Raw genomic sequence first — 57,671 nt, forward strand, 5'->3', positions numbered from 1 at the left:
ACTTTACCAACATAATAAAGATATGTCCCATCTTCGACCGGGACGGTTTTAGTGAACACCATCTTTGCGGGGACCGAGCTTGTTGGTGAGTCTCCGGTCACGATGATCTCATCGCCAACGTTCGGGTTTGCAGGTGCTATCTCAAAAGCACCCGCGGAAGGTATCAATAAGAAAAGGCTTAGTGTGATGCACACAAGTAAGCATATTTTTGTGTTCTTGGTCATATGTACTACCAGCTAGTGAACTACCGCCCATTAAAATGGGTGGCTTCCTGCTTCAAAGCCCAGACCAACGTCCGTGACTCCACAGGCTCTATCCGTAGTCCCTACGGTGCATAGATCGAGAATATTGATTGCAGCATTAATGTCTCTGTCAAGCTCAAGTCCACACTCTTGACACCTGTGAACCCTGACAGCTAAACTCTTTTTGACGATGTTTCCACAGCTGCTGCATTTTTGTGATGTGTTGTATGGATTAACCAATTCGACATACTTGCCAGCCTCTTCCGCTTTGCTTTTTGCCATCTGTATCAGTTGACCCCATGCAACATCATGTATTGATTTTGCAAAGTGATGATTTTTAACCATGTTCTTGATACTCAAATCCTCGAACACTATCCTGTCAAACCTGTTGACAAGAGCCCTGCTCAACTTATGGTTAAAATCAAGTCTCTGGTTACGTACCTTTCTGTGAACCTTAGCAACTTTAGTTTTTTGTTTGAGCCGATTCACTGACCCTTTCTTCTTCTTGCTCAGTCTCTTTTGTTGAACTGCAAGGGATCTCTCAGACTTGCGGTAATATGTAGGAGGATCGTACTGATCCCCATTGCTCAGCGTGACACAGGAGTTAAGCCCAACATCAATCCCTATGGATATATTCGGATTGACCTTTTCGGGATTTGCACCCATATCGACAGAGAACACTGCATACCACTGATCGGTTTCACGTTTGATGGAACATGTCTTGATCTTACCCTCTATTTCTCGGTGTTGTTTGATTTTGATATTTCCGATCTTGGAAAGTTTTAGTATAGTTCCTTCGATCTTGAAACCAGATTGAGGATATGTGAAACTGTTGTACCGATCTCTTCCTTTGAATCGTGGATATCCGGGTGTTTCACCTGTTTTACACCGTCTAAAAAAAGCATCAAATGACTTTCCAAGTCTTCTGAGTACATCCTGCTTGATCTGGGATTGTACAGGTATCTTGCACTCGACATACTTGACCTGAGTTATCTGGTCAAATGTCGTTAATCCCTGGTTGCATCTGTCATACGCATTTCGTCTGTCCGCAAGAAACTCGTTATAGATGTATCTGCACACATCAAGAGTTTTGACCAGAACTCTCTCATGTTCTTTGGTCGGGTACAGACGGAATTTGTATGCCTTACGCATATAAGCCTATAGGTTAACAAGGGCTATATACCTTACGAGCCTATGGGTAAACATGAGTACTACAAGTTCAGCCGTGTACGAAAGAAACAATTAAGCGGTATATCGACGGAACGAAAAACCGTAAGAGTGTACGCAATTCATCCACCGGTTTCATTTCGAAGAAATGAAACTCCCATTAAATCTTTGATTTAATGCGAGGTTGAAACCGGTGGTCTTCTTGCTTAGAAGAAAATAAAACTCGATCAGATCTCCTGATCCAAGAGAAATATCATAACCATCACTTCTATGAGTAGATGTGATCGGACAGAGGATAACATCATCAGCCTTCAGATCCACAACTACTAAAGCCGGTCTCTTTTTGGTTGCTGTCAGATCAGAAAATGATGGCAGCACTACTATTGACCCTGCATTGCCATATCTCCGGCATAGCCTATACAGAGAAGGGGGAAAAGAACCACATGGTGCTCCGGGAATCGGACTTTAATTATGCTGACCTGATGGCAGCGTTTCGGGGGTTTGGATTGATGGGGCTTGTGATATGCGAGAGTCCGAAACTGGAGGAGGATGCAATGCTGCTGTAGGATACTTTCAGACAGTGAATTTGGAAAAGGAAGAGGGTAGCCGGGCTTATTTCCGAGCCTTCCTGACAGTGCTGGTTATCAGTGATAACATTATATGCATATCACAAAGTAAAGATAGGTATCACTGATAAGTTTAAGTAGTTATCATAATATAGTGATAACTGTACATGATAAAAAAAGAATCAATTGAGCACAAAGAGATCCTGAATTACATCAAAGATAGCCTGGGCATCTCTTCCGATCACCTGAATACCAGTCTCAGCACATCATATGAGTATTACGTGAGCGATCTACCCCTCCGCCCGGATGCATTACTGGAAGACAATGACACCATATACCTTATAGAGATCAAGTCAAAAGCTACCATCGATACGGTCGCAAGGATGAACCTGCTTCGTGATCTCTGGCTGCAGAATGAAGAGATGGAAAAGAGGAAGAGCATACAACTGGTCGTTGCTGCAAAATCATTCCCTGAAAGGGAAAAACAGATAATGGACCAATTGGGTATCATTATGCTAAAACTTCCCTGGACATTCAAACCCGGCAGCAATGAACAGTTCGGGTCCAAAACCCATCGGATCACATCGGACAAATCATGGAAAATAGTATCCCGTCTGTTGAAGGAGAAAAAGACCTCGATACGCCAATTATCACTCCTCGAAAATGTATCATATGGATGGGCACACAAAACGGTCCAGGCATTGATGCGGCAGAATATTGTGAAACAGGATCACAACCACGTGAGCATTTCAAACGTGGACAAACTGCTCAATGGCGTTGCATGGGAACGCCCGCTTGCAAATCTTAAGATCGATGAGATCCGTATACCGTTCAGCGGGTCCATGCATGCAGCAAGAGAGATCACAGAAGCCTTTGCAATGCAGGATAACATGCCTGTGGGATTCACAACATACACTGCAGCATCACTTTACACAGGTTATGCCGTAAGGCATGATGCGGTCTATCTATACATGAGAGATGAACATCTTGACCATTTCCGGGAATTATTTGAGTCCCATTCGGGAAATACCATAAAGGCAGTGGTCTATAGGCCTGACAGGGACGTATTCCAGGATAGCCGCGAAAAAGAGGGAATCAGGATCGTATCACCCTCGCAGACACTTCTGGACCTGGCCGGAATGGGATATTCTGCAATGGACATTACAAAAGAAATGGTTTCGATGTATGACACGATATGAAAATATGGGCAATATAATCAGATATTCCTTAGATGAATTGGAGGTAATTAGCCAGTACCTTCATGAAAAGGAAGAAAGAGAGGATCCAACAACTGTGCTCATTGGGGACTGGGCAGTGGATTCATATAACTCCTGGTACGGATCCATCGACATAGATCTCATAACGAACGCAAGTACACGAAAGAGCTTAATGCGTCACCTGCGAAATGATCGTGGTTTTACACCATATAAGCTGCCAGGGATACCAACGAGTGTAAAAAAGGAAACTGAAGCAGGTCCGGTCATCATTGATTTTGCAACCAGGCAGAAGCCCTTTCCTTTTGAAGGGAAGGACATGTCTTTAGATTTCAGCATTCTTAACGGGAACACAGAAACAAGGCAAATTCGGGGAGGGATCGAAATGGCAGTACCAAACCGGGCAACATTGCTTGTTTTGAAATTGAAGGCCGTATGGGATCGCAATTATCGAATTGCTCATGGGACAAGTGATGATATTGAATGGGAGACAGGGAAGCTAATAAAAGATTATGCAGATGTTCTTGCATTGATCGATCCCGATCATGGCGGGGAGCAGATAGAGATCTCCGTACTAGGCAGACTAATGGAAAAATACCCATTTCTCGAAAAATGTCTCACTTCAGCATATAATTCGGATGAAGGGATAGAGAAGTATGGCAGGATGTCACAAGATGATGCCAGATCCATTATCGACCGGATGATATCCTTGATCCATTGATCCAACAGTGACACTTTTACGAAGAACTTGCAGACGAGGGCATCAATGTGGTGCTTCTCCCGGAGACCACCGGCAAACCGACCCAGTTAGGCGATCTGGAGGAGACCCTGATGATGGCTTCAGCCATCGAGGGGGTAATGCCCTGCATAGACTTCTCACATCTGCACGCACGCAGCTGCGGGGAGTATAATACTATAGAAGAGTTCCGAAGCGTTTTTGAGAGCGTGGAAAATGCGCTTGGAAGGGTTGGGCTGGACAGCATGCATTGCCATATCTCCGGCATAGCCTATACGGAGAAGGGGGAGAAGAACCACCTGCTGCACCAGGAATCGGATTATAATTATATCGACCTCATGGCAGTATTTCATGAGTTCGACATAAAGGGGCTTGTGATCTGTGAAAGCCCGAATCTCGAAGAGGATGCCCTTCTTTTGAGAAATACCTTCTCAAACTAATATCGATATGAACGGTAACGAAAGGACGAAATGGGTCCTTATGGAAACTTTTAAAAAAACTTCCAGTCGAAACCATTATTTACTAACAGAACAACAATATAAAAATTAAAAGACATTATCAAAGATAATGGCAAGTTCTGTGATAAAAAAAGCAGAGCATGTCGAAAAGGCGGTACTTATGAGCAGATTATACACTGGAATAACATTAGTTTTGTCCCTATTTATCACATTCTCATTCATAACAGTGGCATCTGCTACCATGAATGACGAATACATAATGGAAATAAGCATTGATGAGAACCACGTCAGTTTTGCCGATCATAATGGCACAGCAGAAGGCAACTGGATATCCTTAAGCGGCGGGGAAACCTTCAAAATACCCGAACCTTTCACATTCACCTACAACGGCATAAACAGTAAGAATGCCATCATAAAAGGGAGGAACGTCACCGTTGAGCTTAACGTGGAAAACAATACGGACCACGTTATCACCTACCCCTACGACACCCACCAGATGTACGTGGCAGGATCCGGACTGGACGATGTATCCTTCACCTTCCACGGCTCCGACCACTTCGCTAACAGAGAAGTGGACGTATATCTTTTCAACTCATCCATAGTAGACCTGAAACACGTCCTTGATGACCTCATGGAAGGAAACACAGCAAGTGCTCATGCGATCTATGACAACTCACAGGAATCAGAAGCTGTCCTTGATGGCAACGGCGACATGTCAATGACCTACAACGACATGAATCCCGGCTCCTACTCAATAATGATCATCCACACCGATGACATCACCGAAGAGAACATACTGCTCTCCGCCACTGCTTTCGAGGTCCTCGACTACAGCGCCGACCTGAGAACGACACGCAACAGCAACAACGTTCAGCTCGACATCACCGTGGAAGATGCACCCGATAAGACCTACACCTACGGCGCCATACTCATAAAAGAAAGCGCTTATACCACCGATGTCCGCGTAGAGTTCGATGGCACCCTGAACGGATTCGATGTTCTCATGAACGGCGTTCCCATAATCGAGGGGTTCGACCTCGTGGGCATGTCCAAGGACGACATTGACGGCGCAGAATTAGAGGAATGTCTCACCGACATCTTCGGAGCAGACAACATCTCCATAGTCTACGAAGCGGTATATGGTACCAATGCAACATTATATGCAGACACCACCGGCCTTTCCGAAGGAGATTACCTCGTATTCGCAGGAGTTACCTCCGACCACGACATGGTCGCCTTTGAACAGTATGAAATGTACATCACCCAGGTAGGGATGGACCTTTTCGGAGGTCCAGGCGACGAGATAATTATCAATGACACAAGGAACGGGATACGCGTGATCATTGGCTTGAACCAGAGCCTAACGAATGGTATGCTCCAGATCGAGAAAAGTACAACATTGCCAAATAACGTCACCCAGCCACTGTTCTACACTCCTGCAGGCTTTGCCACATTCACAGCGAATGACAACCTCAGCCAGGCAATGGCCTACGCCTACATCTACATAGACTGCCCGCACCATTGCCTGAACGGACTTGACCCAAATGCAATGAGGTTCCACTGGTATGACGAGAACAGCACCAACTGGGTACAGCTGGAACCGGGAAACCCGCCATGCTGCCTTGAGACCGGCCAGTACAACACAGAGCACATCTGTTGCTGTTGGGCCAAAGTGACCCACTTCTCCACATACACAAGTGGTACTTACCACCCATATGATGCAAACAAAGACGGCATGATCAGCATTGATGAGGTAAACACTACAATCGATGACTACTACGCAGGTCAAACCAGCATTAGAATGGTAAGTGAAATAATTGATCTATACCGCATGGGTGGATCATATTGCAAGTAATGGGGGGTTCAATATGAAAATACCAAAAAGTATCAAATTGTTTGGAATCCTAAGTTTAGTGTGCCTAATGACACTCTCGATGGTCTCAGCAGCAGCAGATCTTAATGTCTGCAGGGACCTTCCGACAAGTGCCAACCCGGGTGAAACAATAACTGTGACTCTGGACATCACACTTGATGGCGCAGACAAGACCGTCATCGAAGACAATGTACCTGCAGGATGGAACGTAAGCAATCCATCTGGTAGTGGATTAGTCGTTGATGCAAATACAGTAAGCTGGATTGACGTCAACGCAGCATTAGGTGTCGAACAGTTGACCTATGACGTCACAATCCCTGGAGATGCAGCACTGGGAACATACACATTTGATGGAATGTTCGACCTAGCGGTAGCAGCTCCTGGAGTCCAGCCAATTGACTGTGACACCCAGATGGAAGTGGTGGAAGTTGTAGTAGAGCCAAGCAGTGGTGGCAGCAGTGGTACCAGCAGTGGTACCAGCAGTGGCGGCAGCAGTGGCGGCAGCAGTGGAGCAACCGGCGAAACCTTCGAGAACATTGTAAAGAAAGAAGTAAAGAGTGCATACGTGATGAATGGTGCTAAAGTATCATACCAATTCAATGAAAAAGAAAACAATATCGATTTCATCAAATTCGATGCACTGAAGAACTCCGGTATGATCTCCGTTACGATCGAGACGCTCAAAGATACATCCGCACTGGTAAAGACCAATCCAGCCGGAAAAGTTTATCAGAACATGAACATTTGGGTTGGAAAAGCAGGATATGCAACACCAAATGACATAGTCAACCCGGTCATTGGATTTAGGGTGGAGAGATCATGGATCGGTGCAAATGACATCGATGGATCCGCAATAAAACTGAACAGATATCACGATGGGACATGGAACCCTCTGCCAACCACGAAGGTGCAGGAATCCAAGGATTACATCTACTTCGAAGCAAAAACACCTGGATTTTCACCGTTTGCAATAACCGGCGAGACAAACAGTGTTGTATCCGAGGATGAAGGGCTAACTGGTACAGATACGAACACTTCGACAGAAGGGTCCGAAGATCGAACGACATCGTATAAGGGAGAAAATCGCACAACGTCCGCAGATGCAAAAACTTCGATAGGCAATATAACTATGTTACTATCGTTTGCCACGATCATCGGATTTATGGGATACATTAAACGCGATGATATCAGGAAATATCTTAAGAAAAAATAAGAGGGTGAAGCCCCTCTTTCTTTTTATTTATTTGATTTTTGGTCCCGAATTTAATGTAGCGCCTTTTATTTGCAAGATGATGCGAGAATCCTTTTTTAAAAAAAGCAGTGTGTGAAAGTAATACCCAGCGGTAAATTTCCTTTAGCTCTTCATAACATTGGCATAGCAGTCATACTTGGAAGCAATGGCTCCATAGTTAACCAAGATCCCACATCACACATAATTATCTCAATTTCACCCATACCTTTCAAATAACGGTAAAGGATCAGATCACATCACAAGAGCTGACCTTCCACTACCTTTTATTTCCATCCCCTCATGCTCCAGAAGCAGGACCTTGTTTTCCAGACCACTTGAGAATCCGGTGAGCTTTCCTGAAGAACCGATCACCCGATGACACGGAATGATGATCAGTATAGGATTTGCACCGATAGCACCCCCTACGGCCCGCTCAGCTTTCGGCCTACCGATCATTTTTGCAATATCGGCATAGGTCACAGTCGTTCCAAGCGGTATTTCTGTGAGGGCATCCCATACCAGCTTCTGAAAGCAAGTGCCTTCGGGAGTCAATCTGATGTCGAACTCTTTCAAATTACCTTTGAAATATTGCCCCAATTGTTCCTTAACATCTGAAAAAAGAACTTCATCACGAATCCAGTCTGAAGGAATGATAAAGTCATTCTTGCCTTTGATCAGACATACTTTTTTCAAGCCGTCATTGTCGCCTGTGATAAGGAGCTCACCCACAAGGCCTGTTTGCATTAGATCGTAGTACATGTTCATTTCTTTGTTATTTGTATTATATAGACAGATATCAATCGAACCATCCCCTGACTGCAAATGTGGTCACCGCCACTATCAGACCGAAAATACCTGCCAAAAGGAAAACTGTTTGCAGACCGAAGTAGAGCAGTACCACACCCAGCAGCACCGGTGCAGCGCTTTGTCCCAGATATTTCATGGTATTGTGAATGGACAGAACACCACCCCTTGCCCTCGCAGGTGAGATCTGTATGATCTGCGAGTCAATACTGGCCTGTGCAAGACCAAAACCGGCACCGAAGAAAAGAAGAAGCAGGAACAGGACAGGAAGCTGAACATTCAGAGAGATGAGAAATATCGGTACACCCATAAGGATAAAACCGGACCCTATGAGCACTGGAAGCGATAGCCTTGTAGCAAGCTTCTTTATGTTGGAAGCCACCAGAATGATAGCAAATCCCTGAATGGAGAGCACAAGCCCTGCTTCCTTTGCAGCGAACCCGAATACTTCCTGCAGCATGAACGGAATGTAAACCACAATTGAGAATAGCAGGAAGAAGATCGCGAAACTTAAGAAGACCGTATAAGCAATTCTCTTGTCCTTCAATGCCCGAAGCGCTTCGCCAAGCCCTTTGGCATTTTCATGGTGCCCAGGATCTTTTGTTTCCGGAAGCAACACCCACACCAGAAGGGCAAATGGCAGGGAGAGGACGTAGAACAGGAACGGATAGTTCCACCCCACTGTGGCCAGACCTCCACCAATAAGAGGTGCCGTAACAGAACCAATGGCTATGGCCATACTTATCCTTCCCATGGATTGAATACGGTCAAGCCCTTCATAGACATCCCCTATGACCAGCATTATCAGTGACATCATACCGGCTATCCCTATACCCTGAACGAACCTCAACACAAGCAACGTTTCAAGGTCCATCGCAAAGAAACTGAAATACCCCATCAGACCGTTGAGAACAAGACAGGGAACAAGGATGGTCTTCCTATTGACCCTGTCCACAAAATGGCCAATTACCAGCGAAAAGATGGCTGTGGAGATGGTATAGACGGTCATCAACTGTGCAACTTCGTGGGGCATCCTGCCAAGCGGTCCAACCATCTGCGGAAGGACAGGAGCAAGTATAGCACCACCTGCCATTGCAAAGAAGGCGGTTGCTGCAAGGAATGCAAGGTGATAGGGTTTGAATTGCATTTTTAGAGATCCTTGGAGAGTTTGGTCTTAGATAGGATATGATGTTTAATTAACTGCACTGTACCACCAGGAAAGAGAGAAAAGGGTAATGGGAAGAGGAAAAACAAAAAGGAAATACTTGTCGAAGATTGAACGCTCATATAGTCTTGGCCGGTGAAAATCATACACGAACTTGATAGGCCCTGAGATCGTGTATTTCGCTGGCAGAAGACATTCATCATAACATACTAAACTTTAATAAAGATAGAAAGCGATCAATGCAGACAGAAGTGTTGAGAAGACACAAAGAAGAAGATAAACGATAGCAAATGCCACTTTGAAATTTCCATCATAAAACTTTTTTAGAGTTACATATGCTGCCAGATAAAATGCAACACATAGAATTATAAAAAATGAATAGTCCAAAAATGAAGGTGTAGAGCCATAATAACCTACAACATAATCATTAGATACCAACCATTATCACCTTCCATCACATATGTTGATATTTTATATAACTGTTCCTTTTTGTTACAAAGATGCCGGGTGCCGTAGCCTAGACACAAATATTCAGAATAATCGAACATAAGAAAAATTACAATAGAAGTATTAGAAGCAGAAAATAACATATACAGAGAGAAAAAAGCCTCGGGCGTGATTTGAACACGCGACCTAGTGATTACAAATCACTCGCTCTGCCGGGCTGAGCCACCGAGGCGCTATTGAAACGTACCCATACAATGCATAATAACAAATAAATGTTATGGTTGAATGTAGAGTGGTAGATATACTATGTGGCAAGAAATGGCAAAATTCGGGAAAAAGCTTGTGGACCACGGGCTTGTAGAGTCTAATTTCGGGAACATCAGTGTGCGTGTTGGAAGAAGTATGATAATAACACGGACAGGTGCGGCACTGGATGAGATAGAGGAGAAAAGTGTGGTAGAAGTGCCCATCGAAAATACATCAGCGCTTGACGTACTGGCATCTTCAGAGGCATCGGTCCATCGTAACATCTATCAGGGAACTGATGCAAAAGCGATCGTTCATGCGCATTGCCCCTATTCCGTCACACAGACGCTCATTACGGATTCGGATAAGATAATACCTATTGACAGTGAAGGAAAGCTTTTCCTGAAGGAGATACCCATCGTTAAAGGCGGTATCGGTTCTAAAGAAGTAGGAGAAGGAGCTGTTAAGGCGTTTGAAGAGCATCGAGGAATGGTAGTCTACAGCCATGGACCGTTCGCAATAGGTGAGACACTATCAGAAGCATACATAATAATGACACAGATCGAACATTCATGCAGAATAAAGTATCTTGTAGACCTTGCCAAAAAATAAATCCATACGAAAAGAACCAAAAAAACTAATAGTCAATATACGATAATAGACTCCTAATATTATTGAACATACAAGGAACAGCCATGACCATTGATTCATTCAGACCGGCAGCTACAAGGATACTCGACCCGATAGCAAGAAGCGTAGCGAACAAAGGCATATCACCAAACGCTCTCTCAGTGGGTTCACTGGTATGCGCTGCACTTGCAGGTATCTCATTCTATTTTTCTGTGGACAACCCCTTAAGTGCACTCATAGCGATATTATTTGTTGCCCTTAACTCATTCCTTGATGCCCTCGATGGTGCAGTCGCAAGGTACCTTCGCAAAGACAGTAAAAAAGGCGATTTCCTTGACCATGTCATTGACAGATATTCCGATGTTTTCATAATATGCGGAATGTTCTTCGGAGGACATGTCCATTGGCAGATAGGCACCATAGCCATTGTCTGTGTACTTCTGACCAGCTATCTTGGAACCCAGGCACAGGCACTGGGTATCGGCAGGTTCTATGGCGGCATCATGGGTCGGGCTGACAGGCTTGTACTGATACTGATAGCATCCCTTGCCTACTACATCTACAGTGAAGCGATCTTCGGATACACGATCATCGGGTGGTCTCTCGTAGTGATAGCCATTGGCAGCCATATTACAGCCATACAGAGAATGGGCAGCATATGGAAGCGCCTCTGAGACATGACATATTGACCCATCTGATCGTTCTGGAATAGTTTAAAGTAGAGCAAAGACCATCTAAAAATTATGCAGTCCACTGAAGTAAAATATGAATATCTTGAACATACTGCGGATGCAAAGTTCAGAGCCTACGGCAAAACAAAGGAAGATGCTTTTGCAAATGCTGCGGAAGCTATGTTCAATGTGATGATAAATACATCAAAAGTGGACTGCAAGCACAGAGAAGATATCATCGTCAATGCACCAGAGATCGATGAACTGCTTGTTGAGTGGCTCTCAGAGCTTCTATTTCTTTTCGAAGTGGATTTCCTCGCATTCGGGGAGTTCAAGGTTGAAAATATAACAGAAAAGGATGGAGAATTCGAATTATCAGGTCATGCATGCGGTGAAGAGATAGACCTTGAAAGGCATGAGATCGATACAGAGGTCAAGGCAGTGACATACAATGATCTGAGAGTGGAAGAGACCGAGAACGGATCCATGGTCCAGGTCACTGTCGATACATGAAATTAACGAATATTATCGATGATACACTAAGAACAATATCATCAAGGGGTGGGATACATGGAAAGCGGAAATAAAATAACTGATTTGCTCACGAAGATAGATGATAATATCTGGGAGATACCTGAGGACTACTCGCCTGGAATGAACGTTCCGGGAAGGATATACCTTTCAGAGAAGCTCATCCGGGACCTCGAGCCGGAAACACTTGACCAGGTGGCAAATGTGGCAAAATTACCGGGGATACAGAAATTCTCCATGGCAATGCCTGATGCCCATCTGGGCTACGGTTTCCCCATAGGAGGCGTTGCAGCCTTTGATGAAGAGGAAGGAGTTATCAGCCCGGGAGGCGTGGGTTTTGATATTAACTGCGGTGTAAGGCTTTTACGATCCAACCTTACGGTCGATGAGGTCCGCCCGAAGATGAAAGAACTTACAGAGAGGATGTTCGAGGCAGTGCCATCGGGTGTCGGGTCAAAAAGCCGTCTGAGAGTTACAGACAGCGAACTCGATGATATATTCCTGCATGGCTCGAAGTGGGCAGTGGAGAACGGTTATGGGGAAAAGACCGACCTTGAGCACTGTGAAGGCGGCGGGTGTATCGAAGGCGGAGATATTGGTCACATAAGCATCAAGGCACGAAAGAGGGGGAGACCACAAGCGGGAACCCTTGGAAGCGGGAATCATTTCCTTGAAGTGCAATATGTTGATAAGATATATGACCAGGAGGCTGCTGATGCTTTTGGACTGGAAGAAGGTCAGGTCAGTTTTATGATACATTGCGGTTCACGCGGCACAGGTCATCAGATCTGTACGGACCATATCAAGACGATGTCACAGGCTTCGAAGAAATACGGCATACAACTTCCAGATAAGCAACTCGCATGTGCTCCGGCGCAGTCCGAAGAAGCACAGAACTACTTCGGGTCAATGATATGTGCCGCCAACTATGCGTGGAACAACCGCCAGATGATCACGCACTGGACAAGGGATGTTATCGCAGACACATTCAGGTCGGATATTGACGAGCTGGGATTAGAACTTGTCTATGATGTGGCACACAACGTGGCAAAGCTCGAAGAGCATGAGGTTGACGGCAAAAAGAAGAACGTCTACGTCCACCGTAAAGGTGCTACAAGGGCATTCCCAAGGGGACATAAGGAAGTTCCTTTAAAATATCGTGATGTCGGGCAGCCTGTGCTTATCCCCGGAAGCATGGGCACAGCATCCTATGTACTTCACGGAGGAGATCGATCAATGGACATCTCGTTCGGAAGTGCATGTCATGGTGCCGGCAGGGTGATGAGCCGTTCACATGCTAAAAAGGAGTTCCAAGGAGAAGATATCAAGATGCAACTTGAGAAAAGGGGCATTACGGTCAGGTCTGCACATCCAGCTGTCATTGCAGAAGAAGCTCCCGGCGTTTACAAATCCAGTAGCGAAGTGGTCAATGTGGTCCACGAACTGGATATCGCAAGAAAGGTAGCAAAAATGATGCCCATGGGCGTTATTAAAGGCTGATATGTAAAAGATATGTTAAGGATATAAGGGCGACATGAATATATTGGCCCTTATATCGTATGGCATCAGACTAATTTATCAAAAAAGCAAAGCTTTCAGGTCAATACCACAAAAGAAGATAACAAGAGAGTGAGGAAACGGTTGTTTGAGGGGATGAATGGTTTGCTTGATTACAGTCATTTACAACACAAAAGTTTGCAAGCAATCTTCCCGTTTCCTCAATATAAAGATTGATATAATATTATTTAAAGCTGATTGGTACCATTTAAATATAAAAGTTGTTATGCCAACAATTCGATGCCGAAACATATTTTCGACCGATACTATTTTTAAGTGCAATACATAATCTTGCGTCCATGGATAAAAATGCGAAAATGCTGAAAAAAGTTCGTGTCATGGCTGACTACCAGTTTGGAAAAGGATGCGGAGAAATTCTGTTCCCCGAGGACTCAACATTCCAGCTCTCAAGGACAAAACGTATCCGACAGATAATGAGCCAAGGCAAACGTATTGCGACCGTAAGAGCAAGGGATGGAACTTTCACATTGAGCATGGATGCTGCAACAGTTATACACAAACACATACCTGCGCCAGGTTCAAGGGTCACTGTCTGTGATGATGCTGTGCCTTTCGTCTCCAAGGGCAAGACCACATTTGCAAAACATGTAACTGCCATAGACCCTGAACTTCGGAGCGGGGATGAGGTCATCGTTGTCGATGAGAACGACATGGTTATCGCAACAGGACAGTTGGTGTTGTCCCCTGAAGAGATCGAAGCCCTTGATACCGGTGCCGCGGTCGATGTCAGGTGCGGATGCGAACAATGAGCTTTCTCTTGCAAAACAGCAGGCAGACTTCAAAATCTACACATAGCAACAGGTTAAATAAGCTGATAGAGCATACATAATCTCAAATCATCCCCACCGGAGAGTGAAAATATCGCAGAAGAGGGACTCCTGAAGACATTTGTCATTCCTGACAATACAAAAATGGAAGAACGGAACATCGTTCTTGATGGTGATATCGTAGTGGGCAACCATTCCGACATACGCTATGGAATTATCGCCAAAGCTGCCATACTCGGTGAAAGGGTAGAGGTTTCAGGTGACATAGTTGCCAGCTCAGATGTAAGGATAGATATCTGGTCACACATCGGTGGGAACGTCAAGACAAAAGAGAACGCTTACATCGGTGAGTTCGTCACCATTGATGGAAGGCTCGTTGTAAAAGGCGACCTTGACATTGGAAATGATGTGAAGATCAGCAGCGGTTTCGAAGCAAAGGGCTGGATCGTTGTAAGGAACCCGATTCCTGTTATAGCATACCTGTTCCTTTATTTGACAGAACTTTTACGCATGGGCAAGGATGAAGAGGTCGAAAAGGCGCTTGATGAGCTTTTCGATGAAGAAGTAGAGACCATAGGAAATCTCGCCATGATCGTCCCGAACGGTTCTAAGATATCCATAGATTCCATCAGAGTACCAGCCACAGCGTCCATAGGCAACAATTGTCGCCTTGTCGGCAATATCCGTGCTTCCACACTCGAGATGGGAAATGATACTACGCTTTATGGAAGTATCCGCACCCTTAATACAGTGGACCTCGGGGAAGATAATATCATACACGGGAACATTGTATCCAGAGGTGATATATACATCAACAAGGGAACACATGTTCTTGGTGAGATAAATGCCAATTCCATAAAGATACACGAAAGTGCACGTGTTGACGGTGTCATGAGAGCACCCGGAGGAATTATCTTCGTAAGGGAAGATAATGAGATCCTCAATGAAAATGAACTTATGACGCTTGATATTTGACCATTACTAACTATTTAGAGGCTTTTTATGACCAAAGAGACAACTCTATCAAAAGATTATAATTCAATCGTTGAAAAGGATTCAAAGTATGTAATGCAGACATACACTCGCCAGCCATTAGCACTTGAAAGCGGACAGGGTTCAATAGTCCGTGATATTGAGGGCAGGGAATATATCGACTGCGTTGCAGGTATCGCTGTGAACAATGTTGGACACTGCCACCCGAAAGTGGTCGAAGCTCTCAGCAAGCAGGCAGGCAAGCTCATACACACGTCCAATCTCTATTACACGGACGTCCAGGCAAACTTTGCTGAAGAACTTGTAAATATTTCAGGCATGGGACGTGTATTTTTCTGCAATTCCGGAACCGAAGCCGTGGAAGCTGCAATGAAACTGGCAAGGGTTGCCACCGGCAAGAAAGAATTCATCGCTGCCGAGAACTCATTCCACGGAAGGACCATGGGTTCACTGACAGTCACATACAAATCCATTTACAGGACACCTTTCGAGCCACTTATACAGGGAGAGAGATTCGTAGCCTATAACGATGCACAGGCCATAAGGGATACAATTACAGAAGATACTGCTGCCGTCATTGTAGAGCCTATACAGGGAGAAGGCGGCATAAATGTGCCTTCCGATGAATACCTGAGAGAAGTGCGTGAGATATGTGATGAGAACGAGATGCTCCTGATATTCGATGAAGTGCAGACAGGATTTGGAAGGACAGGTAAATGGTTCTGCAAGGACCATTCAAAGGTCGAACCGGATATCATGACCATGGCAAAGGCTATCGGCGGCGGATTCCCAATGGGCGCTATTGTGGCACGTGATGGAATTTCATTTGGAAAGAGCCAGCATGCTGCAACTTTCGGTGGAGGACCACTTGCTTGTGCCTCAGCTCTGGCATCTATCAATGTAATAAAGGATGAGAAGCTGGTGGAACGCTCGGCAGAGATGGGGCAATACTTCATGGACAAGCTCAATTCCCTTGATAACGACAGCATTGTCGAAGTTCGTGGACGCGGTCTTATGATCGGTGTAGAAATAAACAAGGCTTGTGCAGACATCGTAGACCTTGCAAGGGATAATGGCATTCTCTTAAACTGCACCTCCGAGAAGGTACTCCGCATAGCACCTCCACTGATCATTACAAAGGAACAGATAGACAAGGTGGTCGAGATCATTGCCCAGATATGAACTGATAAAGGATGAGATAGCATCCATTGCCAAATATGTCCCCGGCAAGTCCATCGAGGATATCGTGCAGACCTACGGGCTTGAACCATCCTCGATCATCAAACTCGGATCGAACGAGAACCCGCTCGGACCTTCACCAAAAGCTGTCGAAGCACTCATAGAGAATGCACAGGGAATCAGTATCTACCCTTCAGCAGATGCACGCGAACTTGTGGATGCGATATCTGAGTATACAGACATACCTGCAGCCAATATTGTTGCATCCGGTCCCGGGATGGATGGATTGCTGGACGGACTGGCAAGACTTGTCATAACTAACGGTGACGAAGTGGTGATCACTACCCCTACCTTCTCCTACTATGAGATAGCTGCACGTGCCAACGGTGCAACTACGGTATATGTCCAGCGTGAAAAGGACTTTTCGATCAATGTGGATAAATTACTGGCAGCCATCACACCGAACACGAAGATCATCTTCCTGTGTTCTCCAAACAACCCTTCAGGAAATGTCATTCCTGAAGAAGACATACTGAAGATCGCAGCAGCTACCGATGCACTTGTTTTCGTGGATGAGGCATATGTGGAATTTGCCGAGAAGAATGTTGCACATCTTGTACCCCAACATGACAACATCATTGTGGGCAGGACATTTTCAAAGGCATTCGGTCTTGCAGGTATGAGAATGGGATACGGCATCATGCCGGAGTGGCTCAGAGAAGAGTACATGAAAATAGCAACCCCCTTCAATGTCAGTACGGCTGCAATGGCCGCAGGGATAGCTGCCCTCTCAGACATCGAACATCTGAATAAAAGTATCGAACTTGCAGTTAAAGGAAAGAAGTTCCTTCAGGAAGAATTGCCTTTCAAGGTCTACGATACACAGGCTAACTTCGTACTTGTCGATGTAGCACCACACAAAGCACGCGATGTCACTAACGAATTGCTCAAAAAGGGCATCATTGTGCGTGACTGCACCTCCTTTGCACATGCCGGCGTATCACTCATACGTGTGACCATTGGAACACGAGAACAGAATGAGAAGGTCGTAAAGGCCTTCTCCGATATCTGACTGCTACTCTGAGCGGTCAGTCTATTTTATCTATTTTCATCAAAGGATAGTCAAGTTCCTTATTGAACTCCATTGAAACATGCACCTTTGCTGAGCCGTATATTGCATCGATCTGAACATTGAGCATACGCCCTTCAAGCTCGCAGTAACCGAATTCATCATTAAGCTTTGAGCCGAGGATATCCCGATCTATGCTCACAGTAATTTTTTCCACACACGGCTGCACTGAAATGCTCTGTGCAATAGCTGTCTCAAGGCTTTCCACAGTACGAAGGTTCACCGGAGAACCGGTGAACTGATGATATAAAGCTCCAAGCTTGATACCCGCTTCAAAAAGCACGTTATCCCTGTCAGTAATTGTATCTTCGACCATTCTATCTACCATGTTCCTGATGCAACGACATTGACCTTCATATATATAGCCAATGTGGTAGAAGAACCGAGGATTATCCTTTTTTCACAGTGATCCAGAAAACACATCCTTTCCCATCAGGATTGTCCTCAACTCCAAAACTGCCACCATGGAGATCGACAATCTTCCTTACGATTGCAAGACCAATCCCACTTCCCTTTATGCTACTGTTTCCTACACGCTTGAAGCGTTCGAATACTAGTGGCTTGTCTTCGTCTGAAATACCTTCACCAAAATCAGTGAACTGCACTTTCCATTCATCGCCTGCATCCAAAATATCAACATAGACAGTACTACCTTCTGGGCTGTATTTTATAGCATTTGAAAAAAGGTTTGCGAATACTTCCTCGATCATTATATTGGCTTTTGCAAAATAACTTCCACTGAATCGGCATACAGCCCTCATGTTCTTATTCTCGAACATTGCCCCAAAGTTTGTTTTTGCAATGTTGATCATAAAACCGAGATCAATAACATTGAACTCAATTTTTTCAACTGAATCAAGTCTTGAAAGTTTTGAAGCCATCCCGATCATATCGATAACCTTTTGATTGCTCATTTCCACCTTTCTGAGCATATCCAGCATAGAGGGGTCTTTTTCTTTCTGTATAAGAACGGACAGAAAACCTTTGACTATTCCAACTGGATTTAACAGGTCATGCCGCAAGATATCTGCAAACAAGTCCTTTAGCTCATTAGAATATTCCAGATCCTCCGCGTACTTCTTAAGTTCAGATTCTGCTTTTTTATTTATAGTTATATCACGACAATTATAGACATGACCTTGGATGACCCCATCCTTGAAAACAGGGAACAAATTATATTCAACGACACGACCATCTTTGAAATACAGCAATCCACTATCTTTTTCTTTTAGGCTTGAGAACTTACGGACCTTTGAGCCTACATATTCAGCATTCTCAAGATGTGGATAAACAAATTCCGCAAATAGATCCAAATAGTCCATATCGACCCCTATATTTTCAGGAATTTTCCACATATCCAGGAATTGTGAATTCATCAACTTGGCCTTATTACCCATATCAAAAAAAGCAATGCTGTCACCCGACGATTCAAGAACATTTTCAAGTAGAAGTTCATGCTCCCCCATCAAAACTTCAACTAAATTACGCTCAAAGATTTCTTCTTCAAGCTGCTCATTGACACGAGACAGTTCTTCAGTCCTTTCCTTCACTTTGTCTTCCAATTTCAAGCGATAGGATTTCAGTTCCTGCTCAACTTTTTTCTTTTCAGTGATGTCCTGAACAATGCTCTGTATAACTCTCTTATTGCGGTCAACAAAGGAAGAACTTATTGAGACATCGATAACGCCACCATCAGCTTTGTTCATACACGATTCCGAGTAAGCAGAACCTTCTGCCAACACCCTTCTTGCAAAAGCAGGAAACTCATCATACAGATCTTCATCATACAGAGAATAAGCGTTTATGTTGTAGAAGGCATTCCTTTCATAACCGAGCATATCACAGGCTTTTTTATTGATATTTAAAATTGTACCATCCAGAGTATGGATCAAGACCGCATCATTGCTCTCTTCAAAAAGAGAACGGAAATACATTTCATTTTCACGAAGGACTTTGTTGTAACGTTCATGTTGTAGTACATTCCCAATGATCATTCCCACAAGACCGAACATATCCACTTCAAATTCCGACCATTGCACTTCTTTTTCCCTGCTGCTAAAAACAATAAAACCAATCAACTTATTTTTTGCTATCATTGGTACAACAACAAAAGATTTTATGTGGAAATAATTGATCAGGTCTATTTCTGCACCCACTCCAAAAAGGAGTTCATCAAGAGATGAAACTACAATATTTTTACCGGATATTAGATTTTTAAAAAGCTCTGGAATTTTTGAAATGAAAAGGTCGCCTATACTTTCATCAAGAGGTCCCTTACCATCTTTGTCCCATTCATAAAGAACGGAAAGGAGAGAACTTCCAGAGGTGGAATCGTAAATATGACATTGAGTAATATCGGAAACTGTACCAATAGCTTCCATAGCATCATGTATTTTCTCGTCAAGTTCATCTGATGAAAAATTAATGAAACTTGAAGATATATCACGAATTGTTTTTTCAAATTCTACACGTTGTTTTAACTCATCCCCCATATATTTTCGTTCAGTAACATCCCGGAGGATACCGTTAATACCCGTAACTTCACCAGATGAGTTCATTATAGGAGTCCCCACCTCTTCCATCCAGTGAATGTTTCCTTTTGAATCAAATAATCTGAAAACAGTAGGTTTATTGAACTCCCGTCTGATCGTAGCACGATAACTATCAATGAGTCTTTTCCTGTCATCTGGATGGACTATGTCCAGCCAATTTCCAGCAAATACCTGTTTAGGAGTATAACCATATGAACTAACCTGTGGGCTAATGTATAACAGGTTCATATCCGTATCAATAGAATAGACCACATCCTTGATGTTTTCTATGAGAAAACGATATGACTCATCCTTTTCAAAGGAGGAGGCATACATATTACGATGCATTACCATCAATTCAACATGATTGGCAACTGTTTTGAATATGTCCTCGTCCTTCTTAGAAAATAACTGGATATCCGAATCCGCCAATTCATCTAAATTGTATACAGATATGACGCCAATTAACTCATTGTTCAAAGAAATATTATAATTAAGAGAGTGATTCGTCCTTTTGAAATTGTCGGAGCTATAGAAGGAATCTTGAAGATCCATACATGCACAGACATTATAAGGATTACTGAAAGCAAGAGGGAGCTTTTCGATTATTTGCTTAGCAGCTTGCTCAAAGGAAATCTTACCTGCCATAAAATCAAAGATAAATAGACAACTTAGTTCATTCCCTTCTAAAAGAACATCTTTCTCAGATGTATGTGACGAACTCAAAAGCCCTTCACCGGCATCTCTGCTGATAATACTCATTGCCTCCCCCATTTAAATGAACGCGTTATCCCCACAACAATGTTCAATGAATAAGTATGTCCAAACGATTATATAAGCGTATTTATACAAATAAATATTTACACTGCGAAATAATAAAAATTAATGAAACCTGCTCTTAAGCCCAACCTCATTGTCAATAATTTCCGCCATCATTTCCAGCTCATCGAGTATCCCCTCAGAATCCTTTCTCATCTCACATACCGCTGCTTTGAGACTACCGCCACGCAGGTACAATGATCATTTTTTCCTGTAGACAAGACCGGCATCGAGGAAATTTCGAAGATGATGATTGACACGTGATAATTTAATACCAAGGGTTGTTGCAAGGATCTCCGAAGTTACCCCCTCATCTTCGGAAAGATTTGCAAGCATGGTAAGTACTATTTTTTTGGAAAATGTTTAAATGTGATATACACTAAATGAAATTGTTTGGCATAAGTTGATGATCAAACAATAACAGATCATTTGAATATCTGAGATCGATACGTGGAACAGGGGGAAATGTTTCCGTTGCAGAAGTACGATCAGATATCAAAGGACAGAAAGTCGAATACCATTGTATCACCAAATACGGAGGTAAAAATGGACCTTAACCGTTTTACACAGAAAGCACAGGAAGCCATACAGAAGTCTTTCTCCATTGCTGCAAGGTATTATAACCAGCAAACGGAATGCGAGCATCTGTTGCTTGCATTATTGGAACAGGATGGCGGGCTTGTGCCTACCCTTCTTGACAGTATGGGAGTTGACAATCAGTCGATAATAAAAAAACTTGAAGATCATTTGTCAAAACTGCCACAGGTATCCGGGTCGGGGAGTGGGCAGACTTACGTGAGTCAGGCATACAGCAGAGTGCTCGACACGGCTGAAAATGAAGCAGGTTCAATGCATGATGAATACATCAGTGTAGAACATGTGCTCATCGCACTCCTAAAAGAAAAGGGGAGTACAAGTTGCCGGATACTAGAGGAAGCAGGCATCACAATGGATGCCACATTAGAAACAATTAAAGAACTAAGGGGGAATCGACGCATTACCAGCGAAAATCCGGAAGACACAATGGAACCGCTCAAGAAATACGGAATTGATATCACCGAACTTGCAGCTCAAGGAAGACTTGACCCGGTAATAGGAAGGGAACAGGAGATCAGACATACCATAGAAATCCTTTCACGCCGCAGGAAGAACAATCCCGTACTCATAGGAGAGGCAGGGGTTGGTAAGACAGCTATTGTAGAAGGACTTGCCCTGCGTATTGCAAAACATGATATTCCTGATGACATGAAGGATAAGAAGATCATAGCACTCGACATGGGTGCACTCATCGCAGGAGCGAAGTTCAGAGGAGAGTTCGAGGAACGCCTTAAAGCAGTCTTAAAGGAAGTTGCCGATTCCCAGGGACAGATCATTTTGTTCATTGACGAGATGCATACCATCGTAGGAGCAGGAGCTACAGAAGGTGCAATGGATGCAGGGAACTTGCTAAAGCCGATGCTTGCGAGAGGCGAACTGCATTGCATAGGTGCCACCACGCTTGACGAATACCGCAAGTATATAGAAAAGGACGCAGCTCTTGAAAGAAGATTCCTGCCAGTCCTTGTTGACCAGCCTGATGTCGAGAATACCATATCCATCCTCAGAGGGCTGAAAGAAAGATACGAGGTTCACCACGGAGTAAGGATCAAGGATGCTGCACTCGTGGCTGCTGCGGTCCTCAGTAACCGTTATATTTCGGACAGGTTCCTGCCAGACAAGGCCATCGACCTTGTTGATGAAGCCGCCGCAAAGGTCAGAACGGCCATTGATAGCAAACCATCCGAGCTTGATGAGGCAGATCGTAAGATATTGCAGCTCGAGATAGAAAGAGAAGCTCTGAAAAAAGAGAAGGATGCGGTTTCAAAGGAAAGAGTTGCTGATCTTGAGAAGGAACTTGCGGACATTCGTGCTGAATCCGATGCCATGCGTGCGAAGTGGCAGAGCGAGAAGGACACCATTGCAAACCTGGGATCACTGAAACAGCAGATAGAGGATATTAAGACACAGCTTGAACTTGCTGAGAACAGCGGTGATTTCGAGCTGGCCTCAAAGCTGAAATACGGTACACTAACCCCCCTGGAACATCAGTATAAAGAAGAGGAAACAAAGTTGCAGGAGCAACAGGATGACATGCTCCTCAAGGAAGAAGTTTGGGAAGAGGATATTGCACAGGTAGTAAGCCAATGGACCAACATTCCCATAACAAGGTTGATGGAAGGGGAACGTGAGAAGCTTACACATCTGGAAGATAAACTTCATGAGAGAATTGTAGGCCAGAACGAGACAGTGAAAGCGGTTTCCGATGCGACCATACGCGCTTATGCAGGCATCAAGGACCCGAAAAGACCCATTGGAAGTTTCATTTTCCTTGGACCTACCGGAGTTGGCAAGACCGAACTTGCAAAGGCACTTGCTGCGGAAATGTTCAATGATGAGAACAATATGATACGCATCGATATGTCGGAATACATGGAAAAGCATACCGTCGCACGCCTTATCGGAGCGCCTCCGGGATATATAGGTCATGAGGAAGGAGGACAGCTTACAGAAGCAGTTCGCAGACGACCTTATGCAGTCGTTCTCTTTGATGAGATAGAAAAGGCCCACCCTGATGTGTTCAATGTCATGCTCCAGATACTCGATGATGGAAGACTGACCGATTCGCATGGAAGAACAGTGGATTTCAAGAATACACTGATCATCATGACATCTAATATATGCGTTGACCGCACCATCTCGAAACTGGAAGAAGGTGAAGATTACGCAGAAATGCAGGAGATGGCGCAGAATGAACTTGCTAAATATTTTAGACCGGAATTCATCAATCGTATCGACGAACTTGCCATTTTCCGACCACTAACAAGGGAACAGCTTGTGAGCATTGTTGACATTAAGGTCGCTGACCTCATACAGAGGCTTAAAGAGAAGAGAATGGAGCTTGAAATATCAGAGAAGGCGAAACATTACCTTGGTGAAGCTGGCTATAGTGAAGCCTTTGGAGCGCGACCCCTCAAGCGCGTCATTCAGAACCAGGTAGAAACAGCAGTTGCAAAGTTGATCGTTGAAGGAAAGGCCCTTGAAGGTTCTACCATAGACGTGGATGCTGATGACAGGGGTATCGTGGTCAGTGTGAGAACAGCGAGAGCAGAGCAATGATCAATTGAAGGGGCACTTCCCTTCACTTTTTCGATTCATTGTTCATTCATCATAATACTGCCGCGGAATCTTCATTATAGGGGATTCGAGATAGAGAAGCAATAATAAGAACATTAATGTGGCAAAGATGAAAAGATATTCCGGCAGGATGAAATAGGACAATATTGGAAGCATGAAGATAATTGCCATAATGGCCATTGCTTTGGGATGCCGAAGTTTGGGATAAGGGTGTTCACTTATCATAAGATATGATAACAAAAGCATTATCGTAACGATCCCATACAGTATTATGTATTTATCCCCCATTAACATGTAAGAGGCAAGAACAGCAGCTGCAGCAGTTATTGGAAGCCCTTCAAAATCAGGGATAGCCTTGTTCTTTGTGTTGAATCTCGCAAGTCTGAGAACACCACAGATAACATAGATACAGGCAACAGCTCCCACAAGAGAAGGCTGGAGATGCCCATATATCAAAAAGATGACAATTGCTGGTGCCGTACCAAAAGAGATAGCATCTGCAAGTGAATCAAGATTTTCACCTATGACACTTGATCCCATTCTGCGGGCCAGAAACCCATCCGCACCATCGGCAATAGCTGCTAAGAGAATAAAGATGAAAGCGAGATCGGCTTTTCCAGAAAATGCGCTGAAAATTGAAAGCATACCGAACATGGCATTGCCAAGGGTCACAACATCCGGGATCTTAAGTAGTTTTATAAAAGTCATTTCCGCACCTTAAAGCCTTTTTCTTTTGCGATTACCGTTTCGCCTGCATACACACGGTCTCCGACCTTACAGGTAATATCAAAATCTTCCGGAATGGTCACATCGACACGGGAGCCAAAACGGATCATCCCTATCTTCTCACCATTGACAAGCTCATCCCCTACATTGACGTAGGAAACTATCCTGCGAACCATTACACCGGCTATCTGAGTAACATTCACATCACCATGGCTGCTCTTTATCACTGTGACGGTGCGTTCGTTCCGTTCAGAATCCTTGTGAAAAGCAGGCAAATAGCCACCTTTTTTGTGAGTTATGCTCTTTACGACACCAGAGATGGGAGCACGGTTCACATGCACATTATGGACATTCATAAATACGCATACCCGTTGTCCACTGACATCAATAACTCTGCCATCGGCTGCTGAGAACATGCAATGGTCACATATCTTGGTAGTCCTGCCAGGGTCCCGGAAGAACCAGATGACAAAGACGGTAAGGAAGAGAAAGAGGTAGAACAGATACCATACAAGATCAATTCCCGTCAAGACCGCTGCGGTCAGGAAAATACCTGTTAGGATAACTACAGTAACTACCCATGAAAGAGAATCTTTAGCTAACATTTCCGGTTCCCTTAGATCTTACGTACGAACGACCTTAACTGTTCTGTAGTCATTTCCCACAGACCATCGATCAGGTCAAGCAGTTCAGGCAATATTCGCATTACCACATAGGCGATGACAAAAAGTGCGATCCCTGATCCGAACTTGGCAATAATATGATGAGCAACTTCAAAACTTTCAGGGCCGAACCACTGTTCACCATATGCGACTATCACAAAGGTATTTCTGATAAGGTTCAATGTGTATATAACTGGAACCGACACCATGAAAGCCTGGAAGAGCTTCTTTTTCGGAGCGTTTATAGAGATTATAAGACCCGTGAACAAAGCAATGCTCTCAATAGCAGTACAGGCAAGTATGATATTAACAGCATATCCGTTATAGACCACGCCATTACCGCTTGCGACCACATCATGCCCCAGCATCTGGAGCATCCATACCGTATTACCAGTAACTGTGGAGATTATCCACTGATTGAGCGAAGGTATGTTCGCAAAAGGGAAATAGAAAAGAGAACCAAGAGCAGTTGCACTTGTAGCCATTAGCACAATATTGAGATGACCCTTTTCTTCAGGAACTGAGGAACTACTGTAACCACGGACCATGTTCTGTGCCATGAACAGGCAGAAAAGAGCAATGGCTACAGTAAGTATTACATTGAAATAATCGTTTATCGCGATATAATGTAATGGCTGGTAAGCCCAATGTAGTGAAAAGAACACCCATCCTAAACCGCCAATCAGAAACTTTATCCTTTTGGTTGGAGGCAGGATAGCAGATGCCACCATTAATGCGACGGCAATCCAAAGTACGTTTTCCATCATAATAAAGCATCTTTATAACAGGTATCATATATAGTATCTTGCTAAATGCATAAGGTTATGTAAAAAATGCCAGTCCCAACAACACCCCCATTGACCGTTGATGCCGTAATCATCTTAAATGGTAAGATTGTACTCATAAAACGGAACAATTACCCGTTCAAAAACGAATTTGCACTACCTGGTGGCTTTGTGGAGGTAGGCGAGACAACTGAAGCTGCGGCAATCAGGGAATCTTTTGAAGAAACCGGATTATCTATCGATCTTGTTAAATTGATCGGAGTATATTCAGACCCTTCACGCGATCCTCGTGGGCACACTGTGTCCGTATGCTATCTCGCGACAGGTCATGGAAAGCCGGAAGCGAACACTGATGCAGCAGATGTAGCTTTGTTCGATCCCGAAAAACTGCCAGAACTGGCTTTCGACCACCGAAAAATGATAGACGATGCAGGAGATGATATTAATGGAATTCTGTCCAAAATGTAAAAGTATGATGCACCCGATCGAAGGGACGCTTAAATGTCGAAAATGTGGATATGAGAAAACGAAGGATGTCGCTCCAGAACTTATGAGCACATCATCAAGAGAGGAAAGAGAGGTCACTGTCCTTGAAGGTGATACTGACATAGGACTGCCTACAACAACCGCAAGATGCGAAGAATGTGGAAACAATACTGCATACTGGTGGCTAAGACAGTTAAGGTCTGCCGATGAGTCGGAAACACGATTTTTCAAATGTATCAAATGTGGCTTCACCTGGCGTGAGTACGACTAATATATAAGTACACTGAAAAAAGCAGTGACACATATATATAGGAAATGATATAAGCAAGTTGAAATTGAGATTATTCGATGGAGAAACAACATGTTCAAGGCGACAATTGATGCATATCTTCTAAAGGATTCGATCGAAACGCTTTCTGTACTCGTGGACGAAGCAAGGTTCAGGATTTCACCAGAAGGAGTTATTGTAAGGGCAGTCGACCCTGCAAACGTTGCGATGGTAAGTTTTGACCTTACCCCAGAGGCATTCGATGACTTTGAAGCAGACGACTGTGAGTTGGGATTGGACCTTTCGAGGATCAATGACATACTGGGAGTTGCAGACAGGGACGATAAGGCCCAGATGGAACTGGATGAGGAATCAAAGAAACTGAAGATTCAGATAGGCGGTTTTTCATACACAGTTTCACTGCTTGACCCATCCACGATACGTGCAGAACCAAGAATTCCACAGCTTGAACTGCCAGCAGAGATAGTCCTTAACGGAAAGGACCTGCAAAAAGCTGTTAAAGCCGCTGAGAAGATAAGTGACCATATGTTACTTGGTGTTGAAGGAGAATCCTTCTTCATGGAAGCAGAGGGTGACACCGACCGTGTGAAGCTCACCATGACACGTGACCAGCTTATTGACATCAGGCCGTCTGAAGTGCGTTCACTGTTCTCACTTGACTACCTGTCAGACATAATTAAACCTGCTTCAAAATCCAACGAGATCTCACTTCACCTAGGCAACGATTTCCCTATAAAGATCAATTTCAGCATTGCCAACGGAAACGGCAGCATTGGATATCTGCTGGCACCAAGAATTGAATCAGACTAAAATGGATAACAGACATCTCGCCTTATACCCCTTTGTTTCCGAGGCATCCGAATATGTCGGAAGTCTCGGATTTTCACCGGACAGGCTACTATCCTCACGTGCACTGGAATCCGCACGCATAAGAGGAAAGGAACGTGTGATACAAGCACTTGAAGGCGAGATCGAAAAACCATCCCCCTCCAGTTCAGAAGAAGGAAAGATACTTACTGAACTGTTGTCCTACCCTTTTTCAAGGATACTGGTCTCGTGCATAGATGATCCTTTTTTGACCCGAAAATATGCACTTGCCGAAGCCAAGGCTGCATACCATTTATTGAAAACACAACAACCGGAGTTCCTACAGGACCTGGCCACTGATTTCAAGATCAATGCGGAAATCTACGAGAATCCGGAAACCCATGACATATTTTTCGACCTGCATTTTACGGATTATATCAAACTTGCAAGTCCTTTGAAGGACCTTAACTGGAAACTGGTAAACAGGAAGATGAAGAAAGGCTACGTAAAGATAAGCAAGGAAGAGCTTGCCCGCCTGCTCCAGGAGGCCATACGCCTGCGGATACAGAACTCACTCCCAATAACTGTTCCAAAAGAGATATGTGAAGCCTGCATCCCGCATACGGATACAATCAGTGAAGAACTGGAAAAGAAGAAGACCGAATTCGGAGTAGGAGAATTCCAGAAGGTAGAAAGTGAACTGTTCCCACCATGCATCACGCAAGCGATTGCAAATGTACGTGCCGGAGTGAACCTTGCCCATTCGATGAGATTTGCAATGACCTCGTTCTTAATAAACATCGGGATGTCCGTTGACGAAGTGGTGGCAATGTTCAACATCTCCCCTGACTTTGATGAGGAAAAAACACGCTACCAGATAGAACACATCGCTGGAACTTCATCAGGCACAACATATAAACCGCCATCCTGCAACACGATGAGAACCTACGGCAACTGTTATGCTCCGGATGAGATATGCAAAGGGGTAAAACATCCTTTAGGATATTATAGCAGGAGGACGTGGTTCAAGAACAGAATGCAAAAAGATAACGAAAAAGGGAATGAAGAGAAAAAGGAAGGGGAAACTCCCCCTCAGTAACCATTTATCTCTTTTTATACTGGCGACATTGTTCCACAAAACTTTCCACAGGGAACGAGCCAGGGTGCGCATGCATATAGCTTGCAAGGGAATTATGCTCCGTGATACCATCCTTTCCGTTCATGATGCCTTTACCACGGGACATTTCGTAAGCAAGCCTTGAATCACTATCGCATTCCGTCAGAGAATAATGGAATTCATGGCCTCTGACAGGTCCTTTTATGAACTTGCCTTTTGCGATACCCTCTGTATAGCCAAGTGCCTGAAGCCTTTTTGTCTGCACGGTCTCTGCAGGGAAAAGGTCTGCCATCTTGTACACGACATCCTCTATCTCATAGGAACTGCACAGATACTGCAACCCGCCACACTCACCATAGATAGGCATGCCATCAGCAGAAAGGTCTTTGAGCTTCTTTGTCGTGCTTGACCGTTCAAGTTCTGCAATATGGAGTTCCGGATAACCTCCACCGAAATACAGGCCATCCACTTCAGGAAGTTCACCATCCAGAGGACTGAAGAACTCAATGTTCGCACCACATTTCCTGAACATATCGAACATTTCTTCATAATAGAAACAGAACGCACTGTCCCTGGCAACACCTATGGTGACCTTGGACATATTTCCGACACACCTTTCATCTTCAACTTCCGGCTTAACAGGTTCGCGTGCAAGAGATAGGATTGTGTCGATATCGACATTTTCCTCAATGAAACTTGCAAGCATATCTACATCATAATCCTGCTCAGATGCCATATGCAGACCAAGATGCCTTGAAGGGACTTTCACATCATTGTTCCTCGGAACAGTTCCCAGGACCGGAATATCCTGAAGGACATCCTTGATCAGCTTTGCATGGCGTGGACTTCCCACCCTGTTAAGGATAACACCTGCAATTTCAACGTCCTTGTCGAATTCGGTAAAACCTTTCACAATAGCACCGGCACTTCTGGACATACCGTGTACGTTCACGACCAGTATGACAGGTATACCAAGTGACTTCGCAACATGTGCCGAGCTGGCGATCTCCGTTGAATCCATACCGTCATAAAGCCCCATAACGCCTTCGATGACAGAGATATCAGCATCCTTGTAACTGCTATCCACAGTTCTGCGAACACCATCCACCCCCATCATGAAAGTGTCAAGGTTCCTTGAGGACACACCGCAGATAGCTGTGTGATGTGTGGGGTCGATATAATCCGGACCAACCTTGTAAGGCTGTACTTTCATGTTCCTTTTGGTAAGAGCCGCCATAATTCCCATAGCTACGGTCGTTTTACCGACACCGCTATGCGTACCTGCAATTAGGACCGATCGTTTCATGGCACTAATTGAGTTGGTTTTATATATATCGATTACCATCTGTTTCACAACTTAAGAATCATTTTGTGTACACGACCATGAATCCATCCAGTAATAGTTTGACAGACAGGTTCGGACGTACTGTTACAAGTCTTCGGATCTCAATTACGAACCGCTGCAACCTTGATTGCATCTATTGCCACAGCGAAGGTGATGAGGGAAACAGGAAAGAAATGTCCGCAAAGACAATTTCTACCATTGTCAGCACTGCGACAAAGTTCGGCGTCGACAAGGTCAAGTTCTCAGGAGGGGAACCCCTTGTCAGGAAGGATTTCGAGGACATACTTCGAGAACTTCCAAAACTAAAGGATGTTTCAGTTACAACAAACGGCGTATATCTCAAAGAGCGCGCATTCGGTCTGAAAGAGGCCGGACTGGACCGTGTCAATGTCAGTCTTGATACCCTCGATCCTGAAAAGTATGCATACATCACTCACGGAAGCCCCGAAACCCTGCAGCAGGTCCTTGAAGGGATAGATGCTGCCATAAGTGCCGGACTTACACCGGTCAAACTGAACATGGTACTTCTCAAAGGAATCAATGAAGATGAGATCGATGATATGCTGGAACTTGTCCGAAGTAAAAAAGACGACCTGATCCTACAGATAATCCAGGTGATGGATTTCAGGGATGGAAAACAGTACGATCTTGATGCGGACAAGATCGAGAAAAAACTTGAAGAGTATGCAGACAATATTACCATGCGTAACATGCACCACCGCAAGAAATACGTCATCGATGGTGCTGAGGTCGAGTTCGTAAGACCGATTGAAAATACGGAGTTCTGCGCCAACTGCAACAGGCTCAGGATAACCGCAGATGGAAAGCTCAAACCTTGCCTGCTGGTTAACAACAACCTTATCGACGTCTCAGAAGCAGAACCTGATGAACTGCCGGAACTACTACGCAGATCCATTGATCGCAGAGTTCCATTCTACAGGGACATGAAAGGTAAAACGATAATAGGAGATTGAAAAATGGAAGTAGAACTTACAGTTGATGGAAAGAACATAGAGATCAATCATTTCGTTACAGAGATACTCGCAGCCATGACCGGCTCTTCTGTGGAGACACTCCACGGTGTCGAAGAGGACTGGAAAGAAATGACGGTCAAACTTAAGAGATCAAAGACGGCTCACCAGAGCGAACTTTAACGAATAGAGGGAATTGCCAATCCATCCATTCATCAACGTAGTTTAGGTTAGAACTTCTTTTCAGAATCATTGGTTCTTAAATGGCTATATATTGAGGACTTCCTAATATAATATGAGCAGTGATTGCTGGGTTCGCATGTTCCAAATCTCCTGACCACCATTATATTTTGGACAGTAAAAAATGGGAGTAGCTACCGCTATGCCAGTCTAATAAAAAGGGAGTGATATATATGAAAACAAACAAATTAAGTGTTTTAGCCATTTCATTACTACTGATGATAATGGCCGCTGGCACCGCGCTGGCAATTCACCCAGATATTGATATCAAACCAGGGTCATAGCCAAATTCCATTAATGTAAACGCCGCTGGTGAGATCCCAGTTGCAATATTGGGTTCAGACACCTTTGATGTAAACCAGATAGATCTAACTAGTGTGGTTTTTGCTGGGGTTGGACCAGTGACGTACAAGAATGGAGCCAACGCTGGATTGGTCAAGGCAGGATATGAAGATGTCAATAGTGATGGGGTTCTGGATTTGGTGCTTCAATTTAAACCGGATAAAAGTGACCTACGAGATTCGTTTGAATTTAGTTAGATAGAGGTAAAAGGGCTTGATGGTTACCTAACTTTGACAGGTCAGCTTCTTAGTGGTGCACCCTTCGAAGGCAAGGACACAGCAAGACTTCTTCATGCAGACTGGCTCTGATTCAACATCATAACCTATTTTTTTTCTTTTTTAATGGTTACAGAGATTGAGATTCTATAATCCAATCTAGTATGATGAGAATCTGTCCAAACAAGAAGGATATTAGCACTGTAGAAGCACAAACTTTTAAAATTAGTGTAAAACTAACAATTTGAATTTTTGAATATTTATTTCTCAAGATACCTATTACCCCGAAAGATTATGCACCGATTAATTTTGGATTGAAATTTTGATTTCTGATTGTGTCTTAATTTTTTTTCAAAATGCGTTGAACTATGGTTGTGCATAAGTTCCACATAACGCCGTAGTGTTTTTCATCATTACCTAGATCCCCAAGTTATTCTGACAGTGATTGTTATGGAGTGCTCGATACACTCGACATCGGTGTCTTTTATGATAACAACTGCGATGGGGTTTAGAACACTGGAGATATCAATAGCCATTACAATGCCGATGTTGAACTATATGCTTTGGATGGGTGTACGTTGATTAAGCCAGCACTAGTGCCAGCACTAATTCTTAGTGATTTGTATAGGTATGAATCCGTTCCTGCGGCAAATACTTAGTAAAGATCGTGCCAGAGGATAGTTCCTATGAAGTCAAGTGGGATTGCATCGAGGTGAAAGAAGGTGTACTACAAGAAATTAATTTTGGACTTTGCAAAGAATGTACCCAATATTCACCAGGGTACTGGAAGAACCACCCAGATGATGGCCAGTTGAGGAGATCGAGATTGGTGGTATCACCTACACGAAGGCAGAAACCATAAGTTACATGCAGGCTCCCGTGGCAGGCGATAAGACATACACACTTTTCGAGGCACTGGTTGCCGCCAAGCTGAACGGTGGTGAATACTGTGGCTGCCCTGACATAGCCGATATCATTGAGGCCGCTGACGCCTGGATATTTGTTCATCCTGTTGGAGTTGGAGTTGCTGCAAATAGTGATGCCTGGCAAGGATTTGGTGATGATCTATATGAGGAGCTTGATGATTTCAACAATGGCGAGCTCTGCGATGACGATGGCGACTGTAAGTTTTGTGATGACGGTGACGAAAGCGGTGATGAAGAAAAGGACGATGACGTTCGAAAACCTAAATACAAGTAAATGATGTGGAATCACCTTGATTCCACTTTTTTACTCCACATCCCTGTGATTATCAGGAATATGAAACAAATAACGAGAATTTTTTAAGATTACCTGAGAGAGCTCTCCTTGGTAGATGTATATACCCAGGATATCTTCACCTGTGCCCTTCTTGGCATCCAGGCCCTTAAGCCTCCTCCCTATTTTTTTATTGTCTTCCGTACACACCTCCAGGGCATCAATAAACCATTGAAAGTAGAAACAAGATGTATATTTTGTTGTATTATTTGGTGTGTATTGATTAAGCCCATTATTGTAATAGCTTTTAGCTTATTCAATAACAGCAAATTCTCCCACTGCCATTGAAAAATGTAAAGAGATTTTTTTAAGATAATGGTTTCTAAACATAGTTTCTAAACATAGTTTCTAAACATAGTTTCTAAATTAAAGAACCTAACCTAAACTTTATAGAAAGCCTAATACCAGTTTAATTTTCTAATTATGAATTAGCTTAAAATGGATTTCGTCATACATTTACCTTATTCGTCGACCGTTAGGATATATCCAAAAACTATTTACTGGAGTACCCTATTTACGATATCGTTCAGACATATTATTTAAAAGTTATATAAATACAGATCTATTTTTCAGACTAAAATATCACAGACTTGATCTAATGAGAACAGAACAGAAAGTTAAGAAATATTTTGAAGAATCGTTTTCGAGCGACCTGAAAGCAGGTCTTATCACTGCAGTTGTGGCACTTCCACTTGCCATCGCTTTTGCGATCGCTTCCGGAGTTGAGCCGGTAATGGGGCTTTACACTGCCATTATTGCAGGAATGCTTATATCCACTTTTGGCGGCTCCCGTTATTCAGTATCCGGACCAACCGGTGCCATGACAGTTATTGTATTATCAACTGTCAATGGACATGGTGTTGAAGGATTATTGCTAGCAGGGTTCTTGGCAGGTATTTTCCAGATATTATTCGGCATATTTAGATTGGGTAAAGTTGTGAAATACATCCCATTGCCAGTCATATCCGGATTTACAAGCGGTATCGGCATAATAATATTGATCGGACAGCTATCCAATGTGTTCGGACTGGTATTGCCTGCACGTGAACATGTGTGGGAAACCGTTTATGATGTCATCGCAGGCATTGACATGATGAATATTTTGGCGTTGAGCATGTTTGCAGGCACCATAATACTCATGCTACTGCTGCCAAAGGCATTGTCCAACATAAAATACCTTAAGAACATTCCTGCCTCCATCATAACTTTGGTACTTTCAGTGATCCTCACATATCGTTTCGATCTTGAGATACCGATCGTTGGAGAGATCCCAAGTACGATCCCCCAGATCCACATGCTGGACATCAACATCGGACTCATGTATGCGGTCCTACCGGCAGCATTTACGATAGCTCTTCTCGGAACCATAGAATCCCTTCTTTGTGCTGTGGTCTGTGATGCGATGACGAACACCAAGCATAACAGCAACAAGGAACTGATAGGACAAGGAATTGCAAACGTTATCCTCCCGTTCTTCGCAGGCATTCCTGCAACAGCAGCAATTGCAAGAAGTGCGGTCAATATAAGAGAAGGCGCTAAGACCCGAATATCAGGGATCATTCATTCCCTGGTACTCATTGGAATATTGATATTCTTCGGACCAATAGCACAGTACATCCCAAAAGCATATCTTGCAGGCATACTCGTACTGGTCTCCATCAAAATGGTCAATGTAGATGAGATCAGGACCACGATGAATATCAGCAAGATGGATACGTTCGTCCTATTGACGACATTTGCATTGACCGTCCTGACAGATCTTGTATTTGCCATCCAGGCAGGCATGTTCCTTTCGATAATACTGCTGTTCATACGCCTGACCAACATAATCGAGGTCCAGTCAATGGAGAGCTACGACCCTTCCGAAGGAATAAATGCCACGATACTTGCAGACCCTTACCTAAAGGATAATGTAGCGGTATATACGATAAATGGTCCATTCTTCTTTGGCGCAATGGCAGTATTCGAGAACAAGGTAGATGAACACATCCATATGAGCAAGCCCCATATGATTATAAGAATGCGTTATGTCCCTTTTATCGATACCACAGGTATCGAAAGGTTGAAAAGCTTCATCTTAACCAGAAAAGGAACAGGTCACAAGGTATATTTGACAACCGTGCAACCGGAGGTCATGCGTTCGATCAGCTCTGACGCGGTCCTGAACAAGTTGATGCAGGACAAGGATGTCACGATCTTCAAAAGCACACAGGAAGCCCTTGGATATTTACAGGAAAGGGATGGAAATAGATGAAACCATCCCATCCCTGCATTCAATATAGAGATCAATGGATCAGAGAAAGCATCTCTGATGAATTGAGTATTCAGACGTATATATTGAACATCTGACCGTAAGGTCACATCAGATGTTCGATTTCTGAAAAGTTGATGGGAGACGTTGCATCCAGTGATATAGGTGTCACTGAGATGTGACCTTTTTCTATGGCGTGAACATCAGTGCCTTCTTCGGCTGTGTGTATAAGGTCACCTGCTATCCAGTAATATGGCCTTCCCCTTGGATCGCGGCGTTCCTCCACATCCGTCTGGAAGAACTTGCGAGCAAGTTTTGTGATTTCAACTTCAGAGTCCTCTTCCACAAAATGGGGGATGTTTATGTTCAAAAGGTCGACATTCTCAGGCAGACCATTTTTAAGGACCTTTTTTGCAACACGGTTCACGAATTTGACACCAACATCGAAGTCATGCTGGAAATCCCGGAGGTCATCGAATTTCAATCCCTCTTCGGTCACCTGCAAAGATGCAGCAATGGCAGGGACACCATAACTTGCACCTTCCAGTGCGGCTCCGATGGTCCCGGAGGTCGTAATAGTATCTGTGCTGATGTTCTCACCGATATTGAAACCGGAAAGGATCAGGTCAGGCAATTCCTTCATGATCGTAAAGATGCCGAGAATAACAGAATCAGTTGGAGTGCCACCGATGGCATGCACTTCAATACCATCAATGGTCGTACGGGTTATACGCAGTGGTTCGAATATGGATATGGAGCGGCCCACACCACTTTGTTGCATTGCTGGTGCTGAGACGGTGACATCACCGAGGTCGGACACACTACGATAAGCTGCCCTGATACCGGCAGCATACACGCCATCATCATTGGTAAGAAGGATTCGTTTTGACATTGTACATTCTTTGTTCTTTGGAGTATTATAGTTAATGGAACAAGAATAGAAAAGAGAAGAAGTATGAATTTAAAAGGAATAGGGAAAGAATTGCTGCAAGCAAATGTACTTTACACAGAGTGTAACAATTCTGTCTCAGATCTCAGCTTATTATAAGTTGCATTGAAAGAACTCTCAAGGAAACCAACGAACTGGCCACCATTTACCTCTAGCTCATTTTCATTGATAGATTCCATAACCTCAGGATCATCGATGATCGGGTCACATATATAGACCTGAAGATCACCTGCAGCATCCATAAAGACAGATGGTCGGACACCAGTATTGTTGTATTCTTCTACTACGCCTCTGAAAACCAATGACATGTATTTTACTGCTTGCATCATGAACACCATCCCTTCATACCCGATTTACAAAATCATGAACATGCATATAATAGGCATGTCCATTGAATGGAGGCTATTACAGATAATTACGTACACATGTGGACACACGGATGAGAGGCAATGCCAAATATCACCATCGTGCGCCATTGATAAGAAATATACATATTTAAAGTTTTGAAGATAAACTGCTAAAATGAGAAATGTATTTAAACCATTGAAGGATACGGGTAGAACACGTGTCACTAATTATTTAATTTACACATCATGATCATAGAATAACGACTACAGTTGGAATCATTATGCTTGAAGATGAATATCAAATCGATTTTTTCTCTGATAACGGTTTTGTTAGAAAACAGTGCCCCAAATGTGGTAGTTTCTTTTGGACACGAGACATGGAAAGGTCTACCTGTGGAGATGCACCATGCGACCCTTATTCATTTATTGGGAACCCCGTGTTCAAAAAAGAGTTAGAGCTCCCAGACATGCGAGAATTCTACCTGAACTTTTTTGAAGAGCAGGGCCATACCCGGATAGAAAGATACCCAGTCATCGCCAGATGGAGAGATGATATATACCTGACAATTGCGTCAATTGCTGATTTCCAGCCATTCGTCACATCAGGCCAGGTTCCCCCACCCGCGAATCCGCTGACGATCTCCCAGCCATGCATAAGGCTTTCAGACCTTGATGCTGTGGGAAGGAGTGGAAGACACCTCACCACTTTCGAGATGATGGCACACCATGCCTTCAACACGAAGAACGAGGAAATATACTGGAAAGAGCATACCCTTGAACTGTGTGACGGACTTCTCAATGCCCTTGGCGCGGACCCACTGGCAGTCACCTATAAAGAGGAACCATGGGCAGGCGGTGGAAATGCAGGAGCATGTGTTGAAGTGCTCATTGGAGGACTTGAGGTCGCAACCCTTGTGTTCATGAACCTCAAGAAGGACAAAAATGGAGATATCGACATCAAAGGTGACATGTATTCCAAGATGGACAATTACATAGTGGACACCGGATACGGACTGGAAAGGTTCGTCTGGGCTTCAAAGGGCTCACCCACCATTTATGATGCTATTTTCCCCAGTATTGTGAACGAACTGATGGGACTTGCAGGAATCGAACACAAGCTAGAGGACAATGAATATTCACTTATCCTTTCACAGAATGCACGTCTTGCAGGACTTATGGACGTAAGTGAGAAGGCAAACCTATTGGAACTGAGAAAACAGGTGGCAGCAAGCATTGGCATCCCTGCGGACAAGCTCAATTCCATCATGGAGCCTGTGGAGAACGTCTATGCAATAACTGACCACACAAGATGCCTGACGTTCATGCTTGGCGATGGCATCATACCATCCAATGTGAAAGCCGGATATCTGGCAAGACTTGTCATACGCAGAACCCTCAGGATGATGAAGGACCTTGACATAAAGATCCCGATTTCTGAGATAGTACAGATGCATATCAACAACCTGCCGGAATATCCTGAATTCCGGGAAAGGTTCGATGTGATCAAGGACATCCTCCAACACGAGGAGCGTAAGTTTGCGGAAACTCTCGAACGTGGAAGAAGAATGATGGAGAAATCCGCCAGACATTACAAAGAGAGCGGTGAGAAAATACCATTGGAAACCATCATCGACATGTATGACAGTCACGGCATACCACCAGAGATCTCAAAAGCGGTAGCATCTGACGTAGGTGTCGAAGTCGACCTGCCAGATAATTTCTATTCCCTTGTTGCAGACAAACACAGCCAGTCCGAAGAAAAGGAAGAGAAAGTAGTTCCTTTCGCTGACAGGCTCTCAAGGTTGCCCAAGACGAAGAGACTGTTCTACGATGAGCCTAACAGAATGGATTTCGATGCAGTGGTCCTTGATGTGTTCGATAACCACATAGTGCTTGACAACACCCTGATGTACCCGGAAGGCGGAGGACAGCCAGCAGACCACGGAAGCCTTACGGTCGAAGATGTTGTACTGAAAGTTGTTGACACCCAGATGTATGATGGCGTAGTTGTGCATACCATAGACGAGATAGAGGACGAGCTGCACATACGAAAAGGCGATATGGTGGTCGGCAGAGTTAATGAAAAGCGCCGTATGGCGCATGCAAGACATCACACTGCAACCCATATAATCAATGATGCTGCAAGAGAAGTTCTTGGCAGCCACATCTGGCAGACAGGCGCACAGAAGTTCGCAGACCGCGCACGTCTTGACATTTCACACTACAAACGTATCACCCAGGAAGAGGCAAACCAGATAGAGCTTATTGCAAACCGCACAGTCATGGAGAACAAGCGTGTCATAAGCGACTGGATGGACAGGACAGATGCCGAGCAGAAATACGGATTCCGACTGTATCAGGGAGGAGTTCCCCCGGGAAAGATGATACGAGTACTTCAGGTCGGAAACGATATCGAGGCATGCGCAGGTACGCACTGTACGAACACCGGTCTGGTAGGCCCGATAAAGATACTGAAGACAGAGCGCATACAGGATGGCGTAGAACGTCTGGAATACGCAGCTGGTGAAGCAGCAGTTGTTGCCATGCAGGATCTTGAATCCCTTGTACGCGATTCATCTGAAACGTTGCGAGTATCTGCAGAACAGCTTCCTTCGACAATCGAGAGATTCTTCGATGAATGGAAGGAACTTAAGAAAGAGAACAACAAGCTCAAGGAAGAACTTGCACACTCAAGGGTCAGCCAGCTTGTCAACGATGCTGAAGATGTGAACGGGATTCGCATCATCACAAAGGCAATACCTCATGCTGACAGCGAAGATCTCACAAAGACAGCCGGAGAGCTTACACAGGAAAATGATGTTGTTGCGATCCTTATCAGTGAGATGGATGGCGTGAAGATCGTCGCAGCTGCTGGAAATGATGCTGTGAAAAAGGGCGTTAACGTTGGTGCCATAGTCAAGGAGATGTCAACGATGGTCGGCGGAGGCGGCGGAGGCCGTCCTAACATGGCACGCGGCGGAGGAACAGATCATTCAGGCATGGACAATGCATTATCACGCAGTGTCGAGCTTTTGAAAGAACAGCTCAATTAAGAACATTGATAAGATACATAGGTGCCTTTTTTGGCACTTGAAGCCAAACGTCCACAGGTCAGTGTTCCTGACCTGAAGGCATCTTTTTTACTTTTATATCATTGTAATTCAAATACATTCTTTTCTCTTTGAGCCATGTGCCACAAATATATCATTCACAAATATCTTATTGATATAATGGAACATTTGTTGCCGATCTGAAAGTGTATATTCACATCTGAAAAGATAGGTTTTTTTGAAAAGGTTAATATTACAAAAAAAACAATAATGACCTAAGTAATTGGATGAGGGTAAGATGTCTGAGGAAGAAACAACTAAGATCATAGAAACACTTTGTGAAGAACTGGCATCGAAGAACACACTGATGCTGGCGCCTTTGAATGTGTTTAGCGAGAGAATGATCTATTTCTACACATATTCTGCACTTAAATGCAATCCTGAAAAGAACATTGTGTGGTTATGCCTGAAGACCTCAAGGAAACATGTACTCGAAAAGTTCGAGGAGTACGGGTTCAAGATCAATGACCACATTGAGAGAATGTGGTTCATTGATATCGAAGGACCAGGCAAGAACGACCCGAATACATTCTATTGCGGTTCTGCAACCGATTACATCAAGATCGGATCACACGCATCGAGGATATTCGACGATAAGCCGGGTTCCATCATGGTCCTTGACGACCTTACAGTACTCTCAAAGGATAACCTACAGGTAGTTGAGAATTTCATCAAGTTCCTCGAGAGAAAAGTTCGCGATAGCCAGGGAAGTATTATTTCAATGCTTGGCAAAGGCATACTTCCGCCAGAGACAGAAGGACTCATGCGGTCGTTCTTCGATATTATAATAGACATTACGGAGAAAGGGAACTTTCACACTGATATTGGAATGAAGAGCCTTGATGTTCATTACACCATCGTGGACGGGAAGATCGATCTCGAATATACCCAGAAGAAGATAGATAAAGAAAGGCTCAAGATACTTGTAGTGGATGACGAGCCGGACATCCCGGAACTTATCAGGCTTTCACTTGCAACTGAACCTTACGATTTCATTGTGGCATACAATGGAGAGGATGCAGTCAAGAAATCCATTGAGGAGCTTCCAGACCTTATACTATTGGACATCATGATGCCGGACATGGACGGATATGAGGTTGTCGAAAGGTTGAAAGAAGACCCGTATGCAAGGGATATTGCGGTCATAATGGTATCTGCAAAGACCGAGATAGAGGACAAGCTTAAGGGAATGGAGCTTGGAATTGATGATTATATCTCAAAACCGTTTGACAAGAGGGAGATCAATGCCCGCATAAAGATGGTCATGAAAAGATTTGGCTGGGAACCGGAACTGGCCGAACAAAATTAATCCTCTTTTCAACTTTTTTGGAACAAGCAATGATAATGTGCAATATTTGAGTTCCAACCAGATATTTTAAATATTCTAAAACCTCTCAATCTATCAAAATACATAGATACTTTTTAATAATAATTGGAGTGTTTTAATGACAATTCCTAAAGAATACGATTCTCACGAAATAGAAGAAAAATGGCAAAACGACTGGGATATGTCAATGTATCATTTTGACTGGAAAGACGAAAGTCGTCCCCAGTATATCATTGATACCCCACCCCCATACCCTACTGGAAATTTCCACATAGGGAACTCCCTTAACTGGTGTTATATCGATTTTGTTGCCCGATACAAGAGGATGCAGGGCTTTAATGTGATGTTCCCGCAGGGCTGGGACTGCCACGGCCTCCCTACCGAAGTAAAGGTGGAGGAAACCCACGGCATTACAAAGAATCAGGTACCTCGTACAGAATTCAGGCAAATGTGTGAAGAACTGACCGTAGGCAACATTGACAAGATGAGAAAGACAATGCATCGTCTTGGTTTCTCAACTGACTGGAGCAATGAGTTCGTCACAATGGAACCTGAGTACTACGTCAAGACACAGATATCTTTTGTCAAGATGAAAGATATGGACCGCGTGTACCAGTCAGAGCACCCTGTAAACTGGTGCCCAAGATGTGAAACAGCTATTGCTTTTGCAGAGGTCGAATACGATTCAAGGGATACCAAGCTTAACTTCCTGCACTTCGACAAGCTGGAGATAGCCACGACAAGACCGGAACTGCTTGCGGCATGTGTTGCCATTGCCATCAATCCGGAAGATGAGCGTCATAAGCAATACATCGGACAGACAATGAAAGTACCACTGTTCGGTCATGATGTAGAGGTCATAGCTGACAAGGACGTTGACCCAACATTCGGTACAGGTGCGGTCATGATCTGTACCTTTGGTGACAAACAGGATGTCAGATGGTGGTTAGAACACAACCTCCCGTTGAGGAAGGGCATTGACAAGAGCGGGATCATCACCGAGATAGCCGGAAAATACGCAGGAATGACAATACCTGAATGTAAAGCAGCTATTATCGAAGACCTCAAGAGCGAAGGATATCTCTACGAGCAGAATACGCTTGAGCAGAATGTCGGAATGTGCTGGAGATGCAAGACACCTATAGAGATACTGTCCGAGAGGCAGTGGTTCGTCAAGATCGACAATGATGAGATACTCAGGACAGCAGACGAGATCGAATGGCTGCCTGAATACATGAAGGTCAGGCTTCAGAACTGGACCAATACCATGGAGTGGGATTGGTGTATCTCACGCCAGAGGATCTTCGCAACACCAATACCTGTCTGGTATTGTAAGAAGTGTGGCGAGGTCATGGTCGCTGAAGAGGAATGGCTTCCTATCGACCCTACACAGCAGCAGCCACCTGTGGCATGTAAGTGCGGCAGTGAGGATTTCGAACCGGAAGAGGATGTCCTGGATACGTGGATGGATTCGTCCATCACTGCGTTACACGTTGCAGGATGGCTCAGCGATAAGGAGATGAGGAACCCAACACAGTTGCGTCCACAGGGACACGACATCATTCGTACATGGTCTTTCTACAGCATACTCCGTTCAATGGCACTTACCGGCGAGAAGCCCTGGGAGTCCATACTCGTCAACGGGATGGTCCTCGGAGAGGACGGACATAAGATGAGTAAATCCCTCGGAAATGTCATCTCCCCTGAAGAGGTCATCAAGGACCATAGTGCTGACGCATTCAGGCAGTGGGCAGCAGTAGGTGGCTCCACAGGCTCCGATGTGATGTTCAGATGGAAAGATGTGGTATCAGCATCTCGGTTCTTTACTAAGATGTGGAGTATATACAGGTTCTCAATGTCACACATCGAAGACGAGCTTGCAGAGATCACATCCGGCAAACCGGAGAAACTCAATGTCATCGACAGATGGCTTTTGAGCAATCTTAACAGGCTCATCAGTTCGGTCACCGCAAGCCTTGATGCATACCAGTTCGACGAGGCATACAAATCCATAAGGGGATTCGCATGGGAAACCCTTGCAGATAACTACATAGAGCTTGTGAAGTCCAGGCTGTATGGTGAGGACAAGGAAGCACGCAGGGCAGCACAGTACACACTGTATGTTGCCATTGATGGACTCTCACGCATGCTTGCGCCATTTGCTCCGTTCTTTGCAGAGGAGATGTACTCAAGGATAGGAGAGGGAAGCATACACGTTCAGGAGTGGCCAGTTGTTGATGAGACACTCATCGATGAGGCTATAGAGAAGGACGGAGAGCTTATCAAGGACCTTGCAGGCAGTATCAGAAGATACAAATCCGAATCTGGCATGGCACTCAACGCACCCCTTGAAAAGATCGAGGTCTATGCCTCCCTTGGAGATGCTTCAGACCTGACAGGTGTTACGAACTCGACCGTGGAGATCATTAGCGGTGAGCCGGACTTTGAACATGTGCCGGTGAGCGTTAAGCCGAACATGGCCATCATCGGCCCGAAGTTCAGGAAACAGGCAGGGGCCATAATCAAGACCCTGACATCCATGGACCCTGTGGAAGTTGCAGATATTATCTCAAAAGGAAACATCAACATCAATGTAGATGGCGAGGATATCGAGCTTGAACCGGAAAGTGTGGCCATTGAGAAAGAGGTCATCTCTGCCGGAAGGGCTGTTGATGTCCTTGATGTCAACGGAACTGTCGTAGTGATAGTTCGCTGACCAAAACAGTTATTTTATCCCCCGCGATAGTTTCCTATAACTATTCGCGGGGGTATTTTTATGAATTGTAAAGAATATAGAACTATTTTGATAGCTACCGACGGGTCGGTAAATGCAGAGAAGGCCGTGATGTCGGGATTGAAGATCGCGTCATCATGCGGTGCCAGTGTTCTTGCGCTTTATGTTGTGGAGATGGATTCCATTGGGATCACTCCTGAAGCAGTGCACAGAGACTATCTCGCTGCAATGGAAGTCGCTGCTACTGAACACATGACAAGTGAGCAGTGGAGGGAATTTGCCCGTATCGCAGATGAGAAATGGAAAACTGAAAGACACAAACATCTTATGGAGAAGGGAGAGAGGATCACCGCCTATGTGCAGGACCTGGGAAAGTCCCTCAATATCGATGTAAGGTCCATTATCGAAGAAGGGCATCCGGCAGCTACGATCCTAAGCACGGCTAAAAAAGAGAATGTGGACATGGTGGTGATCGGTACGCTTGGAATGACCGCAGACGGCACGTTCAAACTTGGTAGTGTCGCTGATAAAGTTATCAGGAACTCACCGGTGGAAGTACTGGCGGTCAGATAAAAAGAGAAGAAAAATTATAAAGCAGGCATTTTAAAAAATCATGCCTGCTCTTTTGTAAGACGTTCTGCGATCTCCAGAGCAATTCCTGCCACTTCCACTGCATCTCTTCCGAGTATGCGGATCATTGGTTCTTTACCTACACCGCCTTCGTCATAGATGATGACAGGCACACGACCATACGAATCGATGGCATAGGTCACTCCCCAATCCATGGTATGTGTGTCCTCAGGCTCTTCCGCACGGCTGAAAGATGAGATGGTAAGCCCCATGTCCTCACAGATGGCAAGCACGTTCTTAGAATAGCAGATATTCACTGCTGCACGCATATTGGGATCGAACTCCATCGCAGCCAATACTATACGTGCCACATGACTGCTTGCCCCTAAGCTGACACATCCTACGACCTTGGGTTTGCCCTGAAGCTTCACGATCCTTCCGTTAACTGCAGCTACATCCTTCACTTCCCTGGCATGAGGTATTGCCATGGCGATATTACAACCGACCTCTGCAACAAGGCTGGCGAAGTTAACATCATCTTCCAGCATCCTGACAGCTTCCTCGGTGTTCCTCAACACGCTTTCTTTTGCTGCCATTGTATGGAGATAGCCCATCTGGTTCACCGGACCCACGCCTTTGCCAATGTTCTTGCTCAAAAGGATGCCATATTCTACGAACTCCTTGGCACCAATTGCGGCATCCTGCAGAGAATAACCTCTTGCAAGATAGGAGGTCAGCGCTGCTGAATAAGTGCAGCCTGAACCATGGGTCCCACCTTCGATCAACTTGCCAGGCACTTCTGTGAACGCATCGGTCACTGAATCGTAGATAAGGTCCACCCCATCGGAATGACCGCCAGTGATGATAACTGCCTTCACCCCAAGGGAAGCTATAGCTTTTGCAGCTTCCATGGCATCCTCACGGGTAGTTATGGACATACCTGAAAGGGTCTCTGCTTCGCTGATGTTAGGAGTTACAGCATAGCTTATGGGTAAAAGTTCATCTTTAAGGATAGATACAGCATCCTGTTCGAGAAGATCTCCACCTGCCTCTGCGGCCATCACAGGATCAACGACAACTTTAAGGCCATACTTTTTCACACGATCTGCAACTACCCTGACAATATCTGCAGATGAAAGCATACCGGTCTTTGCCCACCTGACGTCCATATCAGTGCATACTGCATCCACCTGGTCAGATACCACGGTTGGAGGTAGCTCATAAGCACTCTGAACGCCTGTGGTGTTCTGTGAGGTCACTGAGGTGATGGCACATGCTCCATGCACATACAGGGAAGAAAGGGTCTTGATATCAGCTTCAATGCCTGCACCGCCACCGGAGTCTGAACCGGCGATGGTCAATACAACGGGAATGATCTCCATCTCATCCATTTTTAAGCCTTCTCTTATCATAAGGTCTAAGATTGAACTTTTTGGATAAAAAACAAGTGGTTATTTAGAAGTGCAATTCACACATCGATGAGGAGGAGTGATATATGACCTCAACTATAATAGGTTTGAAATGATATTGCGTATTTCGATAGGTTTATATATTGTATTTACAACATTGGAGCTTCAAGTTAAGAACTAAACGCTTATCAAGTTCAAATACAACATAAGGAACTATAAATTATAATTTCATTACCACAATTGGGGCAATAGATATGGGAAACAGACCTCTGGATATATTGAATGATTCATTGAACACATCAGTGATTGTAAGATTGAAGGGCGCAAGAGAATTTAGAGGCGTACTTCAGGGATATGATGTCCACATGAACCTTGTTCTGGACGAAGCAGAAGAATTAAAGGACGGAGAGATCGTTCGCAAGATAGGTGGAGTTGTTATCAGAGGAGATAACGTAGTCTACGTGTCTCCGTAACCTATATGAACAATAGATGCATCAGGAGAAATCCACGGATATAATTATTACAATTTACCAGTAGTAGAGATAGGCTGCAAAATACATATTATATAATACAAAAGGGTGATTAAAAGATGTCAAAAGGTACTCCATCAATGGGTAAGAGGCAGAAACGCACACATGCAAAATGCAGACGCTGTGGAAGCGTTTCACTCAACATCCATACAAAACAGTGCACTTCATGCGGATTCGGAAAAACATCACGCATGCGAAGCTACCAGTGGCAAAGAAAGTGCAAATTCTAAATCGAGTTTTCTCATTTGGAGCATAAATGAAAGAAGAATGTGGTGTTGTCGGCGTGTTGATGCATAAAGCTGATGCGCAGGCAAAACCCGCTTCACTCCAAATATATTATGCACTCTATGCTTTGCAGCATAGGGGACAGGAATCCACAGGAATTACGGTAAAGAACGGAGATAAACTCAAGTCCATCAAGGGCATGGGTCTTGTCCCGGAAGTATATTCCAAGGATGAACTGTTGAAGCTCGAAGGTAGGCTCGGTGTCGGACATGTTCGATATTCGACCACCGGAGATTCTAACATAGTTAACTGTCAGCCTTTAATGGTGAACTACAAGAATGGAAATCTTGCCATCGCGCATAACGGAAATCTTGTAAACGGAGAGGAACTTCGGGATGAGCTGGAATCCGAAGGACGCATTTTTATAACTAGTTCTGACACAGAGGTCATAGCTCACCTTCTTGTCAAAGCATTGCTAATACACGACCCCCTTGAATCCATCAAGGCTGTTATGTCAATGCTCAAAGGTTCATATTCACTCGCCATTATGATAGACGATCGACTTTTCGCTGTGAGGGACCCACTGGGATTCAAACCACTATGCGTAGGAGAGATCGACGGCGGATATGTAGTTGCATCGGAAAGCGTTGCCATCGACACACTCAACGGTAAATTGACAAGGGATGTCAAAGCCGGTGAGGTTGTGGAGATAACGGAAAATGGTTTTGAAGGCCATCAGATGTTAACTGAAAAGAACTGTGCTCACTGTGTTTTTGAGTACATCTATTTTGCAAGGCCGGATTCGATCATTGACGGTCAGCTTGTGTACAAGGTTCGCGAGCAGATAGGCAGAGAACTTGCAAAAGAACACCCGGTAGATGCGGATATTGTATCCCCCGTACCAGACTCAGGGATCACCTCTGCAATAGGTTATTCTGATGAATCGGGCATCAATTATCGGGAAGGATTGATGAAGAACCGATACATAGGACGTACTTTTATCCTCCCGGGACAGGAAATGCGGGAAACAGCAGTTCGTCTTAAGATGAACACAATAGCTGAGAACCTCAAGGATAGAAAGGTCATCATCCTCGATGACAGTATTGTTCGCGGTACAACATCCAGACGTATAATCGAAATGGTACGTAACGCGGGTGCAAAAGAAGTACATGCAAGGATAGGAAGCCCTGCTATTATCGCACCGTGCTACATGGGCATTGATATGGCTACAAGGGAAGAGCTCATTGCCGCTCAAAAGCCTCTTGATTATGTGAAAAATGCCATCACAGCAGATTCACTCGGATACCTCAGCATAGAAGGTCTTATCAAATCAATAGGTATTGACAGGAAAGAACTTTGTCTTGGATGCCTTACAGAACGATATCCGATAAAGATAGTTGGCGAAGAGTGTTCCCGCTAACAGCTCCGATCTGAAAGATCAGAGAGCAACATAATTAATTCACATACTCTTTTTTTGGAAATAGCTCTCGATCTGTAACCACAAATAGCCTATCATTATACCAAGCACGACCCCTGCTATCACGTCAGAAGGGTAATGCACACCTGCAAACACACGACTTAAAGCCATTGCAATTGCACCTGACCAAATAAGAATACCATATTTATTTGCTACCGGATACAAGAACATAGCTGTTGCAAAGGCAGCTGTCGAATGTGCACTTGGCATGGAATAGCCCGAGGCTTCCACAACAAATCGAACATCTTCCGGACGGGGTACCATTAACTGTGATTTGATCAATGCGACCGCCTCCACCAGGAAAAGCATCATCGAACAATAATAGAGAGCTTTCTCCTTTGAGATCGATATGAACAAAATAGCAGCTATCAATACCCACAATATATCAGCCCCTGCCACTGACAAAAATACCACAATGGGATCAAAACCAGCATAAGAGTTCAGGATATGCAGTATCTGAGCATCCAGGGATGAGAACGACATAAATAATTGTAGGAGCTGTATAGATAAACAATTTTGCAAGATACCGAGGTTGAACATGTCCGTAAAAAACAGATGGCAATTCTGGATAGATAGGGGAGGAACATTTACAGATGTTATTGGCAGATCTCCCGAGGGAGAGACCATCACCCATAAACTACTCTCGGAAAACCCGGAACATTATGAAGATGCAGCAATTGAAGGGATACGCCAGATGCTTGACCTAGGAGCAGATGAAACATTGCCAACAAAGGACATTGAATGCATAAAGATGGGAACAACAGTAGGTACAAATGCACTTCTTGAAAGAAAAGGCGAGAACTTTGCCCTCGTAGTAACCAAAGGGTTCAGGGATGCCCTAAGAATAGGATACCAGAATCGCCCGGAAATATTTGCACTTGACATCAAGCTCCCCGAAGTTCTATATAAAAGCGTTATAGAAGCTGAAGAGCGCTACAACTCCAAGGGTGAAGAGCTGGTCCCCCTTGATGAGGACAGATTAAGGAAAGACCTTAAAGAACTTCATGATTCTGGAATATATTCTATTGCAGTAGCTCTTATGCACTCTTATCGTTATCCGGAGCATGAACTTGCTATTGAAAGGATAGCAAAGGAGATAGGATTCACACACATTTCCCTGTCCCACAAGATCAGCCCCCTCATAAAAATAATAGGACGCGGGGAAACGACCATGGTGGACGGGTATCTTTCGCCCGTATTAAAGCGCTATGTTGACAGGATACATTCAATATTGCGATCCAATGGAGATAACACCAGCCTTTTGTTCATGCAATCCAACGGAGGGCTGACACAGGCGACTTCTTTCAGAGGCAAGGACAGCATCCTGTCAGGTCCTGCCGGAGGTATCGTTGGGGCAGCAACTGTATCAGAAGTTGCCGGATTCAAGGAGATCATAAGTTTCGATATGGGCGGGACTTCCACGGACGTAGCACACTATAACGGAGAATATGAGCGCTCATTTGAGAACGAGATTGACGGAATTCACCTATATTCCCCAATGATGCATATTCACACAGTCGCCGCAGGTGGCGGGTCGATCCTACACTATGAAAATGGAAGATTTCAGGTAGGACCCAATTCTGCAGGATCAGAACCCGGGCCTGCATGCTACAGGAAAGGCGGACCTCTGACGGTCACTGATTGTAATGTGATGCTCTCAAAAGTAATCCCAGAATATTTCCCACAGGTTTTCGGGGATTCAGGCACATTGCCCCTCGATACAGGAACTGTTCACACAAAGTTTGAGGAAATGGCATCGAAGGTATCGGAAGGATCAGGCAAGAGCATATCTCCTGAAGAAGTGGCAGAGGGATTTTTGACAGTCGCAGTCGAGAACATGGGAAATGCCATCAAGAAAATATCAACACAGAGAGGATACGATCTTAAAAGTTATACACTCTGTTGTTTCGGAGGAGCTGGTGCACAACATGCCTGCCTTGTCGCGGATTCACTGGGAATGAGCACGATCTTCATCCACCCATATGCAGGGGTGCTTTCAGCATATGGCATGGGACTGGCAGACCAGAGAATGATACTTGAAAGGTCCGCGGAAAAGGACCTGAATGCCGACACTATAGAGCAAATGCGAGAACTATTCATTGAAATGGAAACTGAAGGATATCAGTCAATGCAGCAGCAGGGTGTCTCACCTGACAGGCTCATCGCCAAAAAGAAAGTGCATGTGAGATACAGCGGCACGGACACTCCGCTGGAGATAGAGTTCGGAAGTACGAAGGACATAACAACAAGATTCTTTGAGGCCCACAGGAAGCGTTTTGGTTTTGTCATGGAAAACAGGGAACTTGTGGTTTCAGCAGCATCCGTGGAGATGATAGGAGCAAATGAGATCCATATTGAAAGGAAAAAGATGGAAACTTCTGAGAATGGATCAAGCCCATGTGGGACAGTACAGATGTACACCGGTGAAAGATATCATACTGCAAATATCTACGACCGCTGCTGTTTGGATACCGGACATTCCGTAACAGGACCCGCCCTTATCATTGAAGATAATACTACGATAATCGTTGAACCCCTGTGGAAAGCGGACATAACCGCTCTTGACAATATTGTCCTCACGCGTACAGTGCCACCAGAAGAACATGTTGCTCTCGGGACAGAGGTCGATCCGATCATGCTTGAAGTATTCAACAACCGTTTCATGTCAATTGCGCAGCAGATGGGATATAGCCTTCAAAACACCGCATATTCGGTCAATATCAAAGAGAGGCTTGATTTTTCCTGTGCGATCTTCGACCATGAAGGAAATCTCATCGCTAACGCACCTCACATACCAGTACACCTTGGATCAATGGAAGAATCGATCAAAGCAGTGATCAGGAACAGAAAGGGGAGAATGAATGAAAAGGATGCATATATGTTAAACTCCCCATATGCCGGCGGCACGCACCTTCCTGACATTACTGTTGTATCCCCGGTATTCTGCGGGTCGGAAAAAGTGCAATTCTATGTTGCATCAAGAGGTCATCATGCCGATATCGGAGGAATCAGCCCGGGTTCGATGCCACCTAAAAGCAGGTTCATCTTTGAAGAGGGGATATTGATAGATGATCTCAAACTTATGGACAGGGGATATTTCAGGGAAACTGAAATTACAGAACTCCTAAATAGTGGCGAGTATCCCGTACGCAATCATCACCAGAACATCGCTGACCTCAGGGCACAGGTCGCTGCAAATGAAAAAGGCATACAACACCTTGAGCAGATGGTGGAGAAATATTCGCTGCCAACGGTTATGGCGTATATGCAGCATGTGCAGGATAACGCCGAAGAGGCTGTAAGGAAGGTAATCGAGGTCCTGCATGACGGAGAATTCACTTACAAACTCGATGATGACAGTCATATTCACGCAAATATCAAGATCGATAAGAATGACCGCTCAGCAACTATTGACCTTACAGGAACGTCACCGCAGCAGGATAATAATTTCAATGCCCCTGCATCCGTATGTAAGGCTGCCGTACTCTATGTTTTCCGCACGCTTGTAAAGGACAATATCCCATTGAACGCAGGATGTCTGAAACCCCTCAGAATAATAATACCGGAAGGATGTTTATTGAACCCGTCCCACCCTGCAGCAGTTGCAGCAGGAAATGTGGAAACCTCACAGTATATCGTGGATACCCTCTATGGCGCACTGGGAATCATGGCAGCATCCCAGGGAACCATGAACAATTTCACCTTTGGAAACCAGGAATTCCAGTATTATGAGACCATCTGCGGCGGTTCAGGTGCAGGAGACGGATTCAATGGTGTCGATGCTGTACAGACCCATATGACAAACTCCAGAATGACCGATCCCGAAGTCCTTGAATTGCGTTTTCCGGTGCTCCTTGAAGAATATTCCATAAGGAAGGGAAGCGGAGGGGAAGGAGAATACTGCGGAGGAAATGGTGTTATCCGTAAAATGCGATTCCTTGAGGAAATGAAAGCAGCAATAATATCCTCGCACCGGAAATATCCTCCTTTTGGTTCAAACGGCGGTTCCGAAGCGGAATGTGGTAAGAACCTGGTGATCAGGAAGGACGGAAGGACACAGGAAATGGAACCAACCGCTGAGGTGGATATGGAAGAAGGGGATGTGTTCGTGGTAGAAACTCCCGGTGGCGGCGGTTTTGGGAAAAAGGGGTGATACTGATTTACTGAGGAAGATGATCATTGACACGCCTTATGACGAATGGAAGAAAATGGAGATAGAATTCCTGATATATCTTCCACCATATTCCCCAGACATAAATCCAATAGAGCATATATGTAAAAGTATAAAGAGAGTTATTTCATCTATAATCATCATTGACACAAATCATATGAAGCAGCTGATATTTGATGCGTTCATCAAATATTCATCAAATATTCATCAAAGATTAGTTTTGCAAAGAGATGGATTGAAAAGTTTGTTGATGAAGATTATAAGCGAAAAATATTAGGTTATTGACTATAATTATGCGAACTTTGAGGGATTGGTGGGAAAGATATGAGGTGTGAGTTATGGTTTACATGTATTTGAAAAAGCAAAACTAAGCAAAAAGTGATAAAATATGGACGATAAAAACGCTATGATTGCTATTGATGAAATATCCCTGATGGATATGCTTGAACCGGATAATGCGGTAATTCTGGGGCTTGAGAGTCTTGAGGATAAAGAGGAAGAATACTCTCAATATCTTGGTACGTTCGAATACACGATTGCTTATTATTACTATGAACGTGACAAAAAGATAACTGATAGGGAAATCATCAAATTACTGACATATATAAAATATAATCTGGATAAGAAGCTCAACTATTTTACCCATTCGCTTGGATCAGAACTTATTGCGAATTTAGTGGAAGTAATTGAGGATAAACCAATAACTGTTCATAAATTTAAACTGGCGATTGATTATGTACTCACATCTATCGATAACCGCTCGTGGATGTCGGACAGGCAGGCATATTTAAAATGGATTTGCTATTACTCTGACATTAACACATCAGCAGACGATGCTATGTATGTTAAACAGATAAAAAGGCTTGGAAAAAAATATGATATCTCTCTGGAGATGATCGAATCTCTTTTGGTAAAAGCAAAAGATTTAGAAGATGAAGATGAAGATGAATATCTTGATCCGGAACAGGTAGCTCGTATTGAAGATTTTCTTGCACTGAACGACGATGAAAGGTTCGATTATTTGGTAGAGAACAGCCCCGAGAATTTAGATATCTTCATGTCATATCTATTTGAACTTGAAGAAAAAGGTGAATTTGAGATTATGCAAAAGCTGGCAAAAAGGTTTAGTAAGAAATTTGGTGAGATGTTCACACTACACCTTAAACTTGGTGATTTCTTTTTCATATCTCATCCTAACATTGCCAGAGGTTATTACGACAAAGCACTTTCTGCTTTGGAAAAAGTGGATTTAATTCCCGATGATCTAAAGTTAGAAATTTCAGAGGATATTAAAAATAATATTAAGGAATGTAACAAAATCAATTCATAAAAATCTCAATTACAAAGGTGAAGTTCATGGATACGGATTCAATATTCGTTCCTCCTGAACATGCTCAGGAGATCATAGATTATTTCCAACCGCTTAATCCTTACAGCCTTGATATTGATTTGTTGAAACCTGAAAAAGAAGATATGTGGTCTTATGGCATATCCTCTAAACGTTATGCCCTTTACACTTATGAGAATGGAATTATCAAGTTCATGGAAGGTGAGAGATCTTTTAAATTGCATGGACTTGGACATTTAACAAATCCGTTTCCAAAGGCTGTTGATGATTGGCAGGCTGAGATATGGGAAGATATTCTCACGTTGCATTATGGTAAATTCTCAGGAACGGATATTGAAGAGAAGTATTCAGGCTTGTATGCTATCTCAAGGCTTACTGTTTCAACATCCAATGTCCTGAGAAGGTTCAAGGGATTCAATGCAGATAAGGAATGGAAAGACCAGATCAAGCCGTTCAATTTCTATCTTGTTGGATTCAAAGCAATTGAGGAAGATGGTAAGGCGGTAAAGCCTTTAGCCCCTTTCTCTAATGATCCTCAAAAGGCTGTTTATGAACCATTTATTGATTATGGAACTGGAGAGATTAGGGAAGGATCACATTATTTCAAGCCATTAAGCAGGACAATAACGCAGTATGTGGAACATCTTGAGCATAAGTTCGATGGTGAGATTGGAGTACTTGAAAGAAAGCATGTTCATGTTGATGGAATTGTTTACATTGGAAAGGAAGCCAATAATATTGATGAACAGGAATTGGATGTGAAGAAGGTTCAAGAGTTTATTGATGTAGAAGAGATCAAGAGAAAGATTCTTGAGATGCCACAGAAGGAAGCTGAGATACTTGGTGTTGGAAGAAGTACTTTTCAGGATATTAAGAAGAGGATAAGGGATGGGGGATATGTAAATTTATGCACTCCAGCTCTAAAAAAAATAATGGTAGAATTTACTTAAAAAACCTTTAATTTGATGCTTTATTTTTTGAAGTCCCTATAATTTCAAACTTTTCCGGTAAGGTCAGTTTACACTTTTCATTTAAAATTACTTGGGATTTGTGAGTGTATTGACCAAACTCATCATTTATTTTTATATCAGGTGCTTTTGTTAGAACAACAGCATTAATGCTATCGCTGAAATGTTCTTTTATTTTTCTTTCAAGGATATCGAAATCTTGTGGTTGGAAATTATTAGGGTTTATTTCGATATAAATAATTCCAGGCAAATCAGACCTTAATTGTTTTTTTGCTTTTCTAATTGTTCTTATTACCGAGTTAACCCGATCAGGTAATTCTTTCGATTTGAAGCATATGATTTTTGGGTTTTTAATTAAAGAATTTTTAGATATGCCTTCTTCATTTGATTGAAAACTAACATATTCACTTTCAAAGTATTCTTCTCTTTTGAAATCTTCTGTAAATGAAGATGTTAAAATCTCATCGTTCTCTGCTATCTTTTTTAATTCAACTGAAAAACCTAATTTATGTTTAAATACTCCTTCTTTTTGTTCCTTTAACAAATCTATTGTATAGGAAAGACATTTTTTAGCTGAAACATCGCTGGGATCTTTTTCGAATCGTATGATTGATAGATAATTGATATCACTTTCTGTCATAAAATTAAGAGTTTTGATTGCTAACTCGTCCCAATGCAACTTGTTCGTTTTATCTCTCTTGCTCATATCTTCTTTCTTTTTACATTCAATTTGAATCATTGAATTGTCTAACTTTATATACAAGTCAGGTGTTTTTTTGCTAGCAGTTTTGACAAAATTTGTATTATAGTTAAAACTGTAAACTGAAGCAATTTGAAGCTCATATTTTACATTATCATATTCGTCAGGGTTTTTAAATCGTTTTTTTAACTCTTGAATAGAAGTCCCAACCATTTCTCCTTCAGAATTTACTAATTTAATAAATTTTAATCTTGAAAAGTAAGACCCTAAGACAACAACTTGTAACAAATCATGAGAAACAATTAAACGCTTTTTTTCTAAACATAAATCCAATTGTTTTAAAGCATTTTTCCACGTAAGTGCAAAAGGATGATAGGTAATTTTTTTTCTTAAAAAATTATGTTTTCGAGGATTTTTGTTAGGCTTTTGGGAATTTAACTTCTTGAGCTCATCAGATAACCATTCTGTTCCAAGAAATATTTGGATTTCTTTAACTGATTCTACAATATCGTTAACTTCTAAGTTTCTCATCAATTAACTCAAATTGTTATAATATGATATTAAGTTTTTTATAATGAAAACGATTCGACAAAATATTCTTGGAGAGTTCGGTTTTTTCTAGTTACCTATATCCCCAACTTTCTATGCGGGGGGTAAGATTCGAACCTATGGGGACTCAAAAATTTCTAGGAGTGACATTTTTCATCCTTACCCATATCCCCGACTTGCTATGCGAGAGAAAAAATCCGAACCTTCGTATTTAATATCAAAAGAACTCAGCCAGCGTTTTCTGACCCTTGTTCTCATGCAGGTTCCCCACACGCACACCAATGCGGCGGATATTGACAGTACTGCTATCCAGCAATTCCCCCATTATCTGATAGGAAACTTCCCGAAGCACTGACTTTTCAGCCATGGGATGATTGAGCGTATGGCTTTTGGTAACGGTCTTGAAATTAGAATATATGACGGTTATAGTAACTGATCTGAAAGAAACACTCCTTGCAGTAACTTTACTGAACACATCATCTAAAAGCTCATCCAGCAGGGAGAGCACCAGATCGCTTTTGCGGGTATCATGGGTAAGGGAGGCCATCCTGCCGATCTGGTCAGAACTGGTCTTCTCCTTAACAGGATCGTCATCGATGCCTGATGCAGCCATCTTGAGCCACGTACCCCGGGTCTTCCCGAAAATGGAGATCAGCTCCTGAACATCGTGCCCGGCAAGATCTTCCACGATATCGATACCCATACCGGCAAGTTTTTCCTCCGTGACCTTTCCGATACCCCATAATTTTGCCACAGGCATCTTCCTGAGGAAACCATCCACCTCATCCTCCCTTATAACAGTGATACCGTCCGGCTTCTGACGGGATGATGCCATCTTGGCGATTATCTTGTTAGGACCTATGCCCACCGAACATGTAAGGCCCTCCAGCTCCTTTACACCTTCCTTGATGCTCTGTGCGATCTGCTGTGCCTTATCAAGATCTCCCCCTGAGGTAGCCGTCACTTCAAGGAAGGCCTCATCGATACCTAACTTCTCGAAAAGTTCCCCGTCATTGTCAGCATAGGACCTGAGTATTTCCATTATACTGTCCGAAACTTCAGAATAGAAGGGTTTTCTCACCGGCAAAAAAACAGCATCCGGTTTGACAGCCTTTGCAAGACGACAGGGCATAGCGGAGTGAATGCCTGCATCCCTTGCAGCATAGTTGCAGGTACTGACAGCACCCCCTTCCTCGCCACGATTGGAATACATACAGACCACGACCGCTTTTCCCCTAAGGGAAGGGTCTTCACGCTCTTCTATGGCGGCATAGAAATAATCCATATCTACATGAAGGATAATGCGGGACATTGTAAGAACTAGTATCCATAAAGTCAGTTAAAGGATGTGGTAAGCGGAGTGGAAATAAAGTTATTGATGAGGGTTTTTCATTCAATCCAGCCTTGAAGGGCAGAGTTTTGAAACCAGACAAACGGTACATTGAGGTTTTTTTGCATCACATACCCTGCGCCCATGAAGGATAAGTGTCATTGACAGATCGTCCCAGTCCTTTTGATCTACAAGCTTCATAAGGTCCTGTTCTATCTTCTTCGGGTCAGTGTTCTCAGTAAGCCCCAACTTGCCGGAAACCCTTTTCACATGCGTATCCACG

Annotated in this window: 54 protein-coding genes, 1 tRNA gene and 1 pseudogene (1 of these 56 running past the window's edge); 34 read left to right on the forward strand and 22 right to left on the reverse strand. The window is 43.8% G+C overall.

Annotated elements, in window-relative coordinates; all coding sequences use genetic code 11:
• The 3 genes and pseudogenes from KDK67_RS01580 to KDK67_RS01590 form a co-directional block, all read right to left on the reverse strand.
• A pseudogene (locus KDK67_RS01580) lies at positions 1-224 on the reverse strand (hypothetical protein); the annotation flags it as partial.
• A 30-nt stretch (positions 225-254) separates the two neighbouring features.
• Positions 255-1,394 (reverse strand): RNA-guided endonuclease InsQ/TnpB family protein, encoded by a 1,140-nt coding sequence (locus KDK67_RS01585; protein WP_250867095.1) that lies wholly within the window; start codon positions 1,392-1,394, stop codon positions 255-257.
• A 150-nt stretch (positions 1,395-1,544) separates the two neighbouring features.
• Positions 1,545-1,787, reverse strand: a complete 243-nt coding sequence (locus KDK67_RS01590; protein ID WP_250867096.1) for a type II toxin-antitoxin system PemK/MazF family toxin — start codon at positions 1,785-1,787, stop codon at positions 1,545-1,547.
• A 65-nt stretch (positions 1,788-1,852) separates the two neighbouring features.
• Between KDK67_RS01590 and KDK67_RS14220 the strand changes: the two genes are divergently transcribed.
• The 6 genes from KDK67_RS14220 to KDK67_RS01615 all read left to right on the forward strand — a co-directional run bounded on the left by KDK67_RS14220 (position 1,853) and on the right by KDK67_RS01615 (position 7,469).
• Positions 1,853-1,975: a hypothetical protein gene (locus KDK67_RS14220; RefSeq protein WP_276575027.1), complete on the forward strand. Its 123-nt coding sequence runs from the start codon at positions 1,853-1,855 to the stop codon at positions 1,973-1,975.
• 167 nt (positions 1,976-2,142) lie between these two features.
• Positions 2,143-3,174, forward strand: a complete 1,032-nt coding sequence (locus tag KDK67_RS01595; protein ID WP_250867097.1) for a hypothetical protein — start codon at positions 2,143-2,145, stop codon at positions 3,172-3,174.
• Positions 3,161-3,910: a nucleotidyl transferase AbiEii/AbiGii toxin family protein gene (locus tag KDK67_RS01600; RefSeq protein ID WP_250867098.1), complete on the forward strand. Its 750-nt coding sequence runs from the start codon at positions 3,161-3,163 to the stop codon at positions 3,908-3,910. The genes KDK67_RS01595 and KDK67_RS01600 overlap by 14 nt, the downstream gene beginning before the upstream one ends.
• A gap of 50 nt (positions 3,911-3,960) precedes the next feature.
• Positions 3,961-4,365, forward strand: a complete 405-nt coding sequence (locus KDK67_RS01605) for a TIM barrel protein (RefSeq protein ID WP_250867169.1) — start codon at positions 3,961-3,963, stop codon at positions 4,363-4,365.
• 127 nt (positions 4,366-4,492) lie between these two features.
• On the forward strand, positions 4,493-6,238 hold the full coding sequence (locus KDK67_RS01610; protein ID WP_250867099.1) for a TIGR04279 domain-containing protein: 1,746 nt from the start codon (positions 4,493-4,495) through the stop codon (positions 6,236-6,238).
• Between the two features lie 67 nt (positions 6,239-6,305).
• Positions 6,306-7,469, forward strand: coding sequence for a PGF-pre-PGF domain-containing protein (locus KDK67_RS01615; RefSeq protein ID WP_250867100.1), 1,164 nt, complete (start codon positions 6,306-6,308; stop codon positions 7,467-7,469).
• Positions 7,470-7,739: 270 nt separating this feature from the next.
• On the opposite strand, the gene KDK67_RS01620 is transcribed toward KDK67_RS01615, so the two are convergent.
• The 3 genes from KDK67_RS01620 to KDK67_RS01630 all read right to left on the reverse strand — a co-directional run bounded on the left by KDK67_RS01620 (position 7,740) and on the right by KDK67_RS01630 (position 10,135).
• Positions 7,740-8,246 (reverse strand): methylated-DNA--[protein]-cysteine S-methyltransferase, encoded by a 507-nt coding sequence (locus KDK67_RS01620; protein ID WP_338101223.1) that lies wholly within the window; start codon positions 8,244-8,246, stop codon positions 7,740-7,742.
• A 37-nt stretch (positions 8,247-8,283) separates the two neighbouring features.
• Complete coding sequence (locus KDK67_RS01625) at positions 8,284-9,438, reverse strand: MFS transporter (protein ID WP_250867102.1); 1,155 nt, start codon at positions 9,436-9,438, stop codon at positions 8,284-8,286.
• 623 nt (positions 9,439-10,061) lie between these two features.
• Positions 10,062-10,135, reverse strand: a tRNA-Thr gene (locus KDK67_RS01630).
• Positions 10,136-10,221: 86 nt separating this feature from the next.
• On the opposite strand from KDK67_RS01630, the gene KDK67_RS01635 reads away from it, so the two are divergent.
• From KDK67_RS01635 to hisC, 8 genes are all read left to right on the forward strand, one after another.
• Positions 10,222-10,761 (forward strand): aldolase, encoded by a 540-nt coding sequence (locus tag KDK67_RS01635; protein WP_338101221.1) that lies wholly within the window; start codon positions 10,222-10,224, stop codon positions 10,759-10,761.
• Between the two features lie 83 nt (positions 10,762-10,844).
• Positions 10,845-11,453, forward strand: coding sequence for an archaetidylinositol phosphate synthase (gene pgsA / locus KDK67_RS01640; RefSeq protein WP_250867104.1), 609 nt, complete (start codon positions 10,845-10,847; stop codon positions 11,451-11,453).
• A 69-nt stretch (positions 11,454-11,522) separates the two neighbouring features.
• A complete protein-coding gene (locus KDK67_RS01645) occupies positions 11,523-11,963 on the forward strand; it encodes an archease (RefSeq protein ID WP_250867105.1) in 441 nt (146 codons plus the stop codon).
• 57 nt (positions 11,964-12,020) lie between these two features.
• Positions 12,021-13,481, forward strand: a complete 1,461-nt coding sequence (locus KDK67_RS01650; protein WP_276575028.1) for an RtcB family protein — start codon at positions 12,021-12,023, stop codon at positions 13,479-13,481.
• Between the two features lie 356 nt (positions 13,482-13,837).
• Positions 13,838-14,308 (forward strand): PUA domain-containing protein, encoded by a 471-nt coding sequence (locus KDK67_RS01655; RefSeq protein WP_250867106.1) that lies wholly within the window; start codon positions 13,838-13,840, stop codon positions 14,306-14,308.
• A 162-nt stretch (positions 14,309-14,470) separates the two neighbouring features.
• A complete protein-coding gene (locus tag KDK67_RS01660; protein ID WP_250867107.1) occupies positions 14,471-15,301 on the forward strand; it encodes a polymer-forming cytoskeletal protein in 831 nt (276 codons plus the stop codon).
• A 27-nt stretch (positions 15,302-15,328) separates the two neighbouring features.
• Positions 15,329-16,501: an acetylornithine transaminase gene (locus tag KDK67_RS01665; RefSeq protein WP_250867108.1), complete on the forward strand. Its 1,173-nt coding sequence runs from the start codon at positions 15,329-15,331 to the stop codon at positions 16,499-16,501.
• Positions 16,488-17,570, forward strand: coding sequence for a histidinol-phosphate transaminase (gene hisC, locus KDK67_RS01670; protein WP_250867109.1), 1,083 nt, complete (start codon positions 16,488-16,490; stop codon positions 17,568-17,570). Before KDK67_RS01665 ends, hisC begins: the two co-directional genes overlap by 14 nt.
• 16 nt (positions 17,571-17,586) lie before the next feature.
• Here hisC and KDK67_RS01675 read toward each other — a convergent pair whose 3' ends face one another.
• The 4 genes from KDK67_RS01675 to KDK67_RS01685 all read right to left on the reverse strand — a co-directional run bounded on the left by KDK67_RS01675 (position 17,587) and on the right by KDK67_RS01685 (position 21,313).
• A complete protein-coding gene (locus tag KDK67_RS01675) occupies positions 17,587-17,955 on the reverse strand; it encodes a dihydroneopterin aldolase family protein (RefSeq protein WP_250867110.1) in 369 nt (122 codons plus the stop codon).
• 61 nt (positions 17,956-18,016) lie between these two features.
• The gene (locus tag KDK67_RS01680) at positions 18,017-20,920 is read right to left on the reverse strand and encodes a PAS domain S-box protein (RefSeq protein WP_250867111.1); all 2,904 of its coding nucleotides are present in this window, start codon (positions 20,918-20,920) and stop codon (positions 18,017-18,019) included.
• 120 nt (positions 20,921-21,040) lie between these two features.
• Positions 21,041-21,175 carry a hypothetical protein gene (locus tag KDK67_RS14225; protein ID WP_276575029.1) on the reverse strand — a complete coding sequence of 45 codons (135 nt, stop codon included), beginning with the start codon at positions 21,173-21,175 and terminating at the stop codon, positions 21,041-21,043.
• A 3-nt stretch (positions 21,176-21,178) separates the two neighbouring features.
• Complete coding sequence (locus KDK67_RS01685; protein ID WP_250867112.1) at positions 21,179-21,313, reverse strand: winged helix-turn-helix transcriptional regulator; 135 nt, start codon at positions 21,311-21,313, stop codon at positions 21,179-21,181.
• Between the two features lie 210 nt (positions 21,314-21,523).
• Between KDK67_RS01685 and clpB the strand changes: the two genes are divergently transcribed.
• Positions 21,524-24,133 (forward strand): ATP-dependent chaperone ClpB, encoded by a 2,610-nt coding sequence (gene clpB / locus KDK67_RS01690; protein WP_250867171.1) that lies wholly within the window; start codon positions 21,524-21,526, stop codon positions 24,131-24,133.
• A 42-nt stretch (positions 24,134-24,175) separates the two neighbouring features.
• Here the strand turns inward: clpB and KDK67_RS01695 are convergent, their stop codons facing one another.
• The 3 genes from KDK67_RS01695 to artA are packed head-to-tail and all read right to left on the reverse strand — an operon-like array spanning position 24,176 to position 26,306.
• Complete coding sequence (locus KDK67_RS01695; RefSeq protein ID WP_250867113.1) at positions 24,176-24,859, reverse strand: archaetidylserine synthase; 684 nt, start codon at positions 24,857-24,859, stop codon at positions 24,176-24,178.
• Positions 24,856-25,482, reverse strand: a complete 627-nt coding sequence (locus KDK67_RS01700; RefSeq protein WP_250867114.1) for a phosphatidylserine decarboxylase — start codon at positions 25,480-25,482, stop codon at positions 24,856-24,858. The genes KDK67_RS01695 and KDK67_RS01700 overlap by 4 nt, the downstream gene beginning before the upstream one ends.
• Before the next feature lie 11 nt (positions 25,483-25,493).
• Positions 25,494-26,306: an archaeosortase A gene (gene artA, locus KDK67_RS01705; protein ID WP_250867115.1), complete on the reverse strand. Its 813-nt coding sequence runs from the start codon at positions 26,304-26,306 to the stop codon at positions 25,494-25,496.
• A 66-nt stretch (positions 26,307-26,372) separates the two neighbouring features.
• On the opposite strand from artA, the gene KDK67_RS01710 reads away from it, so the two are divergent.
• The 4 genes from KDK67_RS01710 (at position 26,373) to priL (ending at position 29,005) form a co-directional block, all read left to right on the forward strand.
• Positions 26,373-26,792: an NUDIX domain-containing protein gene (locus KDK67_RS01710; RefSeq protein ID WP_250867116.1), complete on the forward strand. Its 420-nt coding sequence runs from the start codon at positions 26,373-26,375 to the stop codon at positions 26,790-26,792.
• Positions 26,770-27,081, forward strand: coding sequence for a transcription factor S (locus KDK67_RS01715; protein WP_250867117.1), 312 nt, complete (start codon positions 26,770-26,772; stop codon positions 27,079-27,081). Before KDK67_RS01710 ends, KDK67_RS01715 begins: the two co-directional genes overlap by 23 nt.
• Before the next feature lie 90 nt (positions 27,082-27,171).
• Complete coding sequence (locus KDK67_RS01720; RefSeq protein ID WP_250867118.1) at positions 27,172-27,909, forward strand: DNA polymerase sliding clamp; 738 nt, start codon at positions 27,172-27,174, stop codon at positions 27,907-27,909.
• Between the two features lies 1 nt (position 27,910).
• Entirely contained in the window at positions 27,911-29,005 is a 1,095-nt protein-coding gene (gene priL, locus KDK67_RS01725) for a DNA primase regulatory subunit PriL (RefSeq protein WP_250867119.1), read from the forward strand.
• A 4-nt stretch (positions 29,006-29,009) separates the two neighbouring features.
• Here the strand turns inward: priL and KDK67_RS01730 are convergent, their stop codons facing one another.
• Entirely contained in the window at positions 29,010-30,329 is a 1,320-nt protein-coding gene (locus KDK67_RS01730) for a cobyrinic acid a,c-diamide synthase CobB (protein ID WP_250867120.1), read from the reverse strand.
• Between the two features lie 77 nt (positions 30,330-30,406).
• Here KDK67_RS01730 and moaA point away from each other — a divergent pair, with 77 nt between their 5' ends.
• The 3 genes from moaA to KDK67_RS01745 all read left to right on the forward strand — a co-directional run bounded on the left by moaA (position 30,407) and on the right by KDK67_RS01745 (position 33,336).
• Positions 30,407-31,342, forward strand: a complete 936-nt coding sequence (gene moaA, locus KDK67_RS01735) for a GTP 3',8-cyclase MoaA (RefSeq protein ID WP_250867121.1) — start codon at positions 30,407-30,409, stop codon at positions 31,340-31,342.
• 3 nt (positions 31,343-31,345) lie between these two features.
• On the forward strand, positions 31,346-31,522 hold the full coding sequence (locus KDK67_RS01740) for a hypothetical protein (protein WP_250867122.1): 177 nt from the start codon (positions 31,346-31,348) through the stop codon (positions 31,520-31,522).
• Between the two features lie 1,481 nt (positions 31,523-33,003).
• Complete coding sequence (locus tag KDK67_RS01745; RefSeq protein ID WP_250867123.1) at positions 33,004-33,336, forward strand: DNA polymerase V family protein; 333 nt, start codon at positions 33,004-33,006, stop codon at positions 33,334-33,336.
• Positions 33,337-33,366: 30 nt separating this feature from the next.
• Here KDK67_RS01745 and KDK67_RS01750 read toward each other — a convergent pair whose 3' ends face one another.
• The gene (locus KDK67_RS01750; protein WP_250867124.1) at positions 33,367-33,543 is read right to left on the reverse strand and encodes a hypothetical protein; all 177 of its coding nucleotides are present in this window, start codon (positions 33,541-33,543) and stop codon (positions 33,367-33,369) included.
• 448 nt (positions 33,544-33,991) lie between these two features.
• Between KDK67_RS01750 and KDK67_RS01755 the strand changes: the two genes are divergently transcribed.
• Positions 33,992-35,647, forward strand: coding sequence for a SulP family inorganic anion transporter (locus KDK67_RS01755; protein ID WP_250867125.1), 1,656 nt, complete (start codon positions 33,992-33,994; stop codon positions 35,645-35,647).
• 103 nt (positions 35,648-35,750) lie between these two features.
• On the opposite strand, the gene surE is transcribed toward KDK67_RS01755, so the two are convergent.
• A complete protein-coding gene (gene surE, locus KDK67_RS01760; protein ID WP_250867126.1) occupies positions 35,751-36,536 on the reverse strand; it encodes a 5'/3'-nucleotidase SurE in 786 nt (261 codons plus the stop codon).
• Between the two features lie 110 nt (positions 36,537-36,646).
• Positions 36,647-36,922 (reverse strand): hypothetical protein, encoded by a 276-nt coding sequence (locus tag KDK67_RS01765; RefSeq protein WP_250867127.1) that lies wholly within the window; start codon positions 36,920-36,922, stop codon positions 36,647-36,649.
• A 299-nt stretch (positions 36,923-37,221) separates the two neighbouring features.
• On the opposite strand from KDK67_RS01765, the gene alaS reads away from it, so the two are divergent.
• The 4 genes from alaS (at position 37,222) to KDK67_RS01785 (ending at position 44,684) form a co-directional block, all read left to right on the forward strand.
• A complete protein-coding gene (gene alaS / locus KDK67_RS01770) occupies positions 37,222-39,993 on the forward strand; it encodes an alanine--tRNA ligase (protein WP_250867128.1) in 2,772 nt (923 codons plus the stop codon).
• Between the two features lie 295 nt (positions 39,994-40,288).
• Positions 40,289-41,359 carry a response regulator transcription factor gene (locus KDK67_RS01775; protein WP_250867129.1) on the forward strand — a complete coding sequence of 357 codons (1,071 nt, stop codon included), beginning with the start codon at positions 40,289-40,291 and terminating at the stop codon, positions 41,357-41,359.
• Positions 41,360-41,495: 136 nt separating this feature from the next.
• Complete coding sequence (locus KDK67_RS01780; protein WP_250867130.1) at positions 41,496-44,093, forward strand: valine--tRNA ligase; 2,598 nt, start codon at positions 41,496-41,498, stop codon at positions 44,091-44,093.
• A 60-nt stretch (positions 44,094-44,153) separates the two neighbouring features.
• Entirely contained in the window at positions 44,154-44,684 is a 531-nt protein-coding gene (locus KDK67_RS01785; RefSeq protein ID WP_250867131.1) for a universal stress protein, read from the forward strand.
• Between the two features lie 38 nt (positions 44,685-44,722).
• Here the strand turns inward: KDK67_RS01785 and thiD are convergent, their stop codons facing one another.
• A complete protein-coding gene (thiD, locus tag KDK67_RS01790) occupies positions 44,723-46,063 on the reverse strand; it encodes a bifunctional hydroxymethylpyrimidine kinase/phosphomethylpyrimidine kinase (protein ID WP_250867172.1) in 1,341 nt (446 codons plus the stop codon).
• Between the two features lie 281 nt (positions 46,064-46,344).
• Here thiD and KDK67_RS01795 point away from each other — a divergent pair, with 281 nt between their 5' ends.
• The 3 genes from KDK67_RS01795 (at position 46,345) to purF (ending at position 48,265) form a co-directional block, all read left to right on the forward strand.
• Positions 46,345-46,563, forward strand: coding sequence for an LSm family protein (locus tag KDK67_RS01795; RefSeq protein WP_250867132.1), 219 nt, complete (start codon positions 46,345-46,347; stop codon positions 46,561-46,563).
• A gap of 116 nt (positions 46,564-46,679) precedes the next feature.
• Positions 46,680-46,850, forward strand: coding sequence for a 50S ribosomal protein L37e (locus tag KDK67_RS01800; RefSeq protein ID WP_172363997.1), 171 nt, complete (start codon positions 46,680-46,682; stop codon positions 46,848-46,850).
• Between the two features lie 26 nt (positions 46,851-46,876).
• The gene (purF, locus tag KDK67_RS01805; RefSeq protein WP_250867133.1) at positions 46,877-48,265 is read left to right on the forward strand and encodes an amidophosphoribosyltransferase; all 1,389 of its coding nucleotides are present in this window, start codon (positions 46,877-46,879) and stop codon (positions 48,263-48,265) included.
• Positions 48,266-48,304: 39 nt separating this feature from the next.
• On the opposite strand, the gene KDK67_RS01810 is transcribed toward purF, so the two are convergent.
• Positions 48,305-48,805 carry a phosphatase PAP2 family protein gene (locus tag KDK67_RS01810; RefSeq protein WP_250867134.1) on the reverse strand — a complete coding sequence of 167 codons (501 nt, stop codon included), beginning with the start codon at positions 48,803-48,805 and terminating at the stop codon, positions 48,305-48,307.
• 55 nt (positions 48,806-48,860) lie between these two features.
• On the opposite strand from KDK67_RS01810, the gene KDK67_RS01815 reads away from it, so the two are divergent.
• The 4 genes from KDK67_RS01815 (at position 48,861) to KDK67_RS01830 (ending at position 54,791) form a co-directional block, all read left to right on the forward strand.
• The gene (locus KDK67_RS01815) at positions 48,861-52,475 is read left to right on the forward strand and encodes a hydantoinase B/oxoprolinase family protein (protein WP_250867135.1); all 3,615 of its coding nucleotides are present in this window, start codon (positions 48,861-48,863) and stop codon (positions 52,473-52,475) included.
• Entirely contained in the window at positions 52,459-52,770 is a 312-nt protein-coding gene (locus KDK67_RS01820) for a hypothetical protein (protein WP_250867136.1), read from the forward strand. Before KDK67_RS01815 ends, KDK67_RS01820 begins: the two co-directional genes overlap by 17 nt.
• 111 nt (positions 52,771-52,881) lie before the next feature.
• Complete coding sequence (locus KDK67_RS01825; protein WP_250867137.1) at positions 52,882-53,823, forward strand: hypothetical protein; 942 nt, start codon at positions 52,882-52,884, stop codon at positions 53,821-53,823.
• Positions 53,824-53,849: 26 nt separating this feature from the next.
• Positions 53,850-54,791 carry a hypothetical protein gene (locus KDK67_RS01830; RefSeq protein WP_250867138.1) on the forward strand — a complete coding sequence of 314 codons (942 nt, stop codon included), beginning with the start codon at positions 53,850-53,852 and terminating at the stop codon, positions 54,789-54,791.
• Between the two features lie 7 nt (positions 54,792-54,798).
• Here the strand turns inward: KDK67_RS01830 and KDK67_RS01835 are convergent, their stop codons facing one another.
• From KDK67_RS01835 to nth, 3 genes are all read right to left on the reverse strand, one after another.
• Positions 54,799-56,040 (reverse strand): hypothetical protein, encoded by a 1,242-nt coding sequence (locus tag KDK67_RS01835; RefSeq protein WP_250867139.1) that lies wholly within the window; start codon positions 56,038-56,040, stop codon positions 54,799-54,801.
• A 235-nt stretch (positions 56,041-56,275) separates the two neighbouring features.
• Entirely contained in the window at positions 56,276-57,370 is a 1,095-nt protein-coding gene (dinB, locus tag KDK67_RS01840) for a DNA polymerase IV (protein WP_250867140.1), read from the reverse strand.
• 81 nt (positions 57,371-57,451) lie between these two features.
• A protein-coding gene (gene nth, locus KDK67_RS01845) for an endonuclease III (protein ID WP_250867141.1) crosses the window boundary here: on the reverse strand, positions 57,452-57,671 show its 3' portion. Its footprint extends 461 nt past the window's final position; only the last 220 of its 681 coding nucleotides appear in the window; the start codon falls outside the window, past its right edge; its stop codon occupies positions 57,452-57,454.

Source organism: Methanococcoides seepicolus (assembly GCF_023684405.1).
Lineage (GTDB): Archaea > Halobacteriota > Methanosarcinia > Methanosarcinales > Methanosarcinaceae > Methanococcoides > Methanococcoides seepicolus.

What these genes read in the sequence shown, in the direction of transcription:
- KDK67_RS01595 (WP_250867097.1), top strand. Translation starts at nt 2,143, where the DNA reads ATGATAAAAAAAGAATCAATTGAGCACAAAGAGATCCTGAATTACATC.
- KDK67_RS01650 (WP_276575028.1), top strand. Translation starts at nt 12,021, where the DNA reads ATGGAAAGCGGAAATAAAATAACTGATTTGCTCACGAAGATAGATGAT.
- KDK67_RS01745 (WP_250867123.1), top strand. Translation starts at nt 33,004, where the DNA reads ATGCAGGCTCCCGTGGCAGGCGATAAGACATACACACTTTTCGAGGCA.
- KDK67_RS01685 (WP_250867112.1), bottom strand. Translation starts at nt 21,313, where the DNA reads ATGCTTGCAAATCTTTCCGAAGATGAGGGGGTAACTTCGGAGATCCTT.
- artA (WP_250867115.1), bottom strand. Translation starts at nt 26,306, where the DNA reads ATGATGGAAAACGTACTTTGGATTGCCGTCGCATTAATGGTGGCATCT.
- KDK67_RS01830 (WP_250867138.1), top strand. Translation starts at nt 53,850, where the DNA reads ATGGATACGGATTCAATATTCGTTCCTCCTGAACATGCTCAGGAGATC.
- KDK67_RS01645 (WP_250867105.1), top strand. Translation starts at nt 11,523, where the DNA reads ATGCAGTCCACTGAAGTAAAATATGAATATCTTGAACATACTGCGGAT.
- KDK67_RS01720 (WP_250867118.1), top strand. Translation starts at nt 27,172, where the DNA reads ATGTTCAAGGCGACAATTGATGCATATCTTCTAAAGGATTCGATCGAA.
- KDK67_RS01785 (WP_250867131.1), top strand. Translation starts at nt 44,154, where the DNA reads ATGAATTGTAAAGAATATAGAACTATTTTGATAGCTACCGACGGGTCG.
- KDK67_RS01815 (WP_250867135.1), top strand. Translation starts at nt 48,861, where the DNA reads ATGTCCGTAAAAAACAGATGGCAATTCTGGATAGATAGGGGAGGAACA.
- KDK67_RS01795 (WP_250867132.1), top strand. Translation starts at nt 46,345, where the DNA reads ATGGGAAACAGACCTCTGGATATATTGAATGATTCATTGAACACATCA.
- KDK67_RS01730 (WP_250867120.1), bottom strand. Translation starts at nt 30,329, where the DNA reads ATGAAACGATCGGTCCTAATTGCAGGTACGCATAGCGGTGTCGGTAAA.
- KDK67_RS01625 (WP_250867102.1), bottom strand. Translation starts at nt 9,438, where the DNA reads ATGCAATTCAAACCCTATCACCTTGCATTCCTTGCAGCAACCGCCTTC.
- KDK67_RS01810 (WP_250867134.1), bottom strand. Translation starts at nt 48,805, where the DNA reads ATGTCGTTCTCATCCCTGGATGCTCAGATACTGCATATCCTGAACTCT.
- KDK67_RS01655 (WP_250867106.1), top strand. Translation starts at nt 13,838, where the DNA reads ATGGATAAAAATGCGAAAATGCTGAAAAAAGTTCGTGTCATGGCTGAC.
- KDK67_RS01755 (WP_250867125.1), top strand. Translation starts at nt 33,992, where the DNA reads ATGAGAACAGAACAGAAAGTTAAGAAATATTTTGAAGAATCGTTTTCG.
- KDK67_RS01675 (WP_250867110.1), bottom strand. Translation starts at nt 17,955, where the DNA reads ATGGTAGATAGAATGGTCGAAGATACAATTACTGACAGGGATAACGTG.
- dinB (WP_250867140.1), bottom strand. Translation starts at nt 57,370, where the DNA reads ATGTCCCGCATTATCCTTCATGTAGATATGGATTATTTCTATGCCGCC.
- KDK67_RS01635 (WP_338101221.1), top strand. Translation starts at nt 10,222, where the DNA reads ATGGCAAAATTCGGGAAAAAGCTTGTGGACCACGGGCTTGTAGAGTCT.
- clpB (WP_250867171.1), top strand. Translation starts at nt 21,524, where the DNA reads ATGGACCTTAACCGTTTTACACAGAAAGCACAGGAAGCCATACAGAAG.
- KDK67_RS01765 (WP_250867127.1), bottom strand. Translation starts at nt 36,922, where the DNA reads ATGATGCAAGCAGTAAAATACATGTCATTGGTTTTCAGAGGCGTAGTA.
- KDK67_RS01585 (WP_250867095.1), bottom strand. Translation starts at nt 1,394, where the DNA reads ATGCGTAAGGCATACAAATTCCGTCTGTACCCGACCAAAGAACATGAG.
- KDK67_RS01620 (WP_338101223.1), bottom strand. Translation starts at nt 8,246, where the DNA reads ATGTACTACGATCTAATGCAAACAGGCCTTGTGGGTGAGCTCCTTATC.
- KDK67_RS01665 (WP_250867108.1), top strand. Translation starts at nt 15,329, where the DNA reads ATGACCAAAGAGACAACTCTATCAAAAGATTATAATTCAATCGTTGAA.
- priL (WP_250867119.1), top strand. Translation starts at nt 27,911, where the DNA reads ATGGATAACAGACATCTCGCCTTATACCCCTTTGTTTCCGAGGCATCC.
- KDK67_RS01710 (WP_250867116.1), top strand. Translation starts at nt 26,373, where the DNA reads ATGCCAGTCCCAACAACACCCCCATTGACCGTTGATGCCGTAATCATC.
- KDK67_RS01600 (WP_250867098.1), top strand. Translation starts at nt 3,161, where the DNA reads ATGACACGATATGAAAATATGGGCAATATAATCAGATATTCCTTAGAT.
- KDK67_RS01660 (WP_250867107.1), top strand. Translation starts at nt 14,471, where the DNA reads ATGGAAGAACGGAACATCGTTCTTGATGGTGATATCGTAGTGGGCAAC.
- KDK67_RS01715 (WP_250867117.1), top strand. Translation starts at nt 26,770, where the DNA reads ATGGAATTCTGTCCAAAATGTAAAAGTATGATGCACCCGATCGAAGGG.
- thiD (WP_250867172.1), bottom strand. Translation starts at nt 46,063, where the DNA reads ATGGAGATCATTCCCGTTGTATTGACCATCGCCGGTTCAGACTCCGGT.
- KDK67_RS01680 (WP_250867111.1), bottom strand. Translation starts at nt 20,920, where the DNA reads ATGAGTATTATCAGCAGAGATGCCGGTGAAGGGCTTTTGAGTTCGTCA.
- purF (WP_250867133.1), top strand. Translation starts at nt 46,877, where the DNA reads ATGAAAGAAGAATGTGGTGTTGTCGGCGTGTTGATGCATAAAGCTGAT.
- alaS (WP_250867128.1), top strand. Translation starts at nt 37,222, where the DNA reads ATGCTTGAAGATGAATATCAAATCGATTTTTTCTCTGATAACGGTTTT.
- KDK67_RS01615 (WP_250867100.1), top strand. Translation starts at nt 6,306, where the DNA reads ATGACACTCTCGATGGTCTCAGCAGCAGCAGATCTTAATGTCTGCAGG.
- KDK67_RS01825 (WP_250867137.1), top strand. Translation starts at nt 52,882, where the DNA reads ATGGACGATAAAAACGCTATGATTGCTATTGATGAAATATCCCTGATG.
- KDK67_RS01740 (WP_250867122.1), top strand. Translation starts at nt 31,346, where the DNA reads ATGGAAGTAGAACTTACAGTTGATGGAAAGAACATAGAGATCAATCAT.
- KDK67_RS01780 (WP_250867130.1), top strand. Translation starts at nt 41,496, where the DNA reads ATGACAATTCCTAAAGAATACGATTCTCACGAAATAGAAGAAAAATGG.
- KDK67_RS01800 (WP_172363997.1), top strand. Translation starts at nt 46,680, where the DNA reads ATGTCAAAAGGTACTCCATCAATGGGTAAGAGGCAGAAACGCACACAT.
- moaA (WP_250867121.1), top strand. Translation starts at nt 30,407, where the DNA reads ATGAATCCATCCAGTAATAGTTTGACAGACAGGTTCGGACGTACTGTT.
- KDK67_RS01775 (WP_250867129.1), top strand. Translation starts at nt 40,289, where the DNA reads ATGTCTGAGGAAGAAACAACTAAGATCATAGAAACACTTTGTGAAGAA.
- KDK67_RS01700 (WP_250867114.1), bottom strand. Translation starts at nt 25,482, where the DNA reads ATGTTAGCTAAAGATTCTCTTTCATGGGTAGTTACTGTAGTTATCCTA.
- KDK67_RS01835 (WP_250867139.1), bottom strand. Translation starts at nt 56,040, where the DNA reads ATGAGAAACTTAGAAGTTAACGATATTGTAGAATCAGTTAAAGAAATC.
- surE (WP_250867126.1), bottom strand. Translation starts at nt 36,536, where the DNA reads ATGTCAAAACGAATCCTTCTTACCAATGATGATGGCGTGTATGCTGCC.
- KDK67_RS01695 (WP_250867113.1), bottom strand. Translation starts at nt 24,859, where the DNA reads ATGACTTTTATAAAACTACTTAAGATCCCGGATGTTGTGACCCTTGGC.
- KDK67_RS14220 (WP_276575027.1), top strand. Translation starts at nt 1,853, where the DNA reads ATGGTGCTCCGGGAATCGGACTTTAATTATGCTGACCTGATGGCAGCG.
- KDK67_RS01610 (WP_250867099.1), top strand. Translation starts at nt 4,493, where the DNA reads ATGGCAAGTTCTGTGATAAAAAAAGCAGAGCATGTCGAAAAGGCGGTA.
- pgsA (WP_250867104.1), top strand. Translation starts at nt 10,845, where the DNA reads ATGACCATTGATTCATTCAGACCGGCAGCTACAAGGATACTCGACCCG.